The sequence below is a fragment of the Mesorhizobium dulcispinae genome, from assembly GCF_033977345.1.
Classification (GTDB): Bacteria; Pseudomonadota; Alphaproteobacteria; order Rhizobiales; family Rhizobiaceae; genus Mesorhizobium; species Mesorhizobium dulcispinae.
Map to the genome: position 1 here is coordinate 1 of NZ_JAVIIY010000018.1, position 55260 is coordinate 55260.

At 63.1% G+C, this 55260-nt stretch carries 58 protein-coding genes, 2 tRNA genes, 3 pseudogenes and 1 riboswitch (1 of these 64 only partly in view); of the genes and pseudogenes, 22 read left to right on the top strand and 41 right to left on the bottom strand.

What is annotated here, in order from left to right:
* The 4 genes and pseudogenes from RFN30_RS27295 to RFN30_RS27310 all read left to right on the top strand — a co-directional run.
* Positions 1-170, top strand: a pseudogene (locus RFN30_RS27295) (succinate--CoA ligase subunit alpha); the annotation flags it as partial.
* Between the two features lie 111 nt (positions 171-281).
* On the top strand, positions 282-1250 hold the full coding sequence (locus RFN30_RS27300; RefSeq protein WP_320265166.1) for a 2-hydroxyacid dehydrogenase: 969 nt from the start codon (positions 282-284) through the stop codon (positions 1248-1250).
* Positions 1247-2536 carry a glycerate kinase type-2 family protein gene (locus RFN30_RS27305; protein WP_320265168.1) on the top strand — a complete coding sequence of 430 codons (1290 nt, stop codon included), beginning with the start codon at positions 1247-1249 and terminating at the stop codon, positions 2534-2536. The genes RFN30_RS27300 and RFN30_RS27305 overlap by 4 nt, the downstream gene beginning before the upstream one ends.
* Positions 2537-2879: 343 nt before the next feature.
* Entirely contained in the window at positions 2880-3515 is a 636-nt protein-coding gene (locus tag RFN30_RS27310) for a LuxR C-terminal-related transcriptional regulator (protein ID WP_320265169.1), read from the top strand.
* 187 nt (positions 3516-3702) lie between these two features.
* On the opposite strand, the gene RFN30_RS27315 is transcribed toward RFN30_RS27310, so the two are convergent.
* A complete protein-coding gene (locus RFN30_RS27315) occupies positions 3703-4047 on the bottom strand; it encodes a BRA0787 family protein (protein ID WP_320265171.1) in 345 nt (114 codons plus the stop codon).
* 373 nt (positions 4048-4420) lie between these two features.
* Here RFN30_RS27315 and RFN30_RS27320 point away from each other — a divergent pair, with 373 nt between their 5' ends.
* The 8 genes from RFN30_RS27320 (at position 4421) to RFN30_RS27355 (ending at position 12314) form a co-directional block, all read left to right on the top strand.
* Entirely contained in the window at positions 4421-7114 is a 2694-nt protein-coding gene (locus RFN30_RS27320) for a phosphoenolpyruvate carboxylase (RefSeq protein ID WP_320265173.1), read from the top strand.
* Between the two features lie 43 nt (positions 7115-7157).
* Positions 7158-8462 carry a serine hydroxymethyltransferase gene (gene glyA, locus RFN30_RS27325; RefSeq protein ID WP_320265175.1) on the top strand — a complete coding sequence of 435 codons (1305 nt, stop codon included), beginning with the start codon at positions 7158-7160 and terminating at the stop codon, positions 8460-8462.
* Between the two features lie 515 nt (positions 8463-8977).
* The gene (locus RFN30_RS27330) at positions 8978-9295 is read left to right on the top strand and encodes a hypothetical protein (protein ID WP_320265250.1); all 318 of its coding nucleotides are present in this window, start codon (positions 8978-8980) and stop codon (positions 9293-9295) included.
* A 10-nt stretch (positions 9296-9305) separates the two neighbouring features.
* Positions 9306-9689 (top strand): hypothetical protein, encoded by a 384-nt coding sequence (locus RFN30_RS27335; protein ID WP_320265177.1) that lies wholly within the window; start codon positions 9306-9308, stop codon positions 9687-9689.
* 11 nt (positions 9690-9700) lie between these two features.
* Positions 9701-9868, top strand: coding sequence for a hypothetical protein (locus tag RFN30_RS27340; RefSeq protein ID WP_320265257.1), 168 nt, complete (start codon positions 9701-9703; stop codon positions 9866-9868).
* 11 nt (positions 9869-9879) lie between these two features.
* Positions 9880-11277, top strand: coding sequence for an APC family permease (locus tag RFN30_RS27345; RefSeq protein ID WP_320265178.1), 1398 nt, complete (start codon positions 9880-9882; stop codon positions 11275-11277).
* A 56-nt stretch (positions 11278-11333) separates the two neighbouring features.
* Entirely contained in the window at positions 11334-12032 is a 699-nt protein-coding gene (locus tag RFN30_RS27350; protein ID WP_320265179.1) for a hypothetical protein, read from the top strand.
* A gap of 18 nt (positions 12033-12050) precedes the next feature.
* Positions 12051-12314, top strand: coding sequence for a hypothetical protein (locus RFN30_RS27355; protein ID WP_320265180.1), 264 nt, complete (start codon positions 12051-12053; stop codon positions 12312-12314).
* Between the two features lie 29 nt (positions 12315-12343).
* Here the strand turns inward: RFN30_RS27355 and RFN30_RS27360 are convergent, their stop codons facing one another.
* From RFN30_RS27360 to RFN30_RS27520, 33 genes and pseudogenes are all read right to left on the bottom strand, one after another.
* Positions 12344-13093, bottom strand: a complete 750-nt coding sequence (locus RFN30_RS27360) for a hydroxymethylpyrimidine/phosphomethylpyrimidine kinase (protein ID WP_320265181.1) — start codon at positions 13091-13093, stop codon at positions 12344-12346.
* Positions 13084-13689, bottom strand: a complete 606-nt coding sequence (locus RFN30_RS27365; protein WP_320265182.1) for a thiamine phosphate synthase — start codon at positions 13687-13689, stop codon at positions 13084-13086. Before RFN30_RS27365 ends, RFN30_RS27360 begins: the two co-directional genes overlap by 10 nt.
* A complete protein-coding gene (locus tag RFN30_RS27370; RefSeq protein WP_320265183.1) occupies positions 13689-14459 on the bottom strand; it encodes a thiazole synthase in 771 nt (256 codons plus the stop codon). Before RFN30_RS27370 ends, RFN30_RS27365 begins: the two co-directional genes overlap by 1 nt.
* Positions 14460-14463: 4 nt before the next feature.
* Positions 14464-14661 carry a sulfur carrier protein ThiS gene (thiS, locus tag RFN30_RS27375; RefSeq protein ID WP_320265184.1) on the bottom strand — a complete coding sequence of 66 codons (198 nt, stop codon included), beginning with the start codon at positions 14659-14661 and terminating at the stop codon, positions 14464-14466.
* Complete coding sequence (gene thiO / locus RFN30_RS27380; RefSeq protein ID WP_320265185.1) at positions 14645-15622, bottom strand: glycine oxidase ThiO; 978 nt, start codon at positions 15620-15622, stop codon at positions 14645-14647. Before thiO ends, thiS begins: the two co-directional genes overlap by 17 nt.
* Positions 15619-17451, bottom strand: coding sequence for a phosphomethylpyrimidine synthase ThiC (gene thiC, locus RFN30_RS27385; RefSeq protein WP_320265186.1), 1833 nt, complete (start codon positions 17449-17451; stop codon positions 15619-15621). The genes thiO and thiC overlap by 4 nt, the downstream gene beginning before the upstream one ends.
* A 112-nt stretch (positions 17452-17563) precedes the next feature.
* Positions 17564-17675, bottom strand: a riboswitch (TPP riboswitch).
* A gap of 115 nt (positions 17676-17790) precedes the next feature.
* The gene (gene bioZ / locus RFN30_RS27390; RefSeq protein WP_320265187.1) at positions 17791-18774 is read right to left on the bottom strand and encodes a 3-oxopimeloyl-[acyl-carrier-protein] synthase BioZ; all 984 of its coding nucleotides are present in this window, start codon (positions 18772-18774) and stop codon (positions 17791-17793) included.
* The gene (locus tag RFN30_RS27395; RefSeq protein WP_320265188.1) at positions 18771-20036 is read right to left on the bottom strand and encodes an adenosylmethionine--8-amino-7-oxononanoate transaminase; all 1266 of its coding nucleotides are present in this window, start codon (positions 20034-20036) and stop codon (positions 18771-18773) included. Before RFN30_RS27395 ends, bioZ begins: the two co-directional genes overlap by 4 nt.
* Positions 20033-20671 (bottom strand): dethiobiotin synthase, encoded by a 639-nt coding sequence (gene bioD, locus RFN30_RS27400; protein WP_320265189.1) that lies wholly within the window; start codon positions 20669-20671, stop codon positions 20033-20035. The genes RFN30_RS27395 and bioD overlap by 4 nt, the downstream gene beginning before the upstream one ends.
* Positions 20668-21810, bottom strand: a complete 1143-nt coding sequence (locus tag RFN30_RS27405) for an 8-amino-7-oxononanoate synthase (protein WP_320265190.1) — start codon at positions 21808-21810, stop codon at positions 20668-20670. The genes bioD and RFN30_RS27405 overlap by 4 nt, the downstream gene beginning before the upstream one ends.
* Positions 21807-22802, bottom strand: coding sequence for a biotin synthase BioB (gene bioB, locus RFN30_RS27410; RefSeq protein ID WP_320265191.1), 996 nt, complete (start codon positions 22800-22802; stop codon positions 21807-21809). The genes RFN30_RS27405 and bioB overlap by 4 nt, the downstream gene beginning before the upstream one ends.
* 66 nt (positions 22803-22868) lie before the next feature.
* Positions 22869-23317, bottom strand: a pseudogene (gene panD / locus RFN30_RS27415) (aspartate 1-decarboxylase).
* A 99-nt stretch (positions 23318-23416) separates the two neighbouring features.
* Positions 23417-24298 (bottom strand): carboxylating nicotinate-nucleotide diphosphorylase, encoded by an 882-nt coding sequence (gene nadC, locus RFN30_RS27420; protein WP_320265192.1) that lies wholly within the window; start codon positions 24296-24298, stop codon positions 23417-23419.
* Positions 24299-24300: 2 nt separating this feature from the next.
* Positions 24301-25836: an L-aspartate oxidase gene (locus RFN30_RS27425; RefSeq protein WP_320265193.1), complete on the bottom strand. Its 1536-nt coding sequence runs from the start codon at positions 25834-25836 to the stop codon at positions 24301-24303.
* The gene (gene nadA, locus RFN30_RS27430) at positions 25833-26807 is read right to left on the bottom strand and encodes a quinolinate synthase NadA (protein WP_320265194.1); all 975 of its coding nucleotides are present in this window, start codon (positions 26805-26807) and stop codon (positions 25833-25835) included. The genes RFN30_RS27425 and nadA overlap by 4 nt, the downstream gene beginning before the upstream one ends.
* A 66-nt stretch (positions 26808-26873) precedes the next feature.
* Positions 26874-27842, bottom strand: a complete 969-nt coding sequence (locus RFN30_RS27435; RefSeq protein WP_320265195.1) for an NUDIX hydrolase — start codon at positions 27840-27842, stop codon at positions 26874-26876.
* 904 nt (positions 27843-28746) lie between these two features.
* Complete coding sequence (locus RFN30_RS27440; RefSeq protein WP_320265196.1) at positions 28747-29766, bottom strand: ScyD/ScyE family protein; 1020 nt, start codon at positions 29764-29766, stop codon at positions 28747-28749.
* Positions 29745-30482 carry a formylglycine-generating enzyme family protein gene (locus tag RFN30_RS27445; RefSeq protein WP_320265197.1) on the bottom strand — a complete coding sequence of 246 codons (738 nt, stop codon included), beginning with the start codon at positions 30480-30482 and terminating at the stop codon, positions 29745-29747. Before RFN30_RS27445 ends, RFN30_RS27440 begins: the two co-directional genes overlap by 22 nt.
* 1 nt (position 30483) lies before the next feature.
* Entirely contained in the window at positions 30484-31548 is a 1065-nt protein-coding gene (locus tag RFN30_RS27450; protein ID WP_320265198.1) for an ABC transporter ATP-binding protein, read from the bottom strand.
* Positions 31549-31567: 19 nt separating this feature from the next.
* Positions 31568-32416, bottom strand: a complete 849-nt coding sequence (locus tag RFN30_RS27455; protein WP_320265199.1) for a carbohydrate ABC transporter permease — start codon at positions 32414-32416, stop codon at positions 31568-31570.
* A gap of 7 nt (positions 32417-32423) precedes the next feature.
* A complete protein-coding gene (locus tag RFN30_RS27460; protein ID WP_430699090.1) occupies positions 32424-33242 on the bottom strand; it encodes a carbohydrate ABC transporter permease in 819 nt (272 codons plus the stop codon).
* A gap of 237 nt (positions 33243-33479) precedes the next feature.
* Positions 33480-34736, bottom strand: a complete 1257-nt coding sequence (locus RFN30_RS27465) for an ABC transporter substrate-binding protein (RefSeq protein WP_320265252.1) — start codon at positions 34734-34736, stop codon at positions 33480-33482.
* 434 nt (positions 34737-35170) lie between these two features.
* Positions 35171-35333, bottom strand: a pseudogene (locus RFN30_RS27470) (arginine-ornithine antiporter); the annotation flags it as partial.
* 234 nt (positions 35334-35567) lie between these two features.
* Positions 35568-35643: transfer RNA gene (locus RFN30_RS27475), tRNA-Phe, on the bottom strand.
* Positions 35644-35841: 198 nt separating this feature from the next.
* A complete protein-coding gene (yacG, locus tag RFN30_RS27480; protein WP_320265201.1) occupies positions 35842-36063 on the bottom strand; it encodes a DNA gyrase inhibitor YacG in 222 nt (73 codons plus the stop codon).
* A complete protein-coding gene (locus RFN30_RS27485; protein WP_320265202.1) occupies positions 36060-36686 on the bottom strand; it encodes a Maf-like protein in 627 nt (208 codons plus the stop codon). Before RFN30_RS27485 ends, yacG begins: the two co-directional genes overlap by 4 nt.
* A 19-nt stretch (positions 36687-36705) precedes the next feature.
* On the bottom strand, positions 36706-36924 hold the full coding sequence (gene infA / locus RFN30_RS27490; RefSeq protein ID WP_006200926.1) for a translation initiation factor IF-1: 219 nt from the start codon (positions 36922-36924) through the stop codon (positions 36706-36708).
* A gap of 198 nt (positions 36925-37122) precedes the next feature.
* Positions 37123-37587, bottom strand: a complete 465-nt coding sequence (locus tag RFN30_RS27495; RefSeq protein ID WP_320265253.1) for an arsenate-mycothiol transferase ArsC — start codon at positions 37585-37587, stop codon at positions 37123-37125.
* Positions 37575-38060 carry a UPF0262 family protein gene (locus RFN30_RS27500; RefSeq protein ID WP_320265203.1) on the bottom strand — a complete coding sequence of 162 codons (486 nt, stop codon included), beginning with the start codon at positions 38058-38060 and terminating at the stop codon, positions 37575-37577. Before RFN30_RS27500 ends, RFN30_RS27495 begins: the two co-directional genes overlap by 13 nt.
* 2 nt (positions 38061-38062) lie before the next feature.
* Positions 38063-39355, bottom strand: coding sequence for a histidinol dehydrogenase (gene hisD / locus RFN30_RS27505; RefSeq protein ID WP_320265204.1), 1293 nt, complete (start codon positions 39353-39355; stop codon positions 38063-38065).
* 9 nt (positions 39356-39364) lie between these two features.
* On the bottom strand, positions 39365-39799 hold the full coding sequence (locus RFN30_RS27510; protein WP_320265205.1) for a DUF2948 family protein: 435 nt from the start codon (positions 39797-39799) through the stop codon (positions 39365-39367).
* A 197-nt stretch (positions 39800-39996) separates the two neighbouring features.
* On the bottom strand, positions 39997-41289 hold the full coding sequence (gene murA, locus RFN30_RS27515) for a UDP-N-acetylglucosamine 1-carboxyvinyltransferase (protein WP_320265206.1): 1293 nt from the start codon (positions 41287-41289) through the stop codon (positions 39997-39999).
* 142 nt (positions 41290-41431) lie between these two features.
* Positions 41432-41608, bottom strand: a complete 177-nt coding sequence (locus RFN30_RS27520; protein WP_320265207.1) for a hypothetical protein — start codon at positions 41606-41608, stop codon at positions 41432-41434.
* Between the two features lie 225 nt (positions 41609-41833).
* On the opposite strand from RFN30_RS27520, the gene RFN30_RS27525 reads away from it, so the two are divergent.
* Positions 41834-41908: transfer RNA gene (locus RFN30_RS27525), tRNA-Thr, on the top strand.
* Positions 41909-42086: 178 nt separating this feature from the next.
* Here the strand turns inward: RFN30_RS27525 and RFN30_RS27530 are convergent.
* The 6 genes from RFN30_RS27530 to RFN30_RS27555 form a co-directional block, all read right to left on the bottom strand.
* On the bottom strand, positions 42087-42677 hold the full coding sequence (locus tag RFN30_RS27530) for an NAD(P)H-dependent oxidoreductase (protein ID WP_320265208.1): 591 nt from the start codon (positions 42675-42677) through the stop codon (positions 42087-42089).
* Positions 42678-42704: 27 nt separating this feature from the next.
* Positions 42705-43181 (bottom strand): DoxX family protein, encoded by a 477-nt coding sequence (locus tag RFN30_RS27535; protein ID WP_320265209.1) that lies wholly within the window; start codon positions 43179-43181, stop codon positions 42705-42707.
* A gap of 11 nt (positions 43182-43192) precedes the next feature.
* A complete protein-coding gene (locus tag RFN30_RS27540) occupies positions 43193-43978 on the bottom strand; it encodes an HvfC/BufC family peptide modification chaperone (RefSeq protein WP_320265210.1) in 786 nt (261 codons plus the stop codon).
* Entirely contained in the window at positions 43965-44999 is a 1035-nt protein-coding gene (gene bufB, locus RFN30_RS27545; RefSeq protein WP_320265211.1) for an MNIO family bufferin maturase, read from the bottom strand. The genes RFN30_RS27540 and bufB overlap by 14 nt, the downstream gene beginning before the upstream one ends.
* Before the next feature lie 41 nt (positions 45000-45040).
* Positions 45041-45310: a BufA1 family periplasmic bufferin-type metallophore gene (locus tag RFN30_RS27550; protein WP_320265212.1), complete on the bottom strand. Its 270-nt coding sequence runs from the start codon at positions 45308-45310 to the stop codon at positions 45041-45043.
* Positions 45311-45543: 233 nt separating this feature from the next.
* The gene (locus RFN30_RS27555; RefSeq protein ID WP_320265213.1) at positions 45544-46401 is read right to left on the bottom strand and encodes a patatin-like phospholipase family protein; all 858 of its coding nucleotides are present in this window, start codon (positions 46399-46401) and stop codon (positions 45544-45546) included.
* A 202-nt stretch (positions 46402-46603) separates the two neighbouring features.
* Here RFN30_RS27555 and RFN30_RS27560 point away from each other — a divergent pair, with 202 nt between their 5' ends.
* From RFN30_RS27560 to RFN30_RS27585, 6 genes are all read left to right on the top strand, one after another.
* Positions 46604-46879 carry a hypothetical protein gene (locus tag RFN30_RS27560; RefSeq protein WP_320265214.1) on the top strand — a complete coding sequence of 92 codons (276 nt, stop codon included), beginning with the start codon at positions 46604-46606 and terminating at the stop codon, positions 46877-46879.
* A gap of 190 nt (positions 46880-47069) precedes the next feature.
* Complete coding sequence (locus RFN30_RS27565; protein ID WP_320265215.1) at positions 47070-47345, top strand: hypothetical protein; 276 nt, start codon at positions 47070-47072, stop codon at positions 47343-47345.
* Positions 47346-47509: 164 nt separating this feature from the next.
* Positions 47510-48424, top strand: coding sequence for a LysR family transcriptional regulator (locus RFN30_RS27570; RefSeq protein ID WP_320265216.1), 915 nt, complete (start codon positions 47510-47512; stop codon positions 48422-48424).
* Positions 48425-48611: 187 nt separating this feature from the next.
* Complete coding sequence (locus RFN30_RS27575; protein WP_320265217.1) at positions 48612-49112, top strand: cupin; 501 nt, start codon at positions 48612-48614, stop codon at positions 49110-49112.
* A 90-nt stretch (positions 49113-49202) separates the two neighbouring features.
* The gene (locus RFN30_RS27580) at positions 49203-50405 is read left to right on the top strand and encodes an MFS transporter (protein ID WP_320265218.1); all 1203 of its coding nucleotides are present in this window, start codon (positions 49203-49205) and stop codon (positions 50403-50405) included.
* A 106-nt stretch (positions 50406-50511) separates the two neighbouring features.
* The gene (locus RFN30_RS27585) at positions 50512-50937 is read left to right on the top strand and encodes a DUF302 domain-containing protein (protein WP_320265219.1); all 426 of its coding nucleotides are present in this window, start codon (positions 50512-50514) and stop codon (positions 50935-50937) included.
* A gap of 59 nt (positions 50938-50996) precedes the next feature.
* On the opposite strand, the gene RFN30_RS27590 is transcribed toward RFN30_RS27585, so the two are convergent.
* Positions 50997-51908 (bottom strand): LysR family transcriptional regulator, encoded by a 912-nt coding sequence (locus RFN30_RS27590; protein ID WP_320265220.1) that lies wholly within the window; start codon positions 51906-51908, stop codon positions 50997-50999.
* Between the two features lie 271 nt (positions 51909-52179).
* Here RFN30_RS27590 and RFN30_RS27595 point away from each other — a divergent pair, with 271 nt between their 5' ends.
* The 3 genes in view from RFN30_RS27595 to RFN30_RS27605 are tightly spaced (at most 33 nt apart) and all read left to right on the top strand, a layout consistent with a single transcriptional unit that may run on beyond the window.
* A complete protein-coding gene (locus RFN30_RS27595) occupies positions 52180-52962 on the top strand; it encodes a 3-hydroxybutyrate dehydrogenase (RefSeq protein WP_320265221.1) in 783 nt (260 codons plus the stop codon).
* Positions 52963-52985: 23 nt separating this feature from the next.
* Positions 52986-54137 carry a patatin-like phospholipase family protein gene (locus RFN30_RS27600; RefSeq protein ID WP_320265222.1) on the top strand — a complete coding sequence of 384 codons (1152 nt, stop codon included), beginning with the start codon at positions 52986-52988 and terminating at the stop codon, positions 54135-54137.
* Positions 54138-54170: 33 nt separating this feature from the next.
* Positions 54171-55260 carry the 5' portion of an NAD(P)/FAD-dependent oxidoreductase gene (locus RFN30_RS27605; protein WP_320265223.1) on the top strand. It continues 305 nt past the right edge of the window, so the window shows 1090 of its 1395 coding nt (coding positions 1-1090); the start codon lies at positions 54171-54173; its stop codon lies beyond the right edge, outside the window.

Sequence of the window (55260 nt, forward strand, 5' to 3'; positions counted from 1 at the left end):
CGAAGGGCCGCCGCATGGGCCACGCCGGCGCCATCATCTCCGCCTTCGGCGAGTCGGCGCAGGAAAAGGTCGAAATCCTGAAAGACGCCGGCGTCGTGATCGTGCCGACCCCGGCAGCGTTCGGTGCAACGGTCGCCGATGTCCTGAAACAGAGGCTGAAGGCGGCTTGAGCCTGTGCCGGGTCCGGGCCGAGGTGGTGCGTCGAAATCGCTGGCAGCATCGCGAACCGCTGGAGTCGTCCGGCGGTTCGCCGTGCGATTGCGCAAGTTGAGAGGTTGTGAATGAAGCCGCGTGTGATCGTAACCCGCCGCTGGCCGGCCAAAGTGGAGAGAATCCTGGTAGAACGGTTTGACGCCGTGCTGAATGAAGATGACGTGCCCCTGACGGCAGCGGAACTCGCAACGGCGTTCCAGACTTATGACGCAATTCTTCCGACGGTCAGCGATCGACTGCCTGCTTCGGTGTTTCCGTCTGACGGATGTCGCACCCGGCTGCTCGCCAATTTCGGGGTCGGCTTCAGCCACATAGATGTGGCGGCTGCCCGTGAACGCGGCATTGCGGTGACGAATACACCGGGAGTGCTGACGGACTGCACGGCGGACATCGCGATGAGCCTGCTCCTGTCCGTTGCGCGCCGCGCCGGGGAGGGCGAGCGGCAACTGCGCGCCGGCGCCTGGAAGGGATGGTGTCCGACGCATCTCATCGGCACGAAGGTCTCGGGCAAGAAGCTTGGGATCATCGGCATGGGACGCATCGGCAAGGCCATGGCACGTCGGGCGCATTTCGGCTTTGGCATGGATGTCGTCTTCTACAATCGTTCCAGGGTTGACGACGACGAGACCCGGTCTATGTCCGCGCGGCAACTTCCATCCATCGAGGCAGTGCTGGCGGAGTCCGATTTCGTCTCGCTGCATTGTCCGGGCGGTGCCGAAAACAAGCATCTGATTGACGAAGCAAGGCTCTCAATCATGAAGCCGAGCGCTTTCCTCATCAATACGGCGCGCGGGGATGTCGTCGACGAGACCGCCCTTATCTGCGCGCTCGACAAGGGAACGATCGCTGGCGCCGGGCTCGACGTCTATGCCGAAGAACCGGCAGTGCCGCGCGGCCTGCTTGAGCGCGAGAACGTGGTTCTCCTTCCCCATCTCGGCAGCGCGACCGCGGAGACGCGAGAGGCGATGGGCATGAAGGCCCTGGACAATCTCATCGCATTCTTCGAGGGCAAACCCGCTCCGGATCGGGTGGTATGACGGTGGCGCCCGGCCCTGGGTCGGCGCTGATGGATCTGCGCAAGCAGGCGATCGACCTGTTTCGGATGGGCGTCGCTGCGGCCGAGCCGGGCCCTGCGGTTGTCGCTGCGCTGGAACGGCACTCTGAGCGACTTGAAAAGGCCAGGCGCGTCATCCTTATCGCCTTCGGCAAGGCGGCTTGCGCGATGACCTGCGCCGCATTGCCTTTGATTGGCGGCAAGCTGCACAAGGCCGTAGCTGTCACCAATGCCGAAAATGCCGAGGCGATCGATGGCGTGGCGGTCATCACGGCCGGGCACCCCCTGCCGGATCAGGGTAGTCTCGACGCGGGCCGCGCCGTCGAGAATCTTGCCCGATCGGCGGAGTCCGGCGACCTTCTTCTCGTTCTGGTCAGCGGTGGCGGCTCGGCGTTGTTATGCGCTCCCTCTGCCGGGCTGTCGCTGGCTGGCAAGATTACGCTCAACGACACCCTCATCCGTTCGGGCGCCGACATTCGGGAGGTCAACACTGTCAGGCAGCATTTTTCGCGCCTGAAGGGCGGACGCTTGGCGCAATTGGCTTCGAGGGCCGACATACTGTCGCTCATTGTTTCGGATGTGCCCGACGACGACGTTCGCCTTGTGGCCAGCGGCCCTACAGCTCCGCTCTACGCTTCCGTTTCCCATGCGCACAGCGTGCTTTCGAAGTATCGGGTCGACTCGTCTTTCAAGGACGCTCTTCTTTCGCCTGACGAGCGCTTTTCAGAAGCGATGTTCGACCGCATCGAGAATGTGGTCGTCGGTTCCAACCGCATGAGTGTTGAAAGCGTGATGGCAAAAGCCCAGCAACACGGCATTCATGTCGTCAAGGCCGGCGGCTGGTTGTCCGGCAATGTCTGTGACGCCGCCCGCACGCTCCACGGTATCGCGCTCCAGCATGCCTGCCATTCAGGACCGGTGGCGGTGGTCGCCGGCGGCGAGACAACCGTCGAGGTCTCGGGGACGGGCAAGGGAGGACGCAATCAGGAACTGGCGCTGCGGTTCGCGCTGGCCAATGAAGAGAAACCGATCCGCCGCGACTGGGTGTTTCTGAGCGGCGGTACCGATGGCCGGGACGGTCCCACCGACGCGGCCGGGGCTATCGTCGACGCAGGGTCCACGTTCCGAATGCGCAACTTCGGTCCGGAGCCCGCCCTCCTGCTGGGCAACAATGATTCCTATGCCGCGTTGGCAACGTCTGGAGATTTGCTGATGACGGGCGCTACCGGCACCAATGTCGCCGACCTGCAGATATTGTTGATGCAGTAGCATTCGTTGCATTCCACGCCGTCCAGCGACATGAAGCGACGCCGGCCGTAGCGCGCGCAAGGCTCATGCCTCGCGACGGCCCCAATCCACAGTGTGTCGACCTGATCGATTGTACTAGAAGGAAAATTAAATTCATGCTATGAATGGAAATTATGCGATGAATGGAGATCGTGGCGGATCGCGTCGATCGGGGATCAATGCCGAAAGGTGGTCGAAGCAGGGAAGTGATCGGCCAGCGTAGGGGACTGCAAGGGAGAGGGCGCAAGAGCCGAAGGCCGGGAACGCACATGAATGCCGCCGAGTCTGAGATCAGCGCCAATGTGTCGGGACCTAGGTGGAGTCAATGCCCGAAAAGAGCAGATTCAGGATCTTCATCGGAGAGCGCAATCCGCTCGTGGTCGCTGCCCTTGGGGATATGATCTCGCGAGATGATCGCTTCGATCTCGTTGGTAGCGTCCAGGCCGGTGAGGCTTTTCTCCGGGCGGCGTCTGCCTCAACTCCTCAGTTCGACCTCGCCGTGCTCGGGTGGAAATTGTCGGACATGGACGCCGGCGCTGTCATGACGGAGATGCAGCGGCGCAGCCTGCATGCGCGCCTCGTGATCTTTTCCAACGATCACGACATCGCTATCCTCAAACAGTGCGTGCGCCTTGGCGTCCAGGGGTTCTGCTATCAGTTCGATGACCCGGCGATCCTTTTCGACACCCTGGTGGCGGTCGCCAATGGCCGCATTTGTGTCCCTTACCTGGACGTCTCGAAAATCAACGACACGCCGATGTCGCGACTGACGACACGCGAGCGCGAGCTGCTTTCGGTGCTGGCCGACGGCTGGACCAATCTGCAGATCGCGACCCGCACCGGAATTTCCGAGAATACGGTCAAATACCACCTCAGGAACCTCTACGACAAACTTGACGTCCGCAACCGGGCGATGGCTGTGGCGCTCTACACCGGCGAGAAAAACCGAGGGCGCGTTTGAACTCACCGGGAAGGTTTTGCCATGGGCTGCATCGCTGTCCTTGGCAATCCTTTGTGCGGGACAGCCGTCACGGCCTGGGGACTACTCGGTCCCCCGCGCTATGTCCGGGCGGCTTTGAAGCAATCCGCGACAGCTGGGTCCCCTCCAAGGAAAGTCCGGGTGCTGCGGTCGCGTTCATCCGTCCATGTCAGGGATAAGCGGGAAGGGTGCCAGGATCTACCCGCGCAGCGAACAGGGGCATCGCAAGCCTTGCCGCGTCAGCGTAAAGCATCCGTCCTGAGGCGCGAACCAGATCCCTGCCGATAATCGCTTCCAGCACACCTTGTGTTCTGAGCGGCATCAGATCGGTGCAGGCGCTCATTCTGACGAAGACGCTGCTGATCGGTATGGCAACGCCGTGGATCGGAACGAGCGGCTCTTCGTCTTTCTCGCCCCATTCCTCGAGCGCCTCGAGCGCTTCGTGAAAAGCGTTCTGGAGGGTGATCGGCGCATGCCCTTCAAAGAGATCTGGAAACACCTTGTGCATATCCATGTCCAAGCCCCTTCCCGAGGTCCCTGCGAAACGCGCCGAGCTGGCGGTTTGTCGAATATGAACCTCAGTCCTAGATATCTTGCGTCATTTTCCTATAAGGCAACATGTTTGCATAACAGTTAAATGGCGTCTAGCTCCAAATCGCGCTGGACCAATGCTGGCAAGGTCGTGATTCATGCCTGGTTCGGTGGTCCCGGGTCGGCCCTGCCGATCATCATTCGGTTGGTGCTCCAACCCACCCGAACGAATGGCAAATCTACCCGTCCGGGCGTTTTCAAGAAGGCGGAAAGTCTATCTGCTTCCAGATGGAGAATCCCGGGATGTCCGCTTCGCCGGGCAAGCTCGGGACAACATTGGAAGAATGGGTGCCGCTTTGAACGACAGCAGACCACTCAGCTGTCACGAGGACGTCCGGAGCCTGCTTTTCAGGCTCCTGACGACCGTCGTCAGCGCACGGGAGCCCGGGCTGGGGGATGTTCTGACCGGGCGTGCAAGCCTCGACACCCTCACCGACGCTCAGCGCATTCCGGCCCTGCAGGCGACAGGGATATGGTTTCAGCTCGTCGCGATCGCGAACGAACTGTTGGCGATGCGTTCACGCCGCGAACTTGAGCAGATGGGCGGCGCGGACGAGGTGATCGGCTCCTTCGCCAATGTCATAGGCGAAATAAAAGCAGCCGGTTACCCGGCCGAGGAGATCCAGGCCGCCCTCGACACGCTGAGTGTCGGTCCCACCATGACCGCCCACCCGACCGAGGCAAAGCGAGTCACGGTTCTTGAAATCCACCGGCGCATCTACCGCAAGCTCACCGAACTCGAACAGCAGCGCTGGGCGCCGCGCGAGCATGAGCAATTGATCGACGATCTCAGGAGCGAGATCGAGCTGCTGTGGATGTCGGGCGAGTTGCGGCTTGAACGCCCCTCGGTTGAAAGTGAGATCGCCTGGGGACTGCATTTTTTCCGCGAGGTGATCTTCGAGGCGACTCCGAAGATCTATGATGCCGTCGAGGAAGCGCTGGCCTGTCACTACCCGAAATACGACCTCAAGGTGCCGTCCTTCATGCGCTACGCGTCGTGGATCGGCGGGGACCGTGACGGCAATCCGAATGTGACTGCAAGCACTACCGCTTGCGCGCTCAAGGAATCGCGCCAGGCGATTATCGGCTGGTACATCCAGCAGGTTCGCCGACTGGTCACGGTGCTTAGCGTCAGCGCCAATGTCGTCGACATCCCGGAGGACTTCAACAAGGCGCTGGGCCAGGCGCTGCATCGGAGCGGCGCGGCCCGGGAGATTGTGGCGCGCAATCCGGGAGAGCCGCTGCGGCAGTTCGCGGCCGCGATGTTGGATCGCTTGCGGGCCACGCTCGGTGAGACAGCGGCCAAGCCGTATGCCCGTTCGGAGCTGCTTAAGGCCGACCTGCGCCACCTCGAAACGGTGCTGGCCAAATTGGGCGGCAACCTGGTCGGGCGACGCTTCGTCCGCCCCTTGCGCCAGCAAGTCGAAACCTTCGGCTTCCGAACGGTCGCGTTGGACATTCGCCAGAACTCGACGGTGGTCAATCGAGTGCTGGCCGAGCTTTTCAGGCTTACAGATGGGGATCAGGCGCCCGCGCCGGATACGCCACAATGGGGCCTGCGAATTCGGACAGCGCTCAGTACCGGCGAGCAGCTTGGGATCGGCCGGGGGGCGCTTTCCGCGGAGGCGCGCGAGCTCCTTGACCTGTTCGACGTCATTCGCGAGGCCGCGTCTGGACTGAACGGCGGTGCGGTGGGCGCCTTCATCCTGAGCATGACACGCTCTTGCGATGACTTGCTTGCCGTCTATTTGCTCGGCCAATACAGCGGCATGGCCACCGCTCTCGACGGCAGCGGCACAATCGGACTGCGTGTCGTGCCACTTTTCGAGACCATTGCCGACCTGCGTGCCGCCCCCGACATTCTAGATCGGCTGCTGTCGGTCTCGATCGTACGCCGCTCGCTGCGCGACTTCTCCAACCGGCAGGAAGTCATGCTGGGATATTCCGATTCGAACAAGGACGGCGGGTTCCTCGCTTCGAACTGGGAGTTGAACAAGACGCAAAGGCGTATCCACGCTCTCGGCCAGAAGCGAAAGATCAAGATCAGCTTCTTCCACGGCCGTGGCGGTTCGGTCAGCCGGGGCGGTGCGCCGACTGGCCGGGCGATCGCCGCCCAGCCCGCCGGCACGGTCGGCGGAGCCATGCGCGTGACGGAGCAGGGCGAGGTGGTGTCGTCGAAATTCGCCAATCGTGGCACGGGGCGTTACCAGCTTGAAATCCTGGCCGCGAGCGTTTTCGCCCACAGCGTCAAGTCGGCCAACGAGCCCGAGCTGAGGGACATCCCCGAGTTCAACGAGGCTCTGGAGGCGTTGACCGGCATGTCGCAGGCGTCCTATTCGGGCCTGATCAACGAGCCGGGTTTTATCGATTATTTCCATCAGGCAAGCCCTGTGGAGGAGCTGTCGCTGCTCAAGATCGGATCGCGTCCGGCACGCCGGTTCGGCGCCCGCGATATTTCCGACCTGCGAGCCATCCCTTGGGTTTTCGCCTGGAGCCAGAACCGGCATCTGCTGACCAACTGGTACGGCATCGGCAGCGCGCTCAATTCCTTCCTCAATGTTCGCGGCAACGCCGGATTGGAACTGCTCAGGCAGATGTTCGAGCGCTCGCGCTTCTTCCGTCTCATCATCGATGAGGTCGACAAGGGAATTTACCAGACCGACATGGAAATCGGCCGGCTCTATGCCGGTCTGGTGCAAGATCGCGAGGTGGGTGAACGGATCTACCGCAAGATCGCTACCGAATATCTGCTGACCCGAAAGATGATCGCCGAGGTCAATGGCGGTCTGAAGGTCTCGCAGCGCTTCCCTGCCTTCAAGCAGCATTTCGATCGCATCAGGCCGCAGATGGACGGCATACACCGACTGCAGGTGCAGCTCTTGCGCGAGGTCCGCGCACAGGACGGCTCCACCGCAAAACCCAAGCGGGCGGTCAACGCACTTTTGCTTTCGATCAACTGCATTTCAACCGGTCTCGGCTGGACCGGCTGACAGCAATCTTGACGCAAGCGTCGCGTCGCACGGGAGGAGCCTCATGAACATTTCGACCAAGCCTGGCACTGGTACCGCAGCTCGGTTCTTCCGCGCCGGCGTGGCCATTACGGATCATTCCGTCAATGACGCCATGGCGCGCGAACTCACACGCCAGCGTGACGAGGTCGAGCTGATCGCTTCCGAAAACATCGTCTCCAGGGCGGTGCTCGAGGCACAAGGTTCGGTGCTGACCAACAAATATGCGGAGGGGTATCCGGGCCGCCGGTATTATGGCGGCTGCCAGTTCGTGGACGAAGTCGAGGATCTGGCGCGCAAGCGCGCCAAGACGCTGTTTGGCTGCTCCTTCGCCAACGTCCAGCCGAACTCCGGCAGCCAGGCCAACCAATCGGTTTTCATGGCGCTGATGCAGCCTGGTGATACCTTTCTGGGCCTTAACCTCGCCGCCGGCGGACATCTTACCCACGGCGCGCCGGTCAACCAGTCCGGCAAGTGGTTCAATGTCGTCTCCTACGGGGTTCGCCCCGACACGCATCGCATCGACCTCGATGAGGTGCGCGATCTGGCGCGCAAGCACCGGCCCAAGGTGATCCTTGCCGGCGGCTCCGCCTATCCGCGCATCATCGATTTCAAGGCCTTTCGCGCGATAGCCGACGAGGTTGGCGCCAAGCTGTTCGTGGACATGGCGCATTTTGCCGGCCTGGTTGCCGGTGGCGTCCACCCCACCCCCCTCGAACACGCCCACGTGGTGACCACAACCACCCATAAGACGCTGCGCGGCCCGCGTGGCGGCATGGTGCTGTCCAACGATGAGGAGATCGGCAAGAAGATCAACTCCGCGGTGTTCCCTGGCCTCCAGGGCGGACCGCTGATGCACGTCATCGCCGCAAAGGCCGTCGCTTTCGGCGAGGCGCTGGCGCCCGAATTCAAGGCTTATGCCGCAAACGTCGTCGCCAATGCCAAAGCCCTTGCCGAGACCCTCGCCGATGGCGGTGTCGACATCGTCTCAGGTGGCACCGATACGCATTTGATGCTGGTCGACCTGCGGCGCAAGGGTCTGACTGGCAAGTCGGTCGAGGCCGCGCTCGGCCGCGCCCACATCACCTGCAACAAGAATGGCATCCCATTCGACCCGCAGGGACCAATGGTCACCTCCGGGATTCGGCTCGGCACGCCGGCATGCACGACACGCGGGTTCCTCGCCGACGAGTTCCGTCAGGTCGGCCGCCTGACGATGTGCGTCATCGATGGCCTGGCTGCCAAAGGCGAGACCGGCAACGCGGCAGTCGAGGCGGCGGTACGCGAGGAAGTGCACGATTTGGTCAGCCGATTTCCGATCTACGAGTGACCTTTGCCGGAGCAAAGGTGCCGGCGAAGTCGGAACCGCGTTCTTGCTGAGCAGGCCGGCATGATCCGACCTGGAGCAATTCCGGACGGAAAACCGTGCAACGGTTTTCCGTCCGGAATTGCGTAAGGACAAAGAGATCGAGCGGTTCGCCGTTTCCATGAAACGGCTGGCGTTCAACCGTTGATGGATCAGCGCCGGAAGCCCTGATCGCCGAGTGCAATTCCGCCGGGGACCCTAAGGCTGCTTTGCCGCTTTCGGCGGCCGCTCCGCGCAATCGAAAAGGCGTGGCCCCCAAACCTGTGGAGACGATGGCGAACGCGCGTAGCGCGCGAAGGCAGCCCTGTATCCAGGTCCAATCCGCTCAGGGCATCTCTGCCTTGCCGACGCCATCCACTATCTGCTCCGCGTCACTTGACAGGAAATTAACTTTGCCGGATATTCCTGAAGGGAAATTAATTTTCCCCATGCGCCAAGCGCAAACGAAGCCGAAAATGGCCACCCTGGAGGGAGAACACATGGAAGCTGCAATCAGTGATCGAACTGGCGAACTAAGTCTCAATCAGCGTATCGACAGAATGCATGCCCGCGATCGGGCTGGCCTGGTGGCCTTCATCGTCGTGCTGTGGTGCACGCTCTTATTCGCGCTGACCAACGTCTGGCCTTACATTTCGATTCCCGCAATCCGCATCATCCTGACGATAGCATGCGGGTTGGTGTTGGCCTTCAACACGGCGGCCATCGTCGCCATGCTGCGCCACTACGTCGAAGACAAGCACTTCATCTACGGCCTCGACATCAAGCATCTCGACGAGATGCGCCGGCGCCGGGCTTAAGGAGCTGGCAATGGCTTATCAACCTCCCAAACAGAGCCTGGCCGGTCAGGTCTTCGACGTTCTCACCCTGCTCGTCCTGACGGTGGGCGCCCTCTATCTGCCCCTTTACCTGGGCTTTGCCGGCGCCGCCAAAACGCCCAGCCCGATCGCCAACCCGACCTGGGAAGCGCTCGGCCAGAACCCCATTGAAACCAAGCAATGGGCCGCTATCGGAATCACCGATCCAGCCGTCGCGAACGACATCATCAACGCGCGTTTCGACTACAGCTTCAGTTGGCTCCCGCTGATCGTCATGGCGGTGCTGGTCATTGGCTATTTTGTCTTGGTGGTGCGGCTTTCCGGCAAGGAATACCGCGAAGTGATCGAAGAACGCTTCGGCTCGAAGCGGCGATAGGGGAGGCGACCTTGGATATCTGGAACATTCTGGAATATGCGGCCTGGGCCCTTTCCGCCATGTTCGGTGCGCTGATGCTCATCAATCTCATTCGCATCGACACCACCTACGACAACGATCTGCTGACCTCATCGCGCGAAGGCGAGATTGAGGTTTCGGCCGAGCGCCACACGATCTGAGGGGAACGGAGATGGCAAACGTAACATCAACCGCTGACGGGACCGAGCGGCTCCAGCTCCTGCGTGTCCTCGGCCCTGCCCATATCTGGGCGCTCGGCGTCGGCATCGTGCTCGTCGGCGAGTATATGGGCTGGAACTTCTCCATCGGCAAAGGCGGCATGATCGCCGGTCTCATCGCCTGTTGGGTGGCCGGCCTGCTCTATACCTGCGTGGCGATGATCGATTCCGAAGTGACGTCGACCATTGCGGCTGCCGGCGGCCAATACGCCCAGGCCAAGCACATCGTCGGGCCGTTGATGGCCTTCAATGTCGGCCTGTTCCTTGTCATGGCCTACACCATGCTCGAGGCGGCCAACGCGATCACCGTCGGCTACCTGCTCGACACGGTCGCGGGGATGATGGGACATACCGGGCTCAACCAGCAGCCCTTCATCGTCCTCTCGATCATGTTCCTGGCGTGGCTCAACTTTCGCGGCGTGCTGGCGACGCTGACCTTCAATCTGGTCATTACAGCCATCGCCTTCCTGGCGATCATCGCCCTGTTCGTCGCGGTGCAGCTCGGCGTCTCGGCCGTACCGCTCGACTTCACGGCGATCACCAAGGCTCCGTTGCCCTATGGCTGGATCGGCATCGTCGCGTCGCTGCACTTCGGCCTGTGGTACTATCTCGGCATCGAAGGCACCTGCCAGGCAGCCGAAGAGGTGCGCTCGCCGGCGCGTTCGCTGCCCTACGGTACGATGGCCGGCATCATGACGCTGCTGATTGCAGCGACCATGACCTGGTATGTCTGCTCCGGCCTCCTGCCTTGGGAATATCTCGGCCAGGCCGGCACGCCGCTCTTCGATGCCGCGCGTGTCACGGGCAGCACTGGATTGATGATCCTGCTTTTCCTCGGCACGATGTTCTCGACACTTGCCTCGGCAAATGGCTGCATCAACGACGCCTCGCGTGCGTGGTTCTCGATGGGCCGCGACCGCTACCTGCCGAGCTGGTTCGGCGCGGTGCATCCGGTCTACCGCACGCCTTACCGGTCGATCGTCTTCCTGGTTCCCATCGCGCTGATCTTTGCGTTGGGCGCGCCGCTCGACCAGGTCGTGACGTTCTCGATCCTGTCGGGCCTGCTCGGATACACCTTCATGACCTTCAACATGGTCATGTTCCGGCGCAAATGGCCGCTCGACACGATCAAGCGCGGCTATGTGCATCCGTTCCATCCGCTGCCGACGATCGTCCTGCTGACCCTTTGCGCCGCAGCCTATTTCGCCGTCTTCCTCGGCTACGGCACGCAGCTCAGCGCGATGATGTGCTTCTACATCGTGGCATCGCTCTGGTTCCACTTCCGGCGCTACCAGTTCGTGCGCCGCGGCGACCAGTTCACCATGCCCTGGCCAAAGCCGCGCGGTTACTAGATCAACCAGACGGGCGGCGCACTGCAGCGCCGCCCGTCCTGTGCAAGGCGATCTCGATGATCACCACAATTGCTTTTTCGGCCTTTATCGTCGCCTCCTGTGTCTGGATGGGCAAGCGTGCGATCAGCGACCACCGTGCTGTCCTCGCGCAGCGCAGGGGTCTCCTTGACGAGGCAGCGGGGCTTTTTCCCAACGCCAAGATCAGCGTCGCACCCGATCATTTTCCAATGCTCGTCAGCCGCCTTGAGGGTGGCAGGCAGATACGGGTCGAACTCCTTGCCGACGCCATGGTGACGCGTCGGCTCCCGCAGCTCTGGCTCAGGGTGACGCTCAGCGAGGCTGGCGAGCGTTGCCGGCCAACGATCGGTGCGCTCGCGCGCCCGACCGGAGCTGAATACTATTCTCTTGTCCATGACATGCCTGAATGGATGACGCCGCCGGAGACCGGCGCTTCACTCTTGATGCGGGGGGACGGTCGTGCCACGGCGCGGCAGGTCGAGCGTGCCGAAACGATGTTCCGCAGCCTCTTTGCCGATCCGGCCATGAAGGAAGCCGTCATTTCGCCGCGCGGCACCCGGGTGATCCTCCAGGCCGCCCAGGGCGAGCGCGCAGCACATCTGTTTCTGCGGCAGGTCCGCTTTCCCGTGACGACGATTTCAGCCAGCCTCGTCAAAGAGGCAGTCGCGAAGGCGGAGGCCTTGAGCGAAGCGCTGGCCGCGAACGAAGCCGCCATGCCCGTTTACGAAGCGGCCTGAGCCGCCAGAGGTCTCACCATGGCCAAGCCGATCAATCCTTACCTGGTCCTCGCCCTGGCAATCATCCTGCCGGGCGCCGGCCATGTCGCCGTGCGCGACGTGAGGCGTGGGCTGGCTTTTGCTTTCTTCGTGATCTTGTTTTCGGTGATCAGCTACATGACGACGACGCCGGACAAGTCGTTCGTCGGCCGGCATGCGTTTGGGTTGTTCGTCTGGGCATTGTCGATCCCGGACGCCTATCGTCGCGCTCGGATCCTGGCGGTCACGGCAAGGACGAGGTAGCCTGGTGGAACTCAAGCCGCTCGGCGCGGTCACTGCGGCCGAGCAATGATATCGAAAACATACTGCTTGGCACTCCGGACGCTGTCTTCCGGCGAGGCGCCGAGGGCAAGAAAGGCGGCGATGGCGCTGGACAGCATGCAACCTGTTCCGCGCATCCCGCGATCCAGGCGAGGTGCCTCGAACCGAGTGGCAGGGCGGTTTGGCTGCAGCAGCACATCGACGGCATAGGCTCCTTGCGCGTGTCCGCCCTTGACGAGCACAGCGGTACCTGTGGTGCCAGACAATTCCTCGCCTTGAAGGCGGGCGCTTTCTTCGTCAGGCGCCGGATCCGATCCGGTCAGCGTCGCCAATTCGAGCAAATTGGGTGTGACGAGCCGGCAGACCGGCATCAGATCGCGGCGCAGAGCGTCGATGGCATCGACCTCCAGCAGCACACGTCCAGAACTGGCGGCCAGCACCGGGTCGAGCACGACCGGCACTTGGCGGTTGGCCGCCAGGACGGAGCCGACCGCTTCGATCGCTGACGCCGTCCCCAGCATGCCGATCTTCACCGCAGCGACTTGGTTGGCGGCAAAGCCTGCGCGCATCTGGGCAGCGATAAGCTCCGGCAGCATCTGGTCGATCCGCACGACGGCCGCATGCGTCTGCACGGTGACGGCCGTAACGGCGAGGCAACTGCGCAGTCCAAAGGCCGCAACAGTCTCGATGTCGCGCGCTATTCCAGCACCGCCGCTGGAATCCGAGCCGGCGACGATGAGCACATGCGGTGTCATCGCCATTGCGCCGTCGCCGCCAGCCATTCCAGCGCGCGTGCCTCGGGGCGCGCGTTGCGGGTGATGTCGGTCACGACTGCTGCGCTCTCGGCGCCCTGCGCGAAGACACCGGCAAGGCGCTCGACGGTCAGTCCGCCGATGGCGACCAGTGGAAGCTGGCCGACGCGCCGCTTCCAGGCGGCGATGCGGTCGAGTCCCTGCGGGCTCCATTTCATCGCCTTGAGGACGGTCGGGTAGATCGGGCCGAGCGCGACATAGTCCGGCTCGGCCGCGAGCGCGGTCTCCAGTTCGGCGTCGTCATGGGTGCTGAGGCCCAGCCTAAGGCCCGCCCTGCGGATCGCCTTTACATCCGCCTCGGCCAAGTCTTCCTGACCGAGATGGACGAAATCGCAATGCTCCTCGATCGCGAGGCGCCAGTAATCGTTGACGATAAGCTGGCAGCCATGGCGTTCACACACCGCCTTCGAGGCACGGATCTCCCGGCGCAGCGAAGCTTCGTCCTGGTCCTTGATGCGCAGTTGCACCAGCTTCACGCCAAGCGGCACAAGACGTTCGATCCATGCGGCGGAATCGACGATCAGGTAGAACGGATCGAGTTTCATCAGAACGCTGCCATGCCGATGACTGGGGTAGAGGGGACGGCCATGTCGCGCGGCTCAAGCAGGCCCGCGCAATGGGCCTCGCGACCCGCCTCGACCGCCTTGCCGAAAGCCGCAGCCATGGCGATAGGATCGCCTGCCTTGGCGACCGCCGTGTTCAGAAGCACCGCGTCGTAACCGAGCTCCATCACGGCTGCGGCATGCGACGGACGGCCAATGCCGGCATCGACGATCAGCGGAATGGCGGGGAAATGGCCGCGCAGGCTTCGAAGCGCATCGGCGTTCTGCGGCCCGCGCGCGGAGCCGATCGGCGCGCACCAGGGCATCAACACCCTGCAGCCAGCATCCAGCAGCCGTTCGGCGACGACAAGGTCGTCGGTCGTGTAGGGGAAGACCGCGAAGCCTTCCGAGGCAAGGATCCTTGCGGCCTCGACCAGCCCGAAGACGTCAGGCTGCAGCGTATCGTGGTTGCCGATCACCTCGAGCTTGATCCAGTCCGTGCCGAACACCTCGCGCGCCATCCGCGCCGTCGTTACCGCTTCGCTCACCGAATGGCAGCCGGCGGTGTTGGGCAGGACGCGAACATCCAGAGATTGGACCAGCGACCAGAACTGGCCTCCGGCCTTGCCACCGGAGGTTTCACGGCGGAGCGACACCGTGACGATCTCGGTGCCGGACGCCTTGATCGCTTCGGCCATGATTGCAGGCGAGGGATAAAGCGCGGTGCCCAGCAGGAGGCGGGACGAGAGCTTCTGTCCGTAAAGTTCGAGCATGGGATCAGCCTCCCTTCATCGGCGAGAGGATTTCGATGCGGTCGCCTTCGGCGAGGAGGCAGCGATCTCGCTCCCCGGCCGGCACGACGTCGCCGTTCAGCGCGGTGGCGAGCCAACCGCCCTGGAAATCGAGTTCGACAAGCAACGCGGCGAGCGTCCCCGCCGCGACTTCATGGCTCTGGCCATTAACGGTGAGCTTCAAGGGCAAACTCCTTCGCGGCGGGATTTCCCAGGATCATGTCGGCTGCCTGCCCAGCCATCGCCGGCGCGAGCAGAAAGCCGTGGCGATAGAGGCCATTGATGCGAATGTTCCTTCCGTCGCGCTCGACGCGAGGCAGGTTGTCGGCAAAGGCAGGGCGTACGCCCACGCCTGTTTCAACCAGCTCCGCTTCGCCGAAGGCCGGATGCAGCGCGTAGGCGGCGCCGAGCAGTTCCATGGTTGAGCGCGCGGTGATCGGACCGGCGGCATCGCACTCGATCATCGTCGCGCCGACCATGAACAGGTTTGCCGAGCGCGGCACGACATAGACCGGGACGCGGGGATGGAGCAGTCGTACCGGCCGCGCCAGCGAGATCTCGGCTGTTTGCAGGACGAGCATCTCGCCGCGCACGCCGCGCAGCTCCGAGCGTCTGTCGGCGATGCCGGTGCAGTCCACCTCGACATCCGCGTATCCCGAGCGGTGGCCAAACTCGATGCGCACGCCAACGCCGAGCAGCTTGTCTCGAAGGGCAAGCAACGCCTTGCGCGGGTCGAGATGCGCTTCCCCGGCGAAGAACAGCCCACGCCCGAACCGGCCAGCGAGAGCTGGTTCGAGTGTCGCGATCTCACAGGCGTCGAGCTGCCTGAAGCGGGATGTGCGGCGGCCGAACCGGTCGAGCTCGCCGGCGTCGCGGGCAGGAGCCAGCACCAGCGTGCCGCGGCGACAGACATGGCCGGGCAAGGCCGCATCCCACCAGTCGGCCGCGCCGCGCCCGAGTGCCAACACCGCCTCTTCGGCGCTCTCGCGTTCGCACCATGGCGCGAGCATGCCGCCGGCCTGCCAGGAGGCATTGCCGGCGATCTCTCTGCGCTTCTCGACGACGGTCACATCGGCGCCGCGTGTTGCCAGCTCGTGCGCGAGCGTCAGCCCGGCAACGCCCGCGCCGCGAATGAGCACCTTCATGTGTTTGTGCTCTCTGTGGTGCTGTCGACGGGCATGTAGAGGTCGCCGCCGTCCCGGTACTTCGCCGCCATGGCGGCAAGCCCGTCCCTCTGCGCTCCCTCTTCTCGGGCGGCATCGCGGATGTCATGCGAGATCCGCATCGAGCAGAATTTTGGGCCGCACATGGAGCAGAAATGCGCCACCTTGTGCGCCTCCTTCGGCAGGGTTTCGTCGTGGAAGGCCCGCGCCGTTTCGGGGTCGAGCGACAGGTTGAACTGATCTTCCCACCTGAACTCGAAGCGCGCCCGCGACAGCGCGTCGTCCCGGACCTTGGCGGCCGGGTGGCCCTTGGCCAGATCGGCGGCGTGAGCGGCGATCTTATAGGTGATGACGCCGGTCTTGACGTCGTCGCGGTCAGGCAGGCCGAGATGCTCCTTTGGCGTGACGTAGCAAAGCATGGCCGTTCCGAACCAGCCGATCATCGCCGCGCCGATGCCGCTTGTGATGTGGTCGTAGCCCGGCGCGATGTCGGTGGTGAGCGGCCCCAGCGTATAGAACGGCGCTTCGCCACAGATCGCGAGCTGCTTGTCCATGTTCTGCTTGATCTTGTGCATCGGAACGTGGCCGGGGCCCTCGATCATCACCTGGCAGTCCTTGGCCCAGGCGATCTTGGTGAGCTCGCCCAGGGTTTCGAGCTCGGCGAACTGGGCGGCGTCATTGGCATCGGCGATCGAGCCGGGGCGAAGACCGTCGCCCAGCGAGAACGCCACGTCATAGGCTCTGGCGATGTCGCAGATCTCTTCGAAATGCTCGTAGAGAAAGCTCTCCTTGTGGTGATGCAGGCACCATTTGGCCATGATCGAGCCGCCGCGCGACACGATGCCGGTGACGCGATCGACGGTGAGCGGAATGTAGGGCAGCCGCACGCCGGCGTGGATCGTGAAATAGTCCACACCCTGTTCGGCCTGCTCGATGAGGGTGTCGCGGAACACCTCCCAGGTCAGCGCCTCGGCAACCCCGCCGACCTTCTCCAGCGCCTGGTAGATCGGCACCGTGCCGATCGGCACCGGCGAATTGCGCACGATCCATTCACGGATGTTGTGGATGTTGCGGCCGGTGGAAAGGTCCATCACCGTATCGGCGCCCCAGCGGATCGCCCACACCATCTTCTCGACCTCCTCGGCCATCGACGAGGTGACGGCGGAATTGCCGATATTGGCGTTGATCTTCACCAGGAAATTGCGGCCGATGATCATCGGCTCGCTCTCGGGATGGTTGATGTTGGAAGGGATGATGGCGCGGCCGCGTGCCACCTCGTCGCGCACGAATTCGGGCGTGACGAAGTCCGGGATCGGGGCGCCGAAGCTCTCGCCATCGCGCTGAAGTCCTGAACGCAATTGCTCACGGCCAAGGTTTTCGCGAATGGCGACAAACTCCATTTCGGGCGTGATGACGCCGGCCCGCGCATAGGCGAATTGGGTGACGGCGCGGCCGCCGGCGGCGCGCAAGGGTTTGTTGCGCACCGGAAATTCCGGAGTCAGGCGATCGGCGGAGACGAACCCGTTGTCCTCGGGCTTGACCGTGCGGCCCTCATAGCGTTCGACATCGCCGCGTGCTTCGATCCATGTCTCACGCAGCCGCGGCAAGCCACGCTCGATCTCGGTTTTCACGGCGGCGTCGGTGTAGGGGCCGGACGAATCGTAGACCGTGACGGGCGGCTCGCCGGCGCTCGGGTGGACCGAGATCTCGCGCATCGGCACCCGCAGACCCGGGTGAACTTGGCCGGGCTTGTAGACCTTCTTGGAAGCTGGCAATTCGCCGACGGTGACGGTCGGGGTGTGGGCATTCATGAGTGAGCCTCCTTGCTCGAGTGCAACGGAGACCCAGTCCACGCGATGAGGAGGAAGTGACGCTTCGCACGGGAGTCGGGGTTTACCCGAATGCCGAAGCCGGATTGCCGACCCGCGAAGCCTCGCACCGTCCCTACGCCAGTATGAACTGGATCAGGTTCAACGGGTCACTGCGCACGATAGCAGTATCTCAGCCCCTTGCCGGGACTCCCCTGGTGAGACGTCTAGGTTGGACGATGCGACGTCGCCCTGTCAACTCCTGTTGCGGGCAGGTGCTCCTCAAGGGAGATTGGGATCGTCAGGCGCCGCGTTCCACGGGATCGGTGGGCGCCCTGCCGGTCAGAAACCAACCACCAGCGCTCCACCAGTCAGGCCGGCACCAGCCGCGGCAAGCAGCAGTTTCTCGCCCGGTCGAAAGGGATCGGCTCCGTGGGCAACCGACAGCGACAGCGGGATCGTCGCAGCCGACGAGTTGCCATAGTCGGCGATGGTCTTGACGATGCGCTCATCCTCGATGCCGAGCGACTTGCCGACCGCGTTGAAGATGCGGGCATTGGCCTGGTGCGGCACGAAACGCGTGATGTCAGGTACCGAAAGTCCGGCCGCAGCCAGTGCTTCGACGGAGCATCGGCTCATCATCTCCACCGCCTTGGCGAAGACATCGCGGCCGTTCGCGATGGTCATGCGGGTTTCGGCGATGTCGATCTCCTCCGCGAAGGGACGGTTGCTGCCGCCGGCCGGGATCTGGATCAGGCCATAGGCGGACCCGTCCGAGGCAAAAGATGAGCCGAGGATGCCGTGGCCGGGATCGCCGGACGGGGCCAACACCACAGCGCCCGCGGCATCGGCAAAGAGCACCGCGCTCGCGCGCTCTGCCGGATTGATCCGGCGGCTCAATATGTTGGCGGCGATGACGATGGCCGGTTTGTTGTGCAACCGCACGAAGCCGTCGGCGAAGGTCATCGCATAAATGAATCCCGCGCAGGCGCCGGCAAGGTCGACCCCGCCGGCCCTCTCAAGGCCAAGTCTGTGCGCCACCAGCGGCGCGCTCGGCGGCAGCAGATGGTCCGGCGTCGACGTGGCCAGAAGCAATAGACCGATCTCCTTGCGATCGATGCCGGCGGCCTTGAGCGCCATGTCGCCCGCCTTGGTCGCCAGTCCGGAAAGCGTGTCGCCTGGCTCCGCCCAGAAACGCGAGCGGATGCCGGTGCGCTGCTCGATCCAGCCCGCCTCCAGCCCGAAGCTTGCCTCGATCTCTGCATTGCCGACCCTGCGCGCCGGCACGTGATGGCCGAGGCCTATGATCCGCGCCGTGCGGTTCATCGGTCGTCGCCCGCAAGTTCAGCCGCCTCGTCGATTGCGTCGTATAGACGGTCGAGTTCGTCGGATGTCACGCAGTATGGCGGCAGCACGTAGATGACGTTGCCAAGCGGCCTCACCAGCAATCCGCGCTCGAGGAAGAAGGCGCGCAGCTTGGGGCCGACCTCGGCCAGATAGCCTGCCTTGCCGACGCGGAGGTCGAGCGCGGCGATGGTGCCGGCCGTGCGCGCATTCTCAAAACGCGGATCTTGGCTGAACCGTGCAACCTTTTCCGCTTGCATTCGCGATAGGGCGGCCACGCGTTCCGCCACGGGTTCGTCACGCCAGATGCCGACATTCGCGAGCGCTGCCGCGCAAGCGATCGGGTTCGCCGTGTAGGAGCTGGAATGAAAGAACGTCCTGGTCCGATCCGTGGAATAATGCGCCCGGAAAATCGCATCGGTGGCGAGCGTCGCCGCGAGCGGCAGCGAGCCGCCCGTCAATCCCTTGGAGGTGCACAAAATGTCGGGCGTGACCGCTGCCTGCTCGCAAGCGAAGATCGTGCCGGTGCGGCCCCAACCGGTCATCACTTCATCGGCGATGAAGAGCGTCTCGGAGCGCTCGGCAATACGTTTGAGTTCGGCGGGCACCCAGGCCGGGTACATCAGCATGCCGCCGGCGCCGAGCACCAGCGGCTCGACGATCAGTGCGGCAACCTGGCGGTCACGCGCCAGCCGCTCGAAGGCATCGAGCGTTTCCTGCTCCCGGCCCGCGGCGGGGAAGGGGATGGTGTCGACCTCGAACAGCAGGGGCTCGTAAGCGGCGTTGAAGACACCGCGCGCGCCCACACTCATCGTGCCGATGGTGTCGCCGTGATAGCTATGCTCCATGACGACGATGCGCGAGCGCGGCGCGCCGTTGTTGCGGTGAAAGCCGAGCGCCATTTTCAGTGCCACCTCGACGCTGGTCGAGCCGCTGTCGGAAAAGAAGACCCAGTCGAGGCCGGCCGGCGTCATGTCGATCAGCGCCGATGCCAATTGCTCAGCCGGCTCGTGGCTGAGGCCGGCGAAGATCACCTGGTCGAGCGTTTCGGTCGCCTCCCGGATCGCTGCCATGATCGTCGGGTGGCGGTGGCCGTGGGTGATCACCCACCACGACGAGATCGCATCGAGTATGCGCCGGCCTTCGCGCGTCTCGATATAGGCGCCTTCAGTGCGCGCGATCGTCGGCGGAACCGGCTCGGTGGCATGTTGGGTGAAGGGGTGCCAGACAGCGGAGCGGCTCAATGCGGGGCCTCCATGAAGTCGGCGACGTTGAACGAGGCCCGCATCGCCGCGGCAAGCGTCTCAGGCTTCAGCGGATCAAGACGCGGCAGACGACCAAGCACCCGCACCTTGCCCATCTCGGCGATCGTCCTTTGCGTATCGGCCATCTCGTCGCCGATGAACGCGACGCCGAGCAGGGGTATGGAGCGGGCGCGCAGAGCCTCGAGCGAAAGCAGGGTGTGGTTGATGGTCCCGAGCGCCGTGCGCGCGCAAAGAATGACCGGTAGTTGCCATTCCCGGAAAATATCGATGAACCTCGTCTGCCGGTTGAGCGGCACCATCAGCCCGCCGGCACCCTCGATGACGAGCGGGCCCGGCAACTCCGGTGGCGAGAGCTTTGCCGCCTCGATCGCGACGCCATCGATTTCGGCCGACCGGTGCGGCGACAGAGGCATCTTCAGACGGTACACTTCCGGCACGACGCGCCCCGCAGGTAAGCCAGAGAGGCGGGCAACGACCTCGCTGTCGGTCTCCTCGTCGAGGCCCGATTGAACCGGCTTCCAATAGAAACCGTCGAGCAGGCCCGCGAGGCCGGCCGAAAAAACCGTCTTGCCGACGCCGGTGTCGGTGCCGGTCACGACGACCCGCGCCGTCATGGTCTGTGCTCCCATTCGTCGGCAAGGGCATCAAACAGTGCCGAAACATCGTCCTCGCCGATATTCAGCGTCAGCGAGATCCTGAGCCTTGCCGTGCCCTCGGGCACGGTTGGCGGGCGGATGCCCCGCACGTCGAAGCCGCGCGACTGCAAAGCTTCAGCCAGCGCCATGGCGCGGGCATTGTCGCCGACGACGACCGGCAGGATCTGCGAACCGCTCGCAGGCAAGCCAAGGCCCTCGGCCCTCTTGGCTGCAAGCGCGACCAGCCGCGCCAGCCGGTCGCGGCGCTCCGGCTCGTCGGCGACGATGTCGAGGGCCGTTGCCGCCGCCACGGCCATCAGCGGCGAGGGCGCGGTGGCGTAGATGAAGGGACGGCACCGGTTGACGAGATAGTCGCAAAGCAGCGCGGGCGCGGTGATCAGCGCGCCGGATGCGCCCAGCGCCTTGCCGCAGGTGTGCAGCACCACGACATTGTCGCGGCCTTCGAGATCGTGCGCGAGCCCGCGCCCGTCCGGGCCGTAGATACCGGTGGCGTGCGCCTCGTCCACAAACAGGAACGAATCGTGGCGGTCCGCAACCTCGATCAGTTCATCGAGCGAAGCCCGGTCGCCGTCCATGCTGTAGAGGCTCTCGACCACGATCCAGGGGCGGCCCGCGCCACCTCTCGCGCGCCAGTTTCGGATCGCATCGTTGACCGCGTCGGCGTCATTGTGCGCGGCTTCCGTCACTTCGGCGCGGCCGGCTCGCGCCCCCTCATGCGCGCTGGCATGGACGAGTTCGTCCAGCACGATCAGATCGCCCTTTTGCGGCAAGGTCGTGAGCACCGCGAAATTGGCGACATAGCCGCCGCCGAAGAACAGAGCGCGCTCGGCGCCGAAGAACGCGGCTGCCTTGGCTTCGAGCGCTTCATGCTCAGGCATGTTGCCGCGCAGCAACCGTGAGCCGGTCGCTCCGACGGGCGTGCCGGCGGCGAGTGCCGCAGTAACTGCCTCCGCGATACGCTGCGAGCAAGCGAGGCCGAGATAGTCGTTGGAGGCGAAGTCGAGGCCGGCGCGGGCGCTGAGGGTCCGCAATCGGCTCTTGCGGGCCAGCCCTCGCAGGCTGGCCTCGTAGCGCTCGAGCGAAGCGTGCCCTTTCACTGGGCTTCGCGCTCCATCGGCTTGATGCCCAGCCGGCGAAACAGCGCGCCGTCCTTGTCCTCTCCAGGGTTCCCGGCGGTCAGCAAAGTGTCGCCGACAAAGATGGAGTTGGCACCCGCGAAGAAGCAGAGAGCCTGCATCTCGTCGCTCATCGCCGTGCGGCCGGCCGAGAGCCGCACATGCGATTTCGGCATCATGATGCGGGCGAGCGCGATGGTTCGCACGAATTCGATCGGCTCGATGGACTCGGCCTCGCCGAGCGGCGTGCCCTCGATCGGGATCAGCATGTTGATCGGCACGCTGTCGGGCGGCTCCGGCAGATTGGCCAAAGTCACCAGCATGTCGATGCGGTCGGCCTTCTCCTCGCCCATCCCGACAATGCCGCCGCAGCAGACCTTGATGCCGCTGTCGCGGACATTGGCCAGCGTGTCCAGCCGCTCAGTGAAGGTCCGGGTCGAGATGATCTCGCGATAGTAGCGCTCGGAGGTGTCGATGTTGTGGTTGTAGTAGTCGAGGCCGGCCTGCTTCAGCCGCTGCGCCTGACCGAGGTCGAGCATGCCGAGCGTCATGCAGGTCTCCATGCCGAGAGCCTTCACGCCCTCGACCATGGCGACGACGGTGTCCATGTCGCGCTCCTTGGGGCTGCGCCAGGCCGCCCCCATGCAATAGCGCGTGGCGCCTGCGTCGCGCGCCTTCCTGGCCTCGGCGATGAATTGAACCTCCATCAGCTTCGACGCCTTGAGCCCGGACTGGTGATGCGACGACTGGCTGCAATAGCCGCAATCCTCCGGGCAGCCGCCGGTCTTGATCGAAAGCAGGCGCGACAGCTGCACCCGGTTGGGATCGAAATTCTCGCGGTGAATCGTCTGGGCTCGGAACAGCAAGTCGTTGAAGGGCAGGTCGTAGACTGCCTGCGCCGCTTCCCGATTCCATTGCGGGGAGCCTGGGCTGATCGGCTCACCGGTCGCGTCCACATGTAGCTGCGGGTTCATTCCACCTCCGCTTCGAGGGTTATTCGGCGGCCGGCAATCCGGAAGATCGGCCGCCGAGCTCAATTTCTATTTGGCAACAAGCGCGGGTATAGGGAGCGGCTTATTAGCGACGTCGAGTATCGAAAAGCTGTAGCCTCCGACCGCGTCGCGCTCAACCGAATAGGTCAGATGGTCGACGACGCGATTGTCCTTGTCGAAGGCCAGCACACGCGGCTTGAGCGCGGTCAGCTCCCTCTCGTGCACATAGACCGAATTGCAGATGATGACCTGATCGCCCGGCTGGCTGGTGCGGGCCGCGGCGCCATTGAGGATGCAGCAGCGCGATCCGCGTTCGTCGAGGATGACGTAGGTCGAGATCCTTGCGCCGGAGTTCTTGTTCCAGATATCGACGAATTCCATCGGCAGGATGCCCGCCTCCTCGCAATGGTCGGGGTCGAGCGTGATCGAGCCATGGTAGTCGAGATTGGCCTCGGTGACGTGGTGCCGTGCAGCTTGCCGGCAACGATTTTGCGCATGCCATTCCTCCAGACCGTTCAAATTGCGCTGCGTCGCTTATCTTGTAGGAGCGGCGGTGGACGACTAGGCCAGCTTAGGGCTCGGCTCTCAGCTCTGCCTCAGTTCAAGAGCCTGTTCATGTTCGTATCGACCGCGATGTCCAAGCCGATATCGAGGATCGGCGCGCTGTGGGTGATCCAGCCGACCGATATCAGGTCGACCCCGGTCGCTGCAATCGCAGGTGCCGTCTGAACGTTCACCCGGCCGGACGCCTCTGTGATGGCGCGGCCACCCACCATTGCTACCGCCTGGGTCAGCTGCTCGACGGACATGTTGTCCAAGAGCACAGCATCGATTCCCGCCGCGAGTGCTATATCGAGCTGTTCAAGCGTGTCGACCTCGACCTCGATCTTCACCATATGGCCAGCAGCCGCCCGCGCGCGCTCGATCGCCGTGCGGATATCGCCGGCAATCGCGATGTGGTTGTCTTTGATCAGCATAGCGTCGTCGAGCCCGAAACGATGATTGGCTCCGCCGCCCGCACGCACGGCATATTTTTCGAGGGCGCGAAGGCCGGGTGTCGTCTTTCTCGTGCAGACGATCTTGGCCTTGTGGCCGCGTACGGCGTCGACTATCGCCGCTGTGGCGGTCGCAATGCCGCTCAGGTGGCACAGGAAGTTGAGTGCGGTGCGCTCGGCGGTGAGCAGGGCGCGCGCCGGCCCGCTGACGCTGGCGACCGTCTCGCCCACCGCCACTTCGCTGCCGTCGGGACGCCGCACCTGCATATCGATCGTCGTTTCGACGAGCAGGAAGGCGTAGGCTGCCAGGTCGAGCCCGGCAATCACGCCCGCCTGCCGCGCGGTAAGCGCAAGCGTAGCCGCGCGGTCATGGGGAATGACCGATTCGCTGGTCAGGTCGCTCCCTCTGCCCAGGTCCTCCACGAGCGCATTGCGCACAATCGGCTCGATAATGATCGAGGGTAGAGGCAGTAGTGGCGTCATTTTTAGGCGATCCGTGCTGGGAGTAGGTTGCTAAGGGCGGCTGACGCCTCGAATGCCCCGTCGAAGGTCAGCCGCAGAGATCGCGGCTGTGTATCGCGGCTGGGGAAATCGGTCCGGAAGTGCGAGCCTCGGCTTTCCTTGCGGCGAAGAGCTGCGACCGTGATCATCAAAGCTACCAGCGCGGGGTCCGAGGCGGCATCGCGACTGGCGGCAATCGGGGCCAGCATCATCGCCGCCGCGCGCAGCGTCTGGCCGTCGCGCTCGATGCCGAGCGCATGCGAAGCGATCGGACGGATGCGCGAGGCATCGGGTCGCGGCGGCACGATCGCCGGCTTCAGCCGTTTGTGCGCGCTTGGCGACGCGGCTGCGACGCTTGCAGCGACCCAGGAGGCCGATGTTACGGCTTCGACGAGCGAGTTGCTGGCAAGCCGGTTGGCTCCGTGCAGCCCGGTCCGGGCGACCTCGCCACACGCCCACAGGCCGCGAAGCGAGCTGCGACCCTCGGTGTCCACGGCCACGCCACCCATGTGATAGTGGGCCGCAGGACGCACGGGGATAGGCTCCCGAGCAGGGTCGATGCCGGCCTCGTGGCAGAGCAATGCGATCGCGGGAAAACGCTCGGCGAATCTCGGCCCGAGGCACTGCCGCGCATCGAGGAACACTCGATGCCCGGCGCCAAGCTGATGCCATACACCCCGCGCCACGACATCGCGCGGCGCCAATTCGCCTGCGGGCGTATCGGCGAGGAAGCGCCGGCCATGTTCGTCGACGAGAACCGCGCCTTCGCCGCGCACCGCTTCGCTCACCAGCGGCATCGGACGCCTCGGGCCGTCGAGCGCGGTCGGATGGAACTGGACGAATTCTAGATCGGCAAGCTCAGCGTCCGCACGCGCGGCAAGCGCCAGGCCCTGGCCGAACGAGCCGAGCGGGTTCGTCGTATGATGGAAGAGGCTGCCTATGCCGCCGGTCGCGAGCACCACGCGGCCTGTCGAGAGCGTCATCGCGTCGCCTTCTCCGACAGCAAGCACGCCGGCTATTTCGCCGTCCTCGACAAAGAGACTTCGGACCTCGACGCCTTCAAGGACGGAAATAGAAGGCGTCCGCCGCACGGCGGCGACAAGCGCACGGATCAGCTCGCGGCCGGTGGCGTCGCCGCCCGCATGGACGATACGCCGGCGCGAATGCGCGGCTTCCAGCCCGCGCAGCCACGTGCCGTCGAGCGCTTGGTCGAAAGCAACGCCCAGCCGCGCGAGATGTTCGATCGCTTGCGGTGCCGCCTCGACGACTCGCCTCACGGCCATCTCGTCGCCAAGCCCGTCGCCGGCAGCGAGTGTGTCGGCAAGATGCAGATCCGGGCAATCATCGCTGCCCAGGCTTGCCGCAATCCCACCCTGGGCAAGGGTGCTGGAGGTTTCGTCTCCCAGCGAAGCTTTGGAGATGAGAACCACCGGCTCCGGGGCGAGATGAAGCGCCGTCATGAGGCCCGCGATGCCGCCGCCGATGATGACCGGCCGGCCGTGGAGATGGTCCATCGTCATACGGCGAGCATCCGTTCCACCGCCAGTCGTGCGCGGTCGGCGATGCCGCGATCGATCGCCACGACGTGGCGGTTCTCCTCGAGTGCCGTGCGGATGTTGGCGAGCGTGATGCGCTTCATATGCGGGCAGAGGTTGCAGGGGCGCACGAAGTCGACCTCGGGATGCTCGACGGCGACATTGTCGCTCATCGAGCATTCGGTCATCAGCACGACGCGCGCCGGTTTATGCCGTCCGACATAGTCGGACATCGCCGCTGTCGAGCCCGCGAAATCCGCTTCCGCGACAACGTCCGGCGGGCACTCGGGATGGGCAAGAACCGTGACGCCGGGATACGCCTCGCGCAGTTCGCGTATATCGGCAGGACTGAAGCGTTCGTGGACCTCGCAGTGTCCCTTCCAGGCGATGATCTCGACCTTCGTCTGCGCCGCGATGTTCTTCGCCAGATATTCGTCGGGCAGCATGATCACCCGCGGCACGCCGAGCGATTCCACCACCGCCAGCGCATTGCCCGAGGTGCAGCAGATGTCGGACTCTGCCTTTACCGCCGCGGAGGTGTTGACGTAGGTCACGACCGGCAGGCCGGGATAGCGTTGCCGCATCAGCCGAACGTCCGAAGCCGTAATCGAGTCGGCCAGCGAGCAGCCGGCGCCGAGATCCGGGATGAGCACGGTCTTACCGGGATTGAGCAGCTTCGCCGTCTCGGCCATGAAATGCACGCCGGCCAGCACGATGACGTCCGCATCGACCGACATCGCCTTGCGGGCCAGCGCCAGGCTGTCGCCGACGATGTCGGCCACGCAATGGAAGATTTCGGGCGTCTGGTAATTGTGCGCCAGGATGACGGCGTTGCGCTCGCGCTTCAGCGCCAGGATGGCGTCGATGTCGCCGGTGAAGGCTGGCCATTCGATCGGCGGGATCACCCGCTGGACGCGATCGTAGAGGGATGCGGCGGTCGGCAACGAAACGGACATCGGCGCTCCAATTATTCTCATAATGAGTATAATCTGGATATATTCTTACTATGAGAATAATGCCTGTCAAGCGCGCGATAGTGGCAATTTCGTCCCTGCGACAACCCGCTCGTCGAGAACGGCATGGCGGAAGCGGAAAAGCTTCGCCGGTCGCCCGACAGTGTCGGCGGTCGTCTCGCCCGTCTCCTCGACCAGTTCCTGCTGCTCGATGAGGCGCCGGAAGTTCGGCTTGTGGACCAGCCTTCCGGAGAGCGCTTCCACTGTGCGCTGCAATTGCAGGAAGGTGAATACGGGCGGCATCAGTTCGAACACGACGGGCCGGTATTTGATCTTGGAGCGCAGCCGCGCGATCCCCGTCGCCAGGATGCGACGATGGTCGGCTATCATCGACGTCCCGGGTATCGGCGAGGATGCGCTTTGCTCCGACCCGCGCGTTGCCTCTTCGACCAGGGCTGCCTCGTAGAGGAGTTCGTAACGCTGCAGGACGAGCTCTTCGTTCCAGTCGCGGCCGTCAAAGCCAAAGGCGATTGCAGCCCGCTGTCGGCGCTCGCGCCGCAATGGATCGTGACTGGCCTCGTCCGCCCAGGTCAGCAGGCGCGACTGCAGTATGTCCGAGACCATCGGCGGGGCGCCGGAACGGTGATCTTCCCAAGGAAAATAGTCGTACCAGCTCCGCCAGGCGCGCATGCTCGGGCCGGCGGCGTGCTCTGCGCGTGTCAGGGCAAGGTAGCTGATCGAGATCACCCGCTGCTGGCGTTGCTCGCCAATCCGGTCGCGGTCGGCAAAGGTGTAGAGCTGCTCGATATAGCCGAGCTGGTGGCCGGTCTGATGCTCCACCCATGCACGGAGGCCGAACTGCAGAGAACGATGACCAAGTTCAAATGGGCCCGAAGGTAGGGCATTGGCCCCTCCGACGGTGAGCACGCTCGGCCCCTGATCCGTAACCGCTACAACGACCGCGATCAGGTCTACGCTGGCGTCTTGCGCCTTGCCCGACGCGCTCTTCTTCGTTGTAGCGGACATCTGGTCCTGCATATTTTCGCGCGCGTTTCAGTTAAATGCGGTCGCAGCGCTTGGATTACGGCCTTCGCTAGCTTGGGCTGCCGCCATTCACACGTGCTGCCGAAGATAGGCCGAGCTATTGCCTTCTTCTAGAAGTTGATAGTGGCGGAGGCGGATCCAAACGAGCTAAATCCGTCTTTGTTTTTAAATAGTTGATGCTACAGCCGGCAATGCCATCCAAAAGAAATACCAAAAATTTTTTCTGTGGATCGGTTCGGTTCCCAGCTTCGGCTCGTTCCCTATCCAATGCCCGAAAACATAAGCAAATTCAGCGATTTGCGGAGACTGAAGCGTAGAGGCTTCGGCGAACAGGAATGTCGGGAGAAGAGGGGATGGTGCCAGAGGCGGAATCCAAGTCAAAGAAATATCGCTTTGTATTCAGTTGGTTGAGGATCGTGCTGTGGCAGTTTTGACCAACAAAAATACCAACAAAATATTTCTCTGGATTGGTTCGGTTTCCGAATACTGTGTGCCAAGTGACGTATCTGCACCTATGTTAGACGCTGAAAGCTCTGGCCGATACCCAGTGATACGGGGGTTCGAGTCGCAGGAGGGCTACCGCCAATACAGCGCCGTTGTAGAAATCGTTTGTTGAAACGGACTTTTTAGGTCGGCTGCCGCCGACATCGCGGCCCTCGATCGGCCGTCCGGCTGCTGGAACTCTATACCGATTGATGGATGACGTTGGCCGCGAGCGGTGTTAACATTTTCGATACACATGGTCCGCTGAGCCTAGCAGCGCCCATGGAGTGCCGGTTGGGAGACTCCTCCTTCCTACGAGTTGCTGGTGCACCGACGCATTGGATCTATAGATCTCGGCAACTCACCGGCGCTGGCGGGCATTCCGGTAGCGTCGGCTACGTGTCGATTGCAGATTTTAGGGGTGCGGCTGGGCAGGCCCTGTCTGCCTGAGAAAGACGAGCTTCCCGTCCAGTTGCGAGATGACGAAACCACCGTTGTCGAGAGGCAGCACGTCGACCGGGCGGGTCAGACCGTCGAGAAGCACCTGCCTTTTTCCTGAGACGAGGTCCATCTCGAGGAGCCTGCCGCTGTCAGACGCCCAGCCACTGGACTGATCGAAAGTGCCGTGCTCCAGGACCAGCATCTCTTCCGTCGCATCGAAGACGACATCGACCGGGGCATTCAGGCCGGCGGCCTCGATGCGGGCGATGCTTGTTTGGCCGGCCTGCGGCAGCGAGACGATACGGCCGCTGCCGGCAAGAAAGGGAAATCCGCCAAACAGGGAGACGTAAAGCCGGCCACCATGCACGGCAAGGCCAGTCGGAACCGCGTCGAACTCGTATTTTTGCTTGTCGCCGAATTCGGTCGGCGACAAGGCCGTTAAGGTCTGGCCGCTGGTGCTCAGCCGGGCAAAGGCGAAGAGCTCTGTTCGACCGCTCCCGTCGACCAGAAGACGTTCGACCGAGTTCCGCGCGGCGTCTATTACGTAGAGCGTGTCGCCCGACATGGCGAAGTCGTAGGGGTTCCAGAAGTCGTTGCTGACGACCTTCGTGACGGCGCCCTCATCGACCTCGAGCATTGCATGGTCGTTGGCGTCCTCATTGCGGTCCGCCGGCGTCCAGCCCTGGGCGACGAGATAGCCTTTGCCATGGCGCTCAACCCTATAGGGTCCGGTCGGGTCGCCCATGACGTCGGTGCCGTGCGGCAAGACCGGCCCGAATGCGGTGAATTGGCCATTCGGGCCGCGCCTGTAGAGGCGGCCGTCGGCCAGGTCCGTGACCAGAAGCGCATCGCCGTCGCGTGCAAGGCCGGCAAAGATCGCTCCCGGCTTTTGCACGGTTTCGACTTCGTATCCCGGCGCCGCCTTCGGTTCCGCTAAGCCGTCGGCTGCGACCATCATGAGTGAGAGGGCGATCAATCCGGCGAGCGCACGCATCGGAAGCCTCCGTTGGCAGCGAAGCGAAAATCGGGGTCGTAGGCAAGCCGGTAGGTCGCGCTCAGGCGGGCGGGGTCGCTGTTCCACGCGCCGCCGCGAAGCACTCGATACTTTCCGCCTATCTCGGGCGGCGCTTCACCGCTGTAGGGTGCGTAGAAATCACGGGTCCATTCCCACACATTGCCGACGAGATTAAGCAGCCCCTCCTTGCTTGCCCCTTGGGGAAGCGACCGTGCGGGCGCCGTGATGTCATCACCACCGCAACAGGTGTCGCGCCCGTAATTGGCGCGTGCGGCGTCGACCGGCGCGTCGCCCCAAGGAAAGCGCGCTCCTTGCGTCCCGCGCGCCGCGCGCTCGTATTCCTGCTCGGACGGCAGCTTCAGGCCGTAATGGGCGCAAAACGCCTCGGCATCGGCAAAGCTGACGCCGACGACCGGATGGTCGGGCAGGCCCAGGGCTGGATGCCGGTCGTAGAAAGCGGCCCGATGGCCCGTTGCTGTGACGAAGCGGCGGTACTGTGCGTTGGTGATCTCGGTCTGGTTCATGGCGAAGGCCTGGCCTTCGACAATGTGTTGCGGCCGCTCGTTTTCATTGCCCATGTCGTTACCGAAGACGAACGGGCCTCCTGGTATTTCGACAAGCGGGTTGTCTGCGATAGCATCATCGTCGGCAGCGGCGGCTCCGGCCCACATGAGTGAGGCCACGGCGAGGAGCATCCTAGAAATCGACACGTTCCTGACTCTGGCGATCGAACACGAATGCGCGTTCGGGCGAGAAGCCTACCTGCACGATCTGGTCGTAGTCGCCGGCGAAGTTCTTGTCTGCGCGAACAGCGAGCAAGGCCGCACCGGCGCGCACGGTGACCAACGTGCTTTCGCCAGTCAGTTCGACCGAATAGATCGGGGCGGCGATATTGGCCTTTGCGCCTCCGGCGGGGATAACGTGAATGTCCTCTGGGCGAACGCCGAGCACAGCCCGCGCAACGCTCGCACTTCCGAGGCCGTCGACCCTGATGCCACCGGGGCTTGTGAAGACCCCGTCCTTCACCTCACCATCGATAAGGTTCATCGGCGGCGAGCCGATGAAGCCTGCGACGAAGAGGGTCCTCGGGTCGTTGTAGATTTCCCTTGGCGTACCGAGCTGCTCGATCACGCCCTTGTTCATCACCGCCACTCTGTCGGCGAGGGTCATCGCTTCGATCTGGTCGTGGGTGACGTAGATCGTCGTCACTTGCAGCTCGTGCTGGAGGTGCTTGAGTTCGGCCCGCATCTGGACCCGCAGCTTGGCGTCCAGGTTGGACAGCGGTTCGTCCATCAGGAAGACCTTTGGCGTTCGGATGATGGCACGAGCGAGGGCCACGCGCTGGCGCTGTCCGCCGGAGAGCTGTTTCGGCAGCCGGTCGAGCAGCCCGTCGAGCTCAACCCGGCGTGCCACCTCCATGATCATCCGGCGCCGCTTGTCTTCCGGCACCTTGCGGATCTTCAACGGGTAGCCGATGTTGTCCGCGACGCTGAGGTGGGGGTAGAGCGCGTAGGACTGGAAGACCATCGCGACATCGCGATATTTCGGCAGCACGCCGTTGACCCGGTCGCTGCCGATGAAGATGTCTCCGGCAGTGACCTCTTCGAGGCCAGCGACCATGCGCATCGTCGTGGTCTTCCCACAGCCCGAAGGTCCGAGCAGGACGAGAAGCTTCTTGTCGCGCACCTCGAGATTGAGGTCGCTGACCGCGGTAAAGGCGCCGAACTTCTTGACTACGTGCTGGAAGACGACCGAGGCCATGGTTCATCCCCTTGACCGCTCATCCCTTGACCGCGCCGAACGAGATGCCGCGGACTAGATGTTTCTGGACGACGAAAGCGAAGATCACGATGGGGATGCAGGCGGTGAAGCCGGCAGCGCTGATTTCGCCCCAATAGGTGTTGTACTGGGTGACGCGGCCGGCAATGCCGATCGGCAGCGTCTGCGATCGTTCGGTCAGGGTCAGGATGAGGGCGAGCAGGAACTCGTTCCACGAAATGATCAGGCAAAAGATGGCTGTGGCCGCCAGCCCGGGACGGGCGAGGGGCAAGGCGACATGCAGGAACGCGCCCAATCGCGTGTCGCCGTCGACCATGGCCGCCTCCTCGAGCTCGACCGGCAGGTCCTGGAAATAGCTCTTCATCATCCAGGTCGCGAAAGGCAGGTTGAACGCCGTATAGGCGATGATTACCGCAGGCTTCGTGTTCAGCATGCCGAGATGGTTGAAGGCGATGTAGAGCGGGATGATGGTCACGATGGGCGGCATCATGCGCGTCGACAGGATCCAGAACGAGATCTGATAGCGCCATCTGCCCGGATACTGGAAACGGGCAAGCGCATAGCCGGCCAGGGAGCCGAAGACGACTGAGACGAGCGTCGTCGAGACAGCGATGATCAGGCTGTTCAATGCATAGATCAGGAAGGGCCGCTCGATGAAGGCTGCGCGGTAATGCTTCAACGTCGGATTGGCGGGGATCCATTGCGGCGGTATCGAGAAGATGTCGATGTCGTATTTGAACGAGTTGGCCGCGATCCAGTAGACCGGGAAGAGGGTGACCACGAGCGCAACGGCGATCGTCGCATAGGCGGCGACGCGCTGGATTTCGATACTTTTACGGCGGTGCGCCATAGATCCTCTAGTCGGCAAGCCGCATGCGCTTGATGAACCACGTGCTGAACGCGACGGTCATGAACAGCACGAACAGTGATATGGCGGCCGCATAGCTGGGGTCGGCAAAGCGGTACGCCACCTGGTAAATGTAGAGACTGAGCGTCTTGGTCCGGTCAGCGGGGCCCCCGCCGGTCAGGATGAACACGAGGTCGAAGAGCCGCAGCGCGTCCATGATGCGCAGAAGCAGCGCGATGGCAATGATCGGCTTCAGGAACGGCAGCGTCAGATCCCAGAACTGCCGCCAAGCGGAAGCGCCATCAATCGCCGCCGCCTCGTAGGGCTCGTCCGGTAGGCTCGCGAGCCCGGCAAGCATTAGCAGGAACATGAACGGTGTCCATTGCCAGACATCGGCGACGATCACGGAGAACATCGCGAGTCGGACGTCGCCGGCCCAGGCCTGAAGAGGCAGGCCGAGCCGGAACATGATCTCGTTGAGCACCCCGAATTGCGGCTCGTAGATGACCTTCCAGGTGATGGCGACCGCAACCGGCGGCAGCATCATCGGCAGCATCAGGACCGTTTTCAGGAAATTCAAGCGCCGGATGTATCGGTCGAGTAGCAAGGCGAGGCCAAGGCCGAGAAGGAACTCGGTGCTGACGGCAAAGACGGTGAACAACAGCGTGTTCCATAAGCCGACGTGAAACTGCTCGTCGGTGAGAAGCCTCAGAAAATTGTCAGCGCCGGCAAATTGCCAGGGCAGGTCGGGGTTGGGGCTGATCCGGGTTACCGCCGCGACGATCATGTAGATCGACGGAAATATCGTGAGCGTCAGCAGCACCAGCATGGCGGGCGCAAGCATCAGAACCCGGAGATGGAGCTCAAGCCACCGCTCGAACGAATTTCCGAACTTCGCACCGGCAGAAACGGTCATCGGAAGTTCTATCCGTCATATCTGCCAATCATAGCATGGCGAACCCCGAGAGCCAAAGCCGGCGCGGACATGCCTGCGCTATCCGAGCGGTAACCCAGCAAATGGAGCGGCATAACCGATGTCGCTCCACCTCAATCACAATGCGGCCAGCTACTTGAGGCCGGTTATCTGTTCGACCGCAGCCTGGGATTTCTTCAGCGCCTCCGCCGGCGTTTCCGTGCCAGCTACGGCTTTGGACAGCTCGATCCCGAACGCGTTTTCGATCTCAGGCCATTTTGGGTGACGCGGGCGCGGTGTCGAAGCTTCGATCGCTTGCATGAGCACTGGATAGTGCCGGAATTTTTCCTGTTTGGTCAGGCTGGCATCGGTGAAGATCGACTTGCGCACCGGTGGGTTGCCGCGCTGGGCCGAGATTTTCATCTGTTCCGATGAGGTCGCCCACAACATAAAGTCGAAGGCCTCCTGCTTGTTCTTCGACGCGGCCATGATGCCCATCGTCCAGTGGCCGATTTCCGAGCTGCCCGGTTTCGTGCCGGCCGGGATCGGGAGGTAGGAGATCTTGCCGACCACCTTCGACTGACTGGGGTCTTCAAAAGTCGCGACCCAGTTTGGCCAGTTGATCGACGAGGCTGCGGCACCAGCCGCCAATGCCTGACCAACCTCGTTGGCGTTGTAGCTTTCGACACCCTTCGGCGAGACGTCGCGCAGCGCCATGAAGGTCTTCATCGCAGCAGCACCTTCAGGTGTGTCGATAGTCACCTTTGTCCGGTCAGTGTTGAACATGTCGGCGCCATAGGACCAGAAGATCGGCATGAAGTCGGCGACGACGGGGTTGCCCTGGCCGCCCCGGAAGACGTAGCCGAAATAGCGGCCGCCGCCTTTTTCGGAGAGCGCCTTGGCCGCTTTCAGCACGTCGTCCCACGTCTTCGGTGCTTCAACGCCTGCTTCCTTGAACTTGGCGGCGTCATAGAAGAACATCTGCGCGTTTCCCACATAGGGCAGGCACACGTAGGGGCCCTTGTTGTAGGGATTGCGGCAGACAGCGAGAGACTTCGACAGGAAGTCGTTGTCAGGGCCTTCAAGCCCGGCCTTTTTGAAATAGGGCGTAAGGTCCTCGAGATGCCCGTTCTCTGCGAAGAACGGAATCCACGGGTCATCCATCAGAACGATGTCGAAGGCGCCCGATTTGGTCTGGCCGGCGTTGGCAGCCTGTTCAAATTCGTTGCTATAGGGAGCCTGAACGATCTCGACCTTGGTACCCTTCAGCTTCGCATAGTCGGCGGCAGCGGCTCTCAGGCCGTCGCCCTCGCTTCCCGAGGGAACGAGCACGGTTATATCGGCCAACGCATGCGTCGCCATCAGCGACGACAGCGCGAAGACCACGGAGAAAAGAAATCTTCTGACCATCGTATTCCTCCCTTTTTCGCTCCGGTCTGTCGGGCGGCCGGTGCCAGAGCCGCTCGCACGCGTTTGACCGCTTACGAAACGCGCGAGCGCTCCGTCGCAGTTGGCAACGTTTGCAGGGAGTGTGCGAACAGCGCAGGGGGCCACTTGGACCGCCAAAGCATCAATACCGCGGGCAACTGGTGGGTCGTCACAACCCACATCTCCCGCGGGTGCACCGAGGTGCGCTCCCGCTATTTTAACAGCTTGGATGCTTCAATTGAAGGGGAGGCGGGGTACCCATTCCTAGTGAAATGATCGCCTTTCATCTCGCCCGGTATTTGATGCATAGTGCTTGGCGAGAAACCTTGCGAATTCGCCGAGCGCCGACTTGATCAGGACCCAGTTAGGAGACGTCGGCGATGCAGGCGACAGTCTCCGAAGCCGGCTTTTGCATAAGATGCCGGCGTCGAGGTTGGGCTTGCGCTCGGCGAGCGACTGGAAGACGCACGCCAAGGTGAACGCTCCGGCTTCGGCGATACACCAGGCGATGATTGCGCCAAACGGCCCGGTCGCATTCGCGAAGATGTGCGGAAGCGAAAATATGCCGGCCCCGATTATCGATCAGACGACCATGGAAGTTAGAGCGGCCAATCCAGCCAAGGTGACGCTCTGCGGCGCCACAGGTTCCAAATAGAGACGTGATGCTAAGCTGCGAGATTCCCAGCTAATTCCAAACTGCGATGAAATTCGCTCAAGTGCATCATTCGTGCCGAAGAGATAAGCAAATTCAGCCATTTGCGAAGGCCATGGCGTAGAAGCTTCGGCGAAAGGGAGTGTCGGGAGAAGGGGGGATGGTGCCCAGAGGCGGATTCGAACCACCGACACGCGGATTTTCAGTCCGCTGCTCTACCAACTGAGCTATCTGGGCCTGTGCCGGCTAACGGGATCGTCCGCCGGGTTTCGCGAGAGCGCCGAACGGCGCCCCTTGAAAGCGCGTGGGTTATAGCACGGGAATTCGGCCTGTCCAGCGCTTAGGTGTCGATTTCGTCGGGAAAGAAAAATCGCCGGAAAACAACGGCTCGCCCGTCTGCCCGCTTCGCCCGACCTGCCTACTTCGCTTGCCTGTTCACTCTTCGTCTTTGGGCGCGGGGCCCTGCGTCGAGCCTTCGTCTTCTTCCTCCTCATCGTCGCGGCCGGGGATGACATAGGCGCCCTTCAGCCAACGATTGAGGTCGATGTCCTTGCAGCGCGCCGAGCAGAACGGATAGTGCTCGCGCGCCGAAGGCTTGCCGCATTCCGGGCAGGGGCGCTTTGGCCTGAGCGGTGTTACTTTTTCGTCCGGGCTCATGGCCGCGAAGCGTGCCAGTTCTGGTGCGCTCTAAAACCTTCGCCGGAAAGCAGCGCGACGCTTTCGTAAAGCGGCAGGCCGACCACATTGGTGTAGGAGCCGACCAGCTTGACGACGAAGGAGCCGGCCAGCCCCTGCACGGCATAGCCGCCGGCCTTGCCGCGCCATTCGCCGGAGGCGACATAGGCGTCGATCTCCTCGCGCGGCAGCCGCTTGAAGCGAACTCTCGTCTCCACCAGCCGCTGCCTGAGCTTGCCGCCCGGCGTGATCAGGCAGATGCCGGAATAGACGCGATGCGAGCGGCCGGAAAGCAGGCCGAGGCAGTTCACGGCGTCGTCGATCGTCTCGGCCTTGGGCAGGATGCGGCGGCCGACCGCCACCACCGTGTCGGCGGCGAGGATGAAGGCCGGCGCATGGTCGTCTTCGCTTTTCAGCGAAGCCAGCGCCTTCTCGGCCTTTTCCTTCGAAAGGCGCTTGGCCAGTGAGCGCGGATGCTCGGCGCGCAACGGCGTCTCGTCGACTTCGGCGGGCAGCACGCGGTCCGGCTCGATGCCGGCCTGCTGCAACAGCTCGATACGGCGCGGCGAACCCGAGGCAAGCACGAGCTTCTGCAAGTTGCTCATCGCGGTTCGCGCCGGGTCGTTACTTGAAGCGGTAGGTTATGCGGCCCTTGGTCAGGTCGTAAGGCGTCATCTCGACCAGGACCTTGTCGCCGGTCAGCACGCGAATGCGGTTCTTGCGCATGCGGCCGGCCGTGTGGGCGATGATCTCGTGTTCATTTTCGAGCTTCACGCGGAACATCGCATTGGGCAGCAGTTCGGTGACCACACCTGGAAACTCGAGGACTTCTTCCTTCGGCATTCGATACCTTTGCTTGGGTGGAGGTTCCGGCGCCTAGAGCATGATGCCGAAAAGTGTCAAGCGGTTTTCAGACGACATCATGCTCTACTTCTTTGATCTGGCGTCGGATGATTTCCGGCCGAATTGACCGGAAATCATTCGACTCCGGCCGGAATTCGCGGCGGAACCTATATGATAATCGCCCGCTTGTGAACATGCTTAATCCGTGGCGTCTTTTGCTTCCGGAAGCAAAAAACGTCGGCTTATGCGCGCTTTCAGGCGCTCGCGCACGTCGCGATAGGCGGCCATGATGTGCTCGCGCGTGCCGCCGGTGTCGGTCGGATCGGGCATCGGCCAGTACTCGACCTCGACGGCGAGCGAGCGGGTGAGCTCGAGCGCGGCGTGGTGCGCTTCCGGCGCCAGCGTCACGATCAGGTCGAAATAATCGTCTTCCAGCTCCTCCAGCGTCCGCGGCTGCCGCTCGCCGAGCGTGAGACCTTCCTCGGCAAGCACGGCGTCGACGAAGGGGTCGCGCTCGCCGCTGCGAACGCCGGCCGAGGCGACAAAAGTGGTGGCCGGCAGCAGCCGTCGCGCCACCTGCTCGGCAATAGGCGAGCGCACGGCGTTCATGCCACAAACAAACAGGATCGAATGCGGTAACGCCGCCAGGATCAGCCCCGCCAGTGCAGCACGCAGACCAGCGTGAACAGCCGGCGCGCCGTGTCGAAATCGATCTTGATCTTGCCGTCGAGCCTGTCCATCAGCGTTTGCGAGCCTTCGTTGTGCAGGCCGCGCCGGCCCATGTCGATCGCCTCGATATGGCTGGGCGTCGAGGAGCGGATGGCCTCGTAATAGCTTTCGCAGATCAGGTAATAGTCCTTGACGATGCGCCTCAGCGGCGTCAGCGACAGGATGTGGGTGACCACGTCGGCACCGTCCTCGCGGCTGACGGCGAACACTAGGCGCTGCTCGGCCAGCGACAGCTTCAGCCTGTAGGGGCCGGCGCCATCGTCATTGACCGGCCGAAAACTGTTTTCCTCGATCAGGTCGAAGATCGCCACCGCCCGCTCGTGCTCGACATCGGGCGTCGAACGTCCGATCGATTCGTCGAGCTCGACGTCGATCAGTCTGTCGCGGTTTTGGTGGTGGCCGGACATCGCTACATGTTCAGCCTGATCGCCACGGAACGTGCGTGCGCGTCGAGCCCTTCCGCCTCGGCGAGCGCGATTGCCGCCGGGGCCAACGCCTTGAGCTGGTCCGGGCCGAGCTTCAGGATCGACGTGCGCTTGACGAAATCGAGCACGGACAGGCCCGAGGAGAAGCGCGCCGAGCGCGCCGTCGGCAGCACATGGTTGGAGCCGCCGACATAGTCGCCGATGACTTCGGGCGTATGCCGGCCGAGGAAGACGGCGCCGGCATTGCGCATCCTGGCGAAGAAGCTCTCGGCGTCGTCGAAGGCAAGCTCGACATGCTCGGCCGCGATCCGGTCGACCAGCGGCAGCGAGGTTTCGATCGCCGGCACCAGGATCACGGCGCCGAAGTCGCGCCAGCTCGCGGCGGCCGTCTCGGCGCGCGGCAGGGTCTTCAACTGGCGCTCGACAGCATGCTCCACCGCCTTGCCGAACTCGGGGCTGTCGGTGATGAGGATCGACTGCGCCGACGCGTCGTGCTCGGCTTGCGCCAGCAGATCGGCGGCGATCCAGTCCGGGTCGTTGTCGGCGTCGGCCACGATCAACACTTCCGACGGCCCGGCGATCATGTCGATGCCGACGGTGCCGAATACCTGGCGCTTGGCGGCCGCGACATAGGCGTTGCCCGGCCCAACGATCTTGGCGACCGGCCTGATCGTCTCTGTACCGTAGGCGAGCGCGGCGACGGCTTGCGCCCCGCCGACACGGTAGATTTCCGAAACGCCGGCAAGGTCAGCCGCCACCAGCACCAGCGGATTGATGACGCCGCCCGAGGCCGGCACCACGATCACGATGCGCTCGACGCCGGCGACCTTGGCCGGGACGGCATTCATCAGCACCGAGCTCGGATAGCTGGCGGTGCCGCCGGGCACATAAAGGCCGACCGCCTCGATCGCCGTCCAGCGCGAGCCGAGCTCGACGCCGGCGGCATCCGTGTAGCGGTCGTCCTTCGGCTTCTGCCGCTCATGATGCGAGCGGATGCGGTCGCGCGCGAATTCGAGCGCCTCGACCGTAGCGGGATCGGCCGCCGCATAGGCCTTTTCGATATCGTCCCTGGAGACAGCGATGCCGAGCTTGTTCAGATCGGCCTTGTCGAATTTGAGCGTATAGTCGATGAGCGCCTTGTCGCCCTCGGCGCGTACCCGCGCGACGATGTCGCGCACCACCGCCTCGACATCGGCGGACACCTCCCGCTTGGTGGTGAGGAATGCCGAAAAGCGTTGCTCGAAATCGGCGTCGGTTTGGCTAAGCGTGATGGCCATTGTCTGCGCTCAGGTCCTGTGAACAGGGCGTGAGGTGGCTTCCCAGGAGCCGCCGATATCGGCGAGCCGCGCCTCGATGCACTCGACGTCCAGCATGATCGTGCCGCCTCCGGAAAACACCAGCTCGATGATGCCGGCCGGCTTGCTGATCGCAACGAAGCTGATCGCCAGCAGCGAAAGCACCTCGGCCGGCTTGTCGCGTTGAATGCCGCTGGTCTTGGCGCCGAGCACGCGGTCGAAATGGAGCACGCTCTGGCGCCGCTCATTGTGCTGGCGCAAGAAGCCGGATTTGGCCTCCCAGACGAAGCGGTTCATGGTCAGCACGAAGCGTTTGGCGGCCGGTAGGTATTCGAGATCGGAGACCTTCATCACGGCGTCCTGGACATGGGCCGAGACGATGCTCAGGTCCTGGTCGTCGAGCGCGATGAGCTTGAGAGCGGCCATACGGTATGCGCACCTGGAAGTTGACGGTTCAAGCTTCTGTTAGAACATGATACCGAAAAGTGGAAACCGGTTTTTGCATCCGCTGACCCGCGGTTCGGCAGAAGATCGCGTGTCGAACTCGACAAAGTCGAGATCAACCACGCTCTAGTGGGTCTTTCCCGTCGGTGCAACTCGCCCGAAACGGATGCGGCGAAGCGTCAGCCTGAAATCCGCTCGATCACCGCGCCGCAGCCGGAGAGCTTCTCTTCCAGCCGCTCGAAGCCGCGATCGAGGTGATAGACCCGGTTGACCACGGTCTCGCCCTCGGCCGCAAGGCCGGCGATGACCAGCGAAACCGAGGCGCGCAGGTCGGTCGCCATGACGGGCGCGCCCTTCAGCCTGGCGACGCCGTCGACGATCGCCGTCTGGCCGGAAAGCGTGATGTGGGCGCCGAGGCGGGCAAGCTCCTGCACATGCATGAAGCGGTTCTCGAAGATCGTCTCTGTGATGCGCGACTTGCCCTTGGCCATCGTCATCAGGCCCATGAACTGCGCCTGCAGGTCGGTCGGAAAGGCGGGGAAGGGCGCGGTCGTCACGTCGACCGGCGCGATGCCGGCGCCGTTGCGCTTGACGCGGATGCCCTCGTTGGTAGGCGTGATCTCGGCGCCCGTCTCGACAAGAACGTCGAGCGCGGTCTGCAACAGGTCAGGCCGCGCGCCCTCCAGCACCACGTCGCCGCCGGTCATCGCCACCGCCATGGCGTAGGTGCCGGTCTCGATGCGGTCGGGGATGACGCGGACCCGCGCCCCGGACAGCGCCTCGACGCCCTCGATGGTGATGGTGGAGGTGCCGGCGCCGTGGATCTTGGCGCCCATGGCGATCAGGCATTCGGCGAGGTTGACGATCTCCGGCTCGCGGGCGGCGTTTTCGAGCACCGTCTCGCCCTTGGCGAGCGAGGCCGCCATCATCAGCACATGGGTGGCGCCGACCGAGACTTTCGGGAACACGTAGCGGTTGCCGTGGAGACGGCCGTTCTTGGTCTTGGCTATGACATAGCCATTGTCGACGTCGAGCTCGGCGTCCAGCGCCTGCAGGCCCTCGAGGAACAGGTCGACCGGACGCGTGCCGATGGCGCAGCCGCCGGGCAGCGAAACCTTGGCCTCGCCCATACGGGCAAGCAGCGGGCCGATCACCCAGAAGGAGGCGCGCATCTTCGACACCAGCTCATAAGGAGCGGTGGTGTCGACGATGTTGCGGGCCGAGAAATTGATGGTGCGCGAATAGCCTTTCTGCTGCTTCTCGCGGCGGCCGTTGACCGAATAGTCGACGCCGTGGTTGCCGAGGATGCGGATCAATTGCTCGACATCGGCCAGATGCGGCACGTTTTCGAGCGTCAGTGTGTCGTCGGTGAGCAGCGAGGCGATCATCAGCGGCAGCGCCGCGTTCTTGGCGCCCGAGATCGGAATGCTTCCGGCAAGCTTATTGCCGCCGACAATTCTGATGCGATCCATGAGAGAACGTCCCCTCGGCCCGGACGGGCCGGTTTCAATCGGTTGAGTATGTCCGGCTCTAGACTATTGGCCGGTGCGGTTCAAGAAATAGGATTTCCCCATCTGTGGACCAAGTGTGGTCGGCCAGTGTGGCTGATTTGGGTTACTTTTTTCGCATTTTTCCAGCAGACGGCAGGCCTTCCGGCCGCTGATCCGGATCGCCGGCGCGCCGGGAACGCGCCTGCGCCTTGCGTTTCTGCAGGTTCGCACGCAACGCTTCGGCGAGCCGGTCCTTGCGTTCGCCGTCGCTCTTCTTGGGTGGATTTGCCTTGTCGTTCATCGTCCCGTCCCCGCCGGCAGCTAGCCGGCTGTGGTTCAGGCATAGTTAACATTGTGGCGCCGCCATGTCATGGAAGCCCGCTCGCAAGCGGCTTCCACAGCCGCGGTATTCGATACATGTCGCCCAGAACGGCGCGGCGGTTTTGGGGGAACGACATGCGTCGTTTTAAGGTTTTCTTGGCCTTGCGCTTGCCGGTTCGTTATGGCAGAAGCGCCGCCATCGCAGGCTGCGGTAGCTCAGTGGTAGAGCACTCCCTTGGTAAGGGAGAGGTCGAGAGTTCAATCCTCTCTCGCAGCACCAGCCTATCCCATTGAAATCTTAAGCAGGCCCGCGGCGTTCTGCCCCGCTGGGTTGGTTCTTTCACACCGACCTCAAGACATGAGTGTCATCGAAGTCCGCCAGCTTCGGATAGGCGATCGTCGGAGCGTGCGCGATGCTAAGGACGCGTTCGCGGTAACGATCGAGGCAGGTCCGGCGCTCACCGTCGCTGATGCGCGCTGGTGCGTGCACGAAGGAAAGGCTCGATCACCGTGAAGCCGACAAAGTAGAGCATCCCGTGGTTGATAGGGAACAGGATTTCAGCGATCGGGCCGTTCAGTCCCCGGTCGGAATAGATCGGCGGCGGTCCGCCGATTGTGACGGAACACATCGCGCGCTTTCCTGAAAAGACGCCGCGATCATACCATTTGCCGCCGCCATAGACGCGGCCGCCCGACGCGAACACGCGGTCAACCCAGCCCTTGAGGATCGCCGGCAGCCCGAACCACCAGAGCGGAAACTGCAGGATCAGGGCGTCGCACCAGAAAAGCTTGTCCATCTCCGCCTGGATGTCCGGCGCAAATCCGTCGTGGGCGGCCGCATTCGCCTCCTCAGCCTGCTGGCGGTAGTAGTTCGGGTCGCGCACGGTCGTGAAGTTGCGGCGATCTGACACCGGATTGAAGCCCATGGCGTAGAGATCGGAGACAACGACCTCGTGTCCCGCCGCGGACAACGCCCCCTGCGCCGCGCGGGTCAGAGCGCCATTGAAGCTGTTGGGCTCGGGGTGGGCGTGAACGATGAAGATGCGCACCGTGCTTTTCCCACCCGGCCGGAACGTTCATTTTCCAGATGCCGAAAGGGTTCGCTCGGCGACATAGTCGAGCGAGAAGACGCCGGCGCCGCGTGTCAGCACGAGAAGCAGCAGCGATGCCCACAGCAGATGCTCCGCCCAGTTCTCCGGATAGACGAAGATCTGGATGACGGAGACGACACCGAGAAGCATCAGCGCACCGAGACGCGAGAAGGCCCCAAAGAAAAGCAGCACCGAGCCGGTAATTTCGGCGGTTGTCGCCAACGGCGCTGCGATCGACGGATCGATGAACGGCAGATTGTATTCGTTGGCGAACAGCTGCAGCGTCACCGGCCAGGACGCCAGCTTGCTCTGTGCCGATTGCCAGAAGACATGGGCCACCGCCACACGAGCAGCGAGCTGAACCAGCGAGAATGGGATGTGTTCGGGCAGCTTGATGATACGCTTGTAGAGGCCGACAAAGCCGGCCGGGCTGGACGAGGATTGTTCCGATATTGCGGTCATGACCGTCTCCGTCAGTTTGAGGGGGAATTCGAGGCGACCCGCACGTCGGTGACGAGCCTGTCGCGGAACAGACGCACAAGGGCTGAAACCAGGTCGAAAGCCGGGTCGAGCGCCAAGGCACGGGCAGTGGCATGCTCGAGGCCGAAACCGTGCTTCAGCGAATGCCAGAAGGCGAAGCTCGCGCGGTCGAGCAGAAAAAGCCGCACGTAATTCCCCGATCGCCACAACGCCACGCATTCGGGGCGCCTTATCCAGGTGACGTTTTCGTCGACCGCCGTCTCCTGTTGATGCGCCATCCATACCGACAGGATCGACCAGCGCGAGACGATCAGGCGCAGTGAGGGCTGGAGCAGGATATCCGGCGAGAGCCCGAGGTCGGTGTTGTCGTATTCTGCGAGGCTGCGGGCTGGCAGCGAAGCCGTATCGAGCGCCTCGGAGATGGCCCATTCGAGCCGCGCCGTTTCGGCGACGATCGGCATGTCGGACAGCGTGTCGATCGTCTTGAGGAAGCGCGGGAAGCCGGCGCCATAGCGCGCAAGGCGCGATTCAACCGGCGGATGGCGTCGAATGAACTCGCTCGCCAGGTAACGGAAGAACCGTTCGTCCACCAAGCGAACCGTGACCGGAAAGACCGCCATCAGCACTGCGGTTAGCGAACTGCGTGTATTGTTCTGGTAGATGCGCAGGCGGGCCAGTGGATCGGCCTTGCCGGCGGTCAGCATTCTCGGGGAGACCATTGGTTCGATGGCAAGCACCGAGCGCGCCATGGTGGTCTGCAGGTGTTCAAGCGGCAACATGGTATTCCTCCTCGATCGAGTGCAGCGTTGCGGAGATGGACGGTCTCGCCGCCCTGGCAGCCGCAAACGCCGCAAGCACCGGCATGCTGGTCGTCGTTTGGCCTTCGACAGAAAGGCAGATGGGCGTCGGCCGGGGTTCGGTCGTTTGTTTGCGTCTCGCAGCCTGCTTGCGGCTGAACATGATCGAGGCGGTGAGCATGTCGGCCCACATGGCTTCGCCAAGCAGCACGTCGAGAACCGGAACGTCGGTGTCCCATTCGATCAGCGTGGGTCGCGGCCCGAGGCGCGTTATGGCGTGCTCATAGAGAGCCCAAACGACCGGCGGGACCCGCGAGCCATGGTCGTCGATGAGCACGGTGTCGGTCCCGACCTGATTGGTGGCATGACCGGCAAGATGGATCTCCCCGATCGCCGCCGCCGGCAGCGCATCGATGAAGGCCTTTGCATCGTATTGCAAATTGTGCGCCGAGACCTGGACGTTGTTGACGTCCAGCAGCAGACCGCAGCCGGTCTGCACCACGAGCTCGGCCAGGAACTCAGCCTCGCTCATCGAGGAGTCTGCAAAGGCGACATAGGCAGACAGGTTTTCGATCAGCACCTGCCGCTTCAACGTTTCCTGGACGGTTTCGACGTTGCGCGCCACGATCGCCAGCGCCTCTTCGTCATAGCGCAGCGGCAGCAGATCGTTGAGATAGGCGCCGTCGGCGACACTCCAGGCGAGATGCTCCGAGACCAGATCGGGCTGGAAGCGCTCGCAGACCTTGCGCAGCCGTTCCAGATGATCGCGATCCAGGCCTCGCGCGCTGCCCAGCGACAAGCCGACGCCATGCACGGAGAGTGGGTAGATCTGGCGCAGTCTTTCCAACGCCTCGACGCCGGCGCCGTCCCCCATGTAGTTCTCGGCATGAACCTCCAGCCAGCCTGCGGAGGGCCGCCTCGTCAGCATCTCTGCGATGTGAGGCGAGCGAAGACCAATGCCCGCCGATCCGGGGATTGCGAGGGACTGAAACGCACGGGACATCGGTCTGCTCCTTTCAAGGGTTGGCTCGAAGTCTGGATGGCTCAGGCTTTCGGCTTGTCGCTGCCGCCGGTGATCTTGGCGCAGCTGCCTGCGGGCACGTAGAGCCAGGAATCCGGCTGGTTGTCGGCGGTCGCGGTGCCGGCGCAGGAATGCGTCGCGGTCTGGCAGTCGTTCTGGCCGGCCTTGACCACGCCGTAGCACTTCTCGAAGGCGAAGCTGGGCTTGGCGGCGGGACCGCTATAGGCCGCTGTCGCGGCAAGCGAAGTGGCGGCCGCGAGGGCCGATCCGATGAGGGTCTTGGTGTTGATCACAGGCGTGTCTCCTGGTTGGCGTTTCGAGTGAAAGACCGGCCTTGAGGCCCGTCTGCAAATCAGTCTCTCCGATCGTGGCGCCGAGCTGAAATGCTGTCTCGGCATGGAATTGATACGCTGCCACTATGTTCTGGAGCTCGGCGCGAAAAAGCCCTCCGGCGGGGCACCGGAGGGCTTGGCACCTGCATTCGGGAGTATGCGAAGCAGGCGCGGCTAGGCGGGGAGCGAGGCGCCTAGATGTATCGTCTTTCGCAGGCTGCGCCCGGGCTTTCATCAGCGCGCAGAGGACCAGCGGCGAGCCAGTCTGCTGCGCGCTGCCGCCCCCTGTCGCGCATGTCGGTCAGTTCGCCCCAGTCGATCCAGGGCCGCAGGAGCAGCGGAGCTCCGGCACGGTATCGACTGTCGAATATGGTGTGAACCGGCGCGCATCTGGTCAAGCAATGACCGGCGCTGGGGCTGCGATCGGGACACGGTGCGGTGAAGACGGAAGGTCTGCCGGTGACAATCAGGCGATGGCGAGCTTCAGTTGCCAGGACAGGCGGAGACTGGAAAACGTCGCCGTCACCCCAATAGACATCGCCGTCGATCTCGACAGGCAGCGAGAGGAAGGGGATCGTAGCCGCCGCGATGATCGCGTTGATCGACAACTGACTGCCGGTGAAACCTTTCACGGCGTCAGTGCGGGCGTTAACGGTCAGGACGCAAAGTTTCACCGGGCAGCCTTCGTCACGGATTTGCTCAAGGTCGATTGACTGTTCCAGGATCGATCGAAGCAGGCTGGCCCTGTCGTCGGCGAAAACCGAGGCGTGGCTGACGCGCCGCCAGAAATTGGCGAGTGCCGTCCGCGCGCCGCGCCTGCCGCCGACGCTTAAACCATAGGCAAAGACTGCTGCCTCCATCGCTGCAAAGCCCGACGCGGTCACGCCGCTGAAGCTGCAGCTCGGCTCGTCCAGCAGGCGATCGAGCACGCCCCAGACAAAAGCGCCATGTGCGTCGTTAGCCAGCACGATGTCGATCGTCCGGTCTTTCACACCAAGATCCGGCACCGACATGATGACTTGGTCTGTTTGCATTGCTGGCTGAGCAAGCATGGTTTGTCTCCATCCCAAGATCGTCGACAAGGCGACTGGAGAGAGACTGCCGCATTTTCCTGTTCAGCCGAAATGCCAAGGTGGCATGAAGTCCATAGGCAGATTGCATTGGCTGCCGGTCTTCGCCCGCCGCACCCTCCATCCCGATCAGGCCAGGCAACGCGATGCGTGTCGAACCGCGGCCTAGAACCGGAGGTGAATGATGAGAAGACAACTCGCCTGTGCGGCTGCGCTTGCAATTGGTCTTGGTGCGAGCCCAGCGTCTGCCGACCCGTTCAGTGACCTCGCCGCATTGCCGACGTTCTATACGGACGCCACGATGAAGACGATGAAACCGATGACTGGGTTCAAGAAGGCCTGGTTCGCTATGCCGAAGCATGACCGGCTCAAGATGACCAAGGCGTGCAACGACCCGGCGGTGAGTAAGCACCACGCCCAATTCTGCGCCAACGTGCTTGCTTTGGGCGGAGCCAATTAGCGGTGCTTGCCGAGCACCTCTCGGAATGCGGAGCCGGCATAAACTTCATTCGCAGACGGCATTGGCGAGTTGAGCGCCGGATAAATCAAAGCCCACCTCGGCAAACAGGAACAATAGAGTTCCAAATGCTGCCAGTCATCAGCGCAGTCGTCAAAAGGGCGATTGCATAACTCCAGAGAAGGTTCTTACCATGAATATCAAAGCTATCTGCTTTGGCGCTTTTGCCCTTTCGGTTATTGGCGGGGCCGCGTTCGCCGGAGTCCTCGACGAACCGTCCAATATGCAGCCCTTCTTCACCGATTCCGGCATGAAGACGATGAAGGCGAGTGCCGATTTCGAGACGGCGTGGAAAGCCACGCCGAAGGCCATGCAGGCTTCAATGATGAAGGAATGCAACGACGCCGCCATGAGCAAGCCGCATGCTCAGTTCTGCGCCCGGCTCTTCGCCTTGGGCCATCACAGCTGACATTTTCGGCGCCCGGCACTACAGAGCGTTCTGATGGCGGGCCTCGGCCCGCCTTCGTCGCATGACGAAACGCTATCGACATTATAGCGCTCATGCATTGGCGTGATGGAGTGCCATGCGGCAGGGTTCCAGCGTGCACCTATGCTAGATGAGGGACGCCCCGCATGGACATTCATCACATCCGCTACTTCCTGGCCGTCTGCGAGACCCGCAATTTCACGCGCGCTGGCGAAAAGTGCAACGTCACCCAGCCCGCGCTGTCCCGCGCGATCCAGCAGCTCGAGGATGAGGTCGGCGGCCTGCTGTTTCGCCGCGAGCGGAACCTGACCCATCTTACGGATCTGGGCGCATTGCTGCGTCCCCGGTTCCAGCAGATCCTCGACGAGGTGACCGGCGTGCGCCAGGAAGCGTCGAGGTTCCTGTGCCTGGAGAATGCAAATCTCAAGGTTGGGGTTATGTGCACGATCGGTCCGCGGCGATTTACCGGTCTATTGACGGAGTTCAACAGGCGCCAGCAAGGCATCCAACTGCAGCTGGTGGAGGGCGTTCCCGCTTCCCTTTCGCAACTGCTGGAAGCCGGTGAGATCGATGTCGCGATCATGGCGTCCAGCAACAGTTTCCCAGAGAGGTTCGATGTTACGCCGCTCTATCGCGAACGGTTCGTCCTCGCGTTTCCCAATGGGCACCGGCTGGCCCGCAACGACAATGTTGCCATCTCGGAACTCGACGGCGAGAACTATCTCAGGCGTTTGAACTGCGAGTATCGGGACTATCTTGCCGGCCTCTGCAATGAACGTGGCGTGAAGCTCAGGATCTCCTACGCCAGCGAGCGCGAAGACTGGATTCAAAACATGGTCTCAGGCGGGCTGGGAATCTGCTTCATCCCGGAATTCAGCGCCGTCATCCCAGGATTGCAGATCAGGCCAGTCGTCGATCCTGAAGTTTGGCGCGAAGTCTCGCTCGTCGTGGTGGCCGGGCGCCGCTTCTCGCCGGCGACATCGACCTTCGTGAACAGCGTCAAGGCGCATAGCTGGCCGGAAAGCGGTATCGACCTGTCGGCCAGGAAGAGCGCTGCATAGCAATTCGAAATGAAGCCCAACGCCGCGATAAATGCCGCGGTGAGATAGTCGCGCTGGCGCTGTCATCCACCATAGTTTTCAGGTATCGAATTAAGAGCCAGTCAGCATTTCTCTTTCTTCGAGGCTGCCGTCACTCTCCTCCTATGCCCCGCTTCCGCGATTGGGCACCGACAAAGGAGAAATAGACATGGCTTCCAAGACTATTGCATTGCGGGTGCCGCTGAAGCTGGCGCTGACACTCGGACTTCTCACCGCGACCGCCGCGTTTTCGGTGGCCCCGGTTTTCGCCGGCGACTGCCCTGCCGGCCAGGCCGCCACCACCGACATCCAGGAACATCCCAGCAAGCCCGTCGGCGTGACGGACACGGTTCTTTCGGCGATCGACCTCAGCCCGAAGGGCGAAGCCTGGAAGGGCAACATGCTGCGTCTGCGCAAGCTTGTCGTTCAGCCGGGCGGCGTGGTGCCGTGGCATGAGCACAATGTCCGCCCCGCCAACATCATCGTCGTCGAAGGCTCCATCACCGAATACGCCAGCACCTGCAAGGTCGGCATCGAGCATCCGGCCGGCGACGTGACCGCCGAGTTCGGCCAGCTCGCCCACTGGTGGAAGAACAACGGGAAGGTCCCGGCAGTGCTCTACTCAGCCGACGTCCTGCCGCCGGCGATGCACAACGATCACATGATGTGAGCCGCTCGTCGCGGCCAGCGGATCCCAGCAGCAGCAACCAACAGCGCGTCCTCAGGCGATCGCCTGAGGACGCATGGCCAGGAGCCTGTGATGACGACCAGTGAACATACCGAATTGATGCGGCTCCGCAGGGTGGCCGCGGACAGCTGGCGCTTCGGCCTGATCGCCCTGATCGCGTTCCTGACGCTCGTCGATCTGTTCGCCACCCAGGCCATCCTGCCCTCACTGGTGACGAAATTCGGCGTCAGCCGCGCGACCATGGGCTTCGCCGTCAACGCCAGCACCTTCGGCATGGCGGTGGCCGGTATCGCCGTCGCTCTCTTCGGGCGCGGCATCGATCGCCGCAACGGCATCTGGATCAGCCTGGCCATCCTGGCGATCCCGACGACACTGCTTTCGCGGACGGACAGCATCGTCATTTTCGCCCTGCTGCGCGTAGCGCAAGGCCTTTGCATGTCGACCGCGTTCACGCTCACCATGGCCTACCTGGCGGAGCATTTTTCCGCCCGGCAGACCACGAGCGCGCTTGCGGCGTATGTGACCGGCAATGTTGCCAGCAACTTTTTCGGCCGGCTGATGTCGGCGGCCGTCGCCGACATGTTCGGCATCTCCACCAACTTCCTGACCTTCGCCGCCCTCAATCTGTCCGGCGCGGCTCTTGTCTGGTTCACGCTGCAGAAGACCTCGGCAATGATGCATGCCGACTCGGAGGGCCGGCCTGCCCGCGCGGCCTGGAGAGTTCCGCTGCAAAATGCCGAGCTGCGGGCCTGTTTCGCGATCGGTTTCCTGATCCTCTTCGTCTTCATTGGCACCTTCACCTATGTGAACTTCCAGTTGGTTGCGGCGCCTTTGTCGCTGACTCCGATGGCGCTAGGCGCGGTCTATTTCGTCTTCCTGCCGTCGATGCTGACCACGCCGCTCGCCGGGCGTGTGGCCTCGGGTCTCGGCCCGAGAGCGGGGGTCGGTGTAACGCTTGGGCTGGCGATCGTCGGCTTGCTTCTGCTGCTCACGCCCAGCCTTCCCATCGTCCTCGCCGGAATGGCGCTGGTTGCCAGCGGCACCTTCCTGGCCCAGGCGATCGCCACTGGACATGTCAGCCGAACGGCATCGCGCGACCGCGCCGCGGCAAGCGGCATCTATCTCGCGTCCTACTATGCAGGCGGGCTCGCCGGCAGCTTCCTCATCGGACAGGTCTACGACCGGGTCGGCTGGACGGCCTGCGTGGCCGCGCTGGTCGCGGTTCTCGCGGCCGCGATCGCCGTAGCCCGAACACTGAGAACGCCAGCCGCGTGACCGTTTGCGTCGGCAAGATCACCCAAGAAACTCAATCCATAGCCAACCCAGCAACCAAGGAGAATGCGATGAGAGCCACCTGAAAGCCCTGATCACCGGTGCCGCCATGCTGATGACGGTCATCCTTCCTGCTGCCGCCTCGGACGGCGTCGTCACTGTCAAGAGCGGCTATTCGGTCGCCGAGACCGTCGCCCGCATCAAGAAGGACGTTCTCAAGAAAGGCCTCATGTTTTTTGGCGTGATCGACCAGGCAAAGCTCGGCAACAAGGCTGGCAACGACGTCCGGCCGTCGCGGCTCGTCATGTTCGGCAATCCGGCGCTTGGCACGACATTCATCACCTCAAATCCCGAGGCCGGCCTGGACTGGCCGGTGCGCGTGCTGGTTTACCAGACGCCCGATGGGCAAGTTTACGCCGCCTATAGCGACTTCGATTGGATTGCGAAGCGCCACGGCATCACTGACCGGCAGGCGCAGTTCAAGATGGCGACCGAGGTGATCCAGTCCGTCACGTCGTCGGTCAGGAAGAACTGATCGGCGCGAGGCGCCGAAATGCTTCGGCTCTTCGAAACTGTCAGCCTTGCACAGCCAGATCATTCGGCGGCGGACAATGCCTTTGCCCGCTCGCCGAACCATTTCTTCTGCGTTGCTTCGCGGACCAGCGCGCCAACCGCGGGCGAATGCCTGCGGCCGCGCACCGTGACGAGATTGACGTCACGCCAGAATTCCGGCTCCGTGATCGGCAATGCCGCCACGCCCGGGTGCTTGGCGGTGTGCTCGGGCATGAACCCGAAACCGAGCCCGGCCGCGATCATGGCCAGTGTCCAGTCGTCACGATCGCTCCAGTAGACGGGACTTACGGTAACACCCTGCTCGGCGAGAATGGCATCCGCATAGCCGGCGAATTCGCAGTTGTTGCGGTGAATGTAGCTTTCATTGCTCATCTCCTTCACCCGCACGACCCGCTGGTTCGCCAGCCGGTGCGACAGGTGAACCGCCATCACCATCTGCTCGCGAAACAGCGGCAGTGAGTGCACTTCCTCGTCGGGAACGTCCGACGGCAGCGCATAGATGGCGGCCTCGAGATCGCCCTCGAGCAACCTCTTGCGAAGGTTCACGGCGTCTGAATCGCAAAGGTGAAGCTCCACGCCGGGGTGATGCCCACGGACGGCCGCGATCAGCTCGATGATCTCATCTGGCGCGATCGTGCTCATGATGCCGACCCTCAGCGGCATCTTTTTCAGGTTCACATACCGCTCGGCGATCTGCTTTGCCTGGCGGGAGTTCTCGAAAACGCCTTCGAGATAGGTCTCAACCATTCGACCGAGTTCGGTGAGGTGAGTGAACCGGCGCTCTCGGTGGAAGAGGGGCCCGCCGAATTCATCCTCCAGCAGCTTGATCGCACGCGAAAGCGCCGGCTGCGTGACGTTGCACTGCTCGGCCGCCCTGGTGAAATTGAGCTCCTTGGCGACGGCCAAGAAACATCTGACCTGGCTGATCTCCACTGCACGCTTCCCCTTGGCGTGCATGCCGCACGACCCGCGTTGCAGGATCGATCTTACAAGCTGCCCCAGCGTCAAACAACCCAGCCTGCAGATCTATATCGCCGGCACGCCGGTCAGACTGTCGGCTATCGAATCCATGTCTCAACGGCATTTCCGCAGTTTCGGATGGCTCGCCATACTGACGGGAAGATGCAGATACCGGGCTTTCCAGCCCGATGCTCGCAACCGTTTACCGGCCAAGTCGGCAGGGCTCAACTGAAGGAAAACAACGATGCTCAGAGGAAAGACAGCGCTCATAACCGGTTCGACCAGCGGCATCGGGCAAGGCATTGCGGAGGCTTTCGCGGCCGAGGGCTGCAACGTCGTTCTGAATGGCTTCGGCGACCCTGCCGAGATCGAGCTGCTACGGTCGAGACTTGCCGCCGATCACGGGGTGACTGTCCGCTACGACAATGCCGACATGAGCAAGGGCGACTCCATCACCGCGATGATGGACAAGGCCGTCGCCGAGTTCGGCGCTGTCGACATCCTGGTCAACAATGCCGGCATTCAGCATGTCGCGCCGATCGATGACTTCCCTATCGAGAAATGGGAAGCGGTCGTGGCGATCGATCTCATGTCTTCGTTCTATACGATACGGCGCGCTCTGCAGGCGATGAAGGCGCGCAAATGGGGCCGCATCATCAATGTTGCCTCGGCCCACGCACTCGTCGCCTCGCCATACAAATCCGCCTATGTCGCCGCCAAGCATGGCGTGGCCGGCCTGACCAAGACGGTTGCGCTGGAAGTTGCCGAACAGGGCATTACGGTCAACGCCGTTTGCCCCGGCTATGTGCTCACCCCGCTGGTCGAAAAACAGATACCGGATACGGCCAAGGCCCGCGGGATTACCGAAGAGCAGGTGGTCAAGGATGTGCTGCTGGCAGCCCAGCCGACCAAGCAGTTCGTAACCGTCGAGCAGGTGGCGTCGCTATGCCTGTTCCTGGCCTCGGACGATGCGGCCTCGATCACCGGCGCCATCATGCCGATCGAGGGCGGCTGGACCGCCCACTAGATCCGGCGCGAGGAACGAAAGCCATGAACAAGATCACGCGCAACGTGCCCGTCTCCGAAGCAGACCCTGCGATCAGCCCTCAGGGCGGATCCCAGCGCCAGACCGTCCTTGTCCTCCAAGGCGGTGGCGCGCTCGGCGCCTATCAGGCCGGCGTCTACCAGGCGCTTGTCGAAGGCGGCATCGAACTGGATTGGGTCATCGGCACATCGATTGGCGCCATCAACGCCGCGCTGATTGCCGGAAACCAGCCTGAGGATCGCCTGCCCAGGCTCCAGGAATTCTGGGACGGTGTCACCCGCAGCAGCCCTCTGGACGAGTTTTTCCGGATGATGATTCCAAGCAACATCTTCGCCAACATGGGCACGGTGATGCGAGGCATCCCGGGGTTCTTCGAACCGAACCCGAGCGCTATGTTCGGGGTCAATCGCGAAGTCGGTGTCGAGAATGCATCCTACTACACCACCGATCCGCTCAAGAGGACGCTAAACAATCTGATCGACTTCGACTACCTCAACGGGCGCCACACGCGGCTGACGGTCGGCGCAGTCAACGTTAACACTAGTGAACTCAGATATTTCGACACACGCGAGATGACGCTGTCGGTGGCGCATGTCATGGCCTCAGGCGCCTTGCCGCCGGCGTTTCCGGCGGTTTGCATCGACGGCGAGCCCTACTGGGACGGCGGCATCTATTCGAACACGCCGATCGAGGTGGTGCTCGATGCGCGACCCAGGCGTGATGCGCTGATCTTCGCGGTCAACATGTGGCAGCCCCGCGCCACCGAGCCGAAATCGATCTGGCAGGTCATGGGGCGGCAAAAGGACCTTCAATACGCCAGCCGCGGCCGGAGCCACGTGGCACGGCAGGAGCAGCTTCATCGGTTGCGGCACGTGGTGCGCGAAATGGGAAGGCTCGTGCCCGAGGAGCGTCGCGAGGATCCGATGTTCAAGGAACTCGCCTCCTATGGCTGCCCGTCGGTGATGCATCTTGTCCGGCTGCTTTCACCACGCCTCGACGGTGAGGATCACACCAAGGACATCGACTTCACGCGCTCAGGCATCCGCACCCGCTGGCAGGCGGGATACGAACATGGGCAGCGCGTCCTCGAGGACAAGCCATGGGAATGCGAAGTCGACATGCTCCAGGGCATCGTGATCCACGAATCCCAAGAGTGATGTGCCGCGCCGAGGAAGAGACGGAGACCACCGATGCAGATCATCACTCCAGGTATGCGGCTCATTCCTGAAGCCGTGCTCGCCAACAATGCTGCGCTCTTCCGCACGATACCGGAGACTCCTTCCCACGCGGACAAGTCTCTGCATCGCGTGGTTATTGTCGGCGGCGGCGCCGGCGGCCTGGAACTGGCGACGCGCCTTGGCCGCAAATTCGGCAACCGGCGGCTTTCCATCACGCTGGTCGACCGCAGCCGTACCCATATCTGGAAACCGCTATTGCATGAGGTGGCATCGGGCGCCTTGAGCGCGTCGCATGACGCCGTCGAATACATCGCCCACGCCAGCCGACACGGCTACCGATACCGCATTGGCGAGGTCGTCGGCATCGACCGTGCAAAGCGCCAGATATTTGTTGCGCCCAGCTTCGACGATGACGGCAGGCAGATCATTCCGCCACGCGTTCTTGGCTACGACACGCTGGTCATGGCCGTCGGCAGCGTCAGCAACGATTTCGGCACACCGGGCGTCGCGCGTCATGCCATTTCGCTCGACACCGCGGAGCAGGCCGCCCGGTTCAACAAGCGCATGATAGACGCATGCCTGCGCGCCAACGCGCAATACGAGCAGCTGTCGCCCGGTCAGCTCCACTGCGTCATCGTGGGCGCCGGCGCCACCGGCGTCGAGCTGGCTGCCGAACTGCACAAATCGATGCGCGAAATTGCGTCGCACAACCTCGACAATATCGATTTCGAGAGATTGATCCGCATCACCATCGTCGAGGCCGGATCGCGGATCCTGCCGGCGCTTCCGGAACACATGGCGCGTGCTTCGGCTAGCCTGCTCATCAAGCTCGGCGTGCAGATACGATGCGGCATCAAGGTCACCGAAGTGACGGAAGATGGCGTCCGGCTCGGCGAAAAAATGTTCGTGCCGGCCGAACTCGTGGTCTGGGCCGCCGGGATCAAGGCACCGGATTTCCTCAAAGACCTCGACGGCCTCGAGACAGATCGCATCAATCGCCTGATTGTGGACGAAACCTTGCGTGCTGTCGGAGACGAGAATGTGTTCGCGATTGGAGACTGCGCGAATTGCGTCCTGCCAGGCGAAGACAACGCCTTGCCGC

Excerpts from the sequence above, each read along its gene's own strand:
- infA (WP_006200926.1), bottom strand. The coding sequence starts at position 36,924 with ATGCCGAAGGAAGAAGTCCTCGAGTTTCCAGGTGTGGTCACCGAACTG.
- thiO (WP_320265185.1), bottom strand. The coding sequence starts at position 15,622 with ATGAAGGTGCTCATTCGCGGCGCGGGCGTTGCCGGGCTGACGCTCGCG.
- RFN30_RS27425 (WP_320265193.1), bottom strand. The coding sequence starts at position 25,836 with ATGACGATGGACCATCTCCACGGCCGGCCGGTCATCATCGGCGGCGGC.
- RFN30_RS27540 (WP_320265210.1), bottom strand. The coding sequence starts at position 43,978 with ATGTTGCCGCTTGAACACCTGCAGACCACCATGGCGCGCTCGGTGCTT.
- RFN30_RS27575 (WP_320265217.1), top strand. The coding sequence starts at position 48,612 with ATGGCTTCCAAGACTATTGCATTGCGGGTGCCGCTGAAGCTGGCGCTG.
- RFN30_RS27445 (WP_320265197.1), bottom strand. The coding sequence starts at position 30,482 with ATGCTCCTCGCCGTGGCCTCACTCATGTGGGCCGGAGCCGCCGCTGCC.
- RFN30_RS27305 (WP_320265168.1), top strand. The coding sequence starts at position 1,247 with ATGACGGTGGCGCCCGGCCCTGGGTCGGCGCTGATGGATCTGCGCAAG.
- RFN30_RS27465 (WP_320265252.1), bottom strand. The coding sequence starts at position 34,736 with ATGGTCAGAAGATTTCTTTTCTCCGTGGTCTTCGCGCTGTCGTCGCTG.
- bioD (WP_320265189.1), bottom strand. The coding sequence starts at position 20,671 with ATGACGGCGCGGGTCGTCGTGACCGGCACCGACACCGGCGTCGGCAAG.
- RFN30_RS27520 (WP_320265207.1), bottom strand. The coding sequence starts at position 41,608 with ATGAACGACAAGGCAAATCCACCCAAGAAGAGCGACGGCGAACGCAAG.
- RFN30_RS27485 (WP_320265202.1), bottom strand. The coding sequence starts at position 36,686 with ATGAGCAACTTGCAGAAGCTCGTGCTTGCCTCGGGTTCGCCGCGCCGT.
- RFN30_RS27365 (WP_320265182.1), bottom strand. The coding sequence starts at position 13,689 with ATGAAACTCGATCCGTTCTACCTGATCGTCGATTCCGCCGCATGGATC.
- RFN30_RS27345 (WP_320265178.1), top strand. The coding sequence starts at position 9,880 with ATGGCAAACGTAACATCAACCGCTGACGGGACCGAGCGGCTCCAGCTC.
- RFN30_RS27460 (WP_430699090.1), bottom strand. The coding sequence starts at position 33,242 with ATGCTGGTGCTGCTGACGCTCACGATATTTCCGTCGATCTACATGATC.
- RFN30_RS27560 (WP_320265214.1), top strand. The coding sequence starts at position 46,604 with ATGAGAAGACAACTCGCCTGTGCGGCTGCGCTTGCAATTGGTCTTGGT.
- yacG (WP_320265201.1), bottom strand. The coding sequence starts at position 36,063 with ATGAGCCCGGACGAAAAAGTAACACCGCTCAGGCCAAAGCGCCCCTGC.
- RFN30_RS27510 (WP_320265205.1), bottom strand. The coding sequence starts at position 39,799 with ATGGCCGCTCTCAAGCTCATCGCGCTCGACGACCAGGACCTGAGCATC.
- RFN30_RS27580 (WP_320265218.1), top strand. The coding sequence starts at position 49,203 with ATGACGACCAGTGAACATACCGAATTGATGCGGCTCCGCAGGGTGGCC.
- RFN30_RS27310 (WP_320265169.1), top strand. The coding sequence starts at position 2,880 with ATGCCCGAAAAGAGCAGATTCAGGATCTTCATCGGAGAGCGCAATCCG.
- RFN30_RS27500 (WP_320265203.1), bottom strand. The coding sequence starts at position 38,060 with ATGTCCGGCCACCACCAAAACCGCGACAGACTGATCGACGTCGAGCTC.
- RFN30_RS27435 (WP_320265195.1), bottom strand. The coding sequence starts at position 27,842 with ATGCAGGACCAGATGTCCGCTACAACGAAGAAGAGCGCGTCGGGCAAG.
- RFN30_RS27335 (WP_320265177.1), top strand. The coding sequence starts at position 9,306 with ATGGCTTATCAACCTCCCAAACAGAGCCTGGCCGGTCAGGTCTTCGAC.
- bufB (WP_320265211.1), bottom strand. The coding sequence starts at position 44,999 with ATGTCCCGTGCGTTTCAGTCCCTCGCAATCCCCGGATCGGCGGGCATT.
- murA (WP_320265206.1), bottom strand. The coding sequence starts at position 41,289 with ATGGATCGCATCAGAATTGTCGGCGGCAATAAGCTTGCCGGAAGCATT.
- RFN30_RS27535 (WP_320265209.1), bottom strand. The coding sequence starts at position 43,181 with ATGACCGCAATATCGGAACAATCCTCGTCCAGCCCGGCCGGCTTTGTC.
- RFN30_RS27330 (WP_320265250.1), top strand. The coding sequence starts at position 8,978 with ATGGAAGCTGCAATCAGTGATCGAACTGGCGAACTAAGTCTCAATCAG.
- RFN30_RS27455 (WP_320265199.1), bottom strand. The coding sequence starts at position 32,416 with ATGGCGCACCGCCGTAAAAGTATCGAAATCCAGCGCGTCGCCGCCTAT.
- glyA (WP_320265175.1), top strand. The coding sequence starts at position 7,158 with ATGAACATTTCGACCAAGCCTGGCACTGGTACCGCAGCTCGGTTCTTC.
- thiC (WP_320265186.1), bottom strand. The coding sequence starts at position 17,451 with ATGAATGCCCACACCCCGACCGTCACCGTCGGCGAATTGCCAGCTTCC.
- RFN30_RS27585 (WP_320265219.1), top strand. The coding sequence starts at position 50,512 with ATGCTGATGACGGTCATCCTTCCTGCTGCCGCCTCGGACGGCGTCGTC.
- RFN30_RS27370 (WP_320265183.1), bottom strand. The coding sequence starts at position 14,459 with ATGCTCGAACTTTACGGACAGAAGCTCTCGTCCCGCCTCCTGCTGGGC.
- RFN30_RS27570 (WP_320265216.1), top strand. The coding sequence starts at position 47,510 with ATGGACATTCATCACATCCGCTACTTCCTGGCCGTCTGCGAGACCCGC.
- RFN30_RS27315 (WP_320265171.1), bottom strand. The coding sequence starts at position 4,047 with ATGGATATGCACAAGGTGTTTCCAGATCTCTTTGAAGGGCATGCGCCG.
- bioB (WP_320265191.1), bottom strand. The coding sequence starts at position 22,802 with ATGAACCCGCAGCTACATGTGGACGCGACCGGTGAGCCGATCAGCCCA.
- RFN30_RS27555 (WP_320265213.1), bottom strand. The coding sequence starts at position 46,401 with ATGCTTGCTCAGCCAGCAATGCAAACAGACCAAGTCATCATGTCGGTG.
- RFN30_RS27300 (WP_320265166.1), top strand. The coding sequence starts at position 282 with ATGAAGCCGCGTGTGATCGTAACCCGCCGCTGGCCGGCCAAAGTGGAG.
- RFN30_RS27440 (WP_320265196.1), bottom strand. The coding sequence starts at position 29,766 with ATGCGTGCGCTCGCCGGATTGATCGCCCTCTCACTCATGATGGTCGCA.
- RFN30_RS27350 (WP_320265179.1), top strand. The coding sequence starts at position 11,334 with ATGATCACCACAATTGCTTTTTCGGCCTTTATCGTCGCCTCCTGTGTC.
- RFN30_RS27600 (WP_320265222.1), top strand. The coding sequence starts at position 52,986 with ATGAACAAGATCACGCGCAACGTGCCCGTCTCCGAAGCAGACCCTGCG.
- hisD (WP_320265204.1), bottom strand. The coding sequence starts at position 39,355 with ATGGCCATCACGCTTAGCCAAACCGACGCCGATTTCGAGCAACGCTTT.
- RFN30_RS27595 (WP_320265221.1), top strand. The coding sequence starts at position 52,180 with ATGCTCAGAGGAAAGACAGCGCTCATAACCGGTTCGACCAGCGGCATC.
- RFN30_RS27450 (WP_320265198.1), bottom strand. The coding sequence starts at position 31,548 with ATGGCCTCGGTCGTCTTCCAGCACGTAGTCAAGAAGTTCGGCGCCTTT.
- nadC (WP_320265192.1), bottom strand. The coding sequence starts at position 24,298 with ATGACGCCACTACTGCCTCTACCCTCGATCATTATCGAGCCGATTGTG.
- RFN30_RS27355 (WP_320265180.1), top strand. The coding sequence starts at position 12,051 with ATGGCCAAGCCGATCAATCCTTACCTGGTCCTCGCCCTGGCAATCATC.
- nadA (WP_320265194.1), bottom strand. The coding sequence starts at position 26,807 with ATGTCCGTTTCGTTGCCGACCGCCGCATCCCTCTACGATCGCGTCCAG.
- bioZ (WP_320265187.1), bottom strand. The coding sequence starts at position 18,774 with ATGAACCGCACGGCGCGGATCATAGGCCTCGGCCATCACGTGCCGGCG.
- RFN30_RS27565 (WP_320265215.1), top strand. The coding sequence starts at position 47,070 with ATGAATATCAAAGCTATCTGCTTTGGCGCTTTTGCCCTTTCGGTTATT.
- RFN30_RS27360 (WP_320265181.1), bottom strand. The coding sequence starts at position 13,093 with ATGGCGATGACACCGCATGTGCTCATCGTCGCCGGCTCGGATTCCAGC.